The organism is Salmonella sp. 741265050_HSA, from assembly GCF_046569445.1.
Classification (GTDB): domain Bacteria; phylum Pseudomonadota; class Gammaproteobacteria; order Enterobacterales; family Enterobacteriaceae; genus Salmonella; species Salmonella enterica.
On sequence record NZ_JBKFSV010000001.1, the window covers coordinates 517194 to 573832 of the forward strand.

At 49.2% G+C, this 56639-nt stretch carries 59 protein-coding genes and 3 pseudogenes (2 of these 62 cut by a window edge); 26 read left to right on the forward strand and 36 right to left on the reverse strand.

Features of this window, described 5'->3' with window-relative positions; all coding sequences use genetic code 11:
* The 3 genes from ynfF to ACLD4F_RS02570 all read right to left on the reverse strand — a co-directional run.
* Positions 1–428 carry the 5' portion of a DmsA/YnfE/YnfF family dimethyl sulfoxide reductase gene (gene ynfF / locus ACLD4F_RS02560; RefSeq protein ID WP_411010660.1) on the reverse strand. 2008 nt of this gene lie to the left of the window's left edge, so the window shows 428 of its 2436 coding nt (coding positions 1–428); it begins with the start codon at positions 426–428; the stop codon falls past the left edge of the window.
* Between the two features lie 98 nt (positions 429–526).
* Positions 527–2965, reverse strand: coding sequence for a selenate/tellurate reductase subunit YnfE (gene ynfE, locus ACLD4F_RS02565; RefSeq protein WP_411010661.1), 2439 nt, complete (start codon positions 2963–2965; stop codon positions 527–529).
* 156 nt (positions 2966–3121) lie between these two features.
* Positions 3122–3430: a DUF1161 domain-containing protein gene (locus ACLD4F_RS02570; RefSeq protein WP_175268362.1), complete on the reverse strand. Its 309-nt coding sequence runs from the start codon at positions 3428–3430 to the stop codon at positions 3122–3124.
* A 103-nt stretch (positions 3431–3533) separates the two neighbouring features.
* Between ACLD4F_RS02570 and ACLD4F_RS02575 the strand changes: the two genes are divergently transcribed.
* Complete coding sequence (locus tag ACLD4F_RS02575; RefSeq protein ID WP_023257812.1) at positions 3534–4244, forward strand: YnfC family lipoprotein; 711 nt, start codon at positions 3534–3536, stop codon at positions 4242–4244.
* A gap of 40 nt (positions 4245–4284) precedes the next feature.
* Here ACLD4F_RS02575 and speG read toward each other — a convergent pair whose 3' ends face one another.
* Both speG and ACLD4F_RS02585 read right to left on the reverse strand, forming a co-directional pair.
* Positions 4285–4845, reverse strand: coding sequence for a spermidine N1-acetyltransferase (speG, locus tag ACLD4F_RS02580; protein WP_000199997.1), 561 nt, complete (start codon positions 4843–4845; stop codon positions 4285–4287).
* Positions 4846–4880: 35 nt separating this feature from the next.
* A complete protein-coding gene (locus ACLD4F_RS02585; RefSeq protein WP_001527902.1) occupies positions 4881–5222 on the reverse strand; it encodes a DUF1283 family protein in 342 nt (113 codons plus the stop codon).
* Between the two features lie 152 nt (positions 5223–5374).
* On the opposite strand from ACLD4F_RS02585, the gene ACLD4F_RS02590 reads away from it, so the two are divergent.
* The 5 genes from ACLD4F_RS02590 (at position 5375) to ACLD4F_RS02610 (ending at position 11110) form a co-directional block, all read left to right on the forward strand.
* Positions 5375–5701, forward strand: a complete 327-nt coding sequence (locus ACLD4F_RS02590) for a YnfA family protein (protein WP_000921389.1) — start codon at positions 5375–5377, stop codon at positions 5699–5701.
* A 121-nt stretch (positions 5702–5822) separates the two neighbouring features.
* On the forward strand, positions 5823–7037 hold the full coding sequence (rspA, locus tag ACLD4F_RS02595) for a starvation-sensing protein RspA (RefSeq protein ID WP_023202403.1): 1215 nt from the start codon (positions 5823–5825) through the stop codon (positions 7035–7037).
* A gap of 10 nt (positions 7038–7047) precedes the next feature.
* Positions 7048–8067, forward strand: a complete 1020-nt coding sequence (locus ACLD4F_RS02600; protein ID WP_411010662.1) for a Zn-dependent oxidoreductase — start codon at positions 7048–7050, stop codon at positions 8065–8067.
* A 53-nt stretch (positions 8068–8120) separates the two neighbouring features.
* Positions 8121–9500 carry an MFS transporter gene (locus ACLD4F_RS02605; RefSeq protein WP_000192118.1) on the forward strand — a complete coding sequence of 460 codons (1380 nt, stop codon included), beginning with the start codon at positions 8121–8123 and terminating at the stop codon, positions 9498–9500.
* Positions 9501–9643: 143 nt separating this feature from the next.
* Positions 9644–11110: a mannitol dehydrogenase family protein gene (locus ACLD4F_RS02610; RefSeq protein ID WP_411010663.1), complete on the forward strand. Its 1467-nt coding sequence runs from the start codon at positions 9644–9646 to the stop codon at positions 11108–11110.
* A gap of 66 nt (positions 11111–11176) precedes the next feature.
* On the opposite strand, the gene ydfZ is transcribed toward ACLD4F_RS02610, so the two are convergent.
* The 3 genes from ydfZ to ydfG all read right to left on the reverse strand — a co-directional run bounded on the left by ydfZ (position 11177) and on the right by ydfG (position 13123).
* Entirely contained in the window at positions 11177–11380 is a 204-nt protein-coding gene (gene ydfZ, locus ACLD4F_RS02615; protein ID WP_000989267.1) for a putative selenium delivery protein YdfZ, read from the reverse strand.
* Positions 11381–11560: 180 nt separating this feature from the next.
* Positions 11561–12247 (reverse strand): GntR family transcriptional regulator, encoded by a 687-nt coding sequence (locus tag ACLD4F_RS02620; RefSeq protein ID WP_000215562.1) that lies wholly within the window; start codon positions 12245–12247, stop codon positions 11561–11563.
* Between the two features lie 129 nt (positions 12248–12376).
* Entirely contained in the window at positions 12377–13123 is a 747-nt protein-coding gene (gene ydfG / locus ACLD4F_RS02625; RefSeq protein WP_000636564.1) for a bifunctional NADP-dependent 3-hydroxy acid dehydrogenase/3-hydroxypropionate dehydrogenase YdfG, read from the reverse strand.
* A gap of 138 nt (positions 13124–13261) precedes the next feature.
* Between ydfG and dcp the strand changes: the two genes are divergently transcribed.
* Entirely contained in the window at positions 13262–15304 is a 2043-nt protein-coding gene (gene dcp / locus ACLD4F_RS02630; protein ID WP_050067589.1) for a peptidyl-dipeptidase Dcp, read from the forward strand.
* A gap of 344 nt (positions 15305–15648) precedes the next feature.
* Positions 15649–15831, forward strand: coding sequence for a general stress protein (locus tag ACLD4F_RS02635; RefSeq protein WP_000807642.1), 183 nt, complete (start codon positions 15649–15651; stop codon positions 15829–15831).
* 119 nt (positions 15832–15950) lie between these two features.
* On the opposite strand, the gene ACLD4F_RS02640 is transcribed toward ACLD4F_RS02635, so the two are convergent.
* Positions 15951–16478, reverse strand: a complete 528-nt coding sequence (locus ACLD4F_RS02640; protein ID WP_411010664.1) for a 2-oxo-tetronate isomerase — start codon at positions 16476–16478, stop codon at positions 15951–15953.
* A gap of 427 nt (positions 16479–16905) precedes the next feature.
* Here ACLD4F_RS02640 and ACLD4F_RS02645 point away from each other — a divergent pair, with 427 nt between their 5' ends.
* Complete coding sequence (locus tag ACLD4F_RS02645; RefSeq protein WP_000776348.1) at positions 16906–17298, forward strand: YdeI family stress tolerance OB fold protein; 393 nt, start codon at positions 16906–16908, stop codon at positions 17296–17298.
* A 346-nt stretch (positions 17299–17644) separates the two neighbouring features.
* On the opposite strand, the gene mgtS is transcribed toward ACLD4F_RS02645, so the two are convergent.
* Positions 17645–17740 (reverse strand): protein MgtS, encoded by a 96-nt coding sequence (gene mgtS / locus ACLD4F_RS02650; RefSeq protein ID WP_000901531.1) that lies wholly within the window; start codon positions 17738–17740, stop codon positions 17645–17647.
* A gap of 247 nt (positions 17741–17987) precedes the next feature.
* The gene (gene ydeE, locus ACLD4F_RS02655; protein WP_001068050.1) at positions 17988–19175 is read right to left on the reverse strand and encodes an efflux MFS transporter YdeE; all 1188 of its coding nucleotides are present in this window, start codon (positions 19173–19175) and stop codon (positions 17988–17990) included.
* Between the two features lie 227 nt (positions 19176–19402).
* Here ydeE and eamA point away from each other — a divergent pair, with 227 nt between their 5' ends.
* Entirely contained in the window at positions 19403–20305 is a 903-nt protein-coding gene (gene eamA / locus ACLD4F_RS02660; RefSeq protein WP_000987753.1) for an O-acetylserine/cysteine exporter, read from the forward strand.
* Between the two features lie 117 nt (positions 20306–20422).
* Here eamA and marB read toward each other — a convergent pair whose 3' ends face one another.
* Genes marB through marR form a run of 3 tightly spaced genes read right to left on the reverse strand, consistent with a single transcriptional unit; the run spans position 20423 to position 21504 of the window.
* Positions 20423–20638 carry a multiple antibiotic resistance protein MarB gene (marB, locus tag ACLD4F_RS02665; protein ID WP_079841672.1) on the reverse strand — a complete coding sequence of 72 codons (216 nt, stop codon included), beginning with the start codon at positions 20636–20638 and terminating at the stop codon, positions 20423–20425.
* Between the two features lie 28 nt (positions 20639–20666).
* Complete coding sequence (gene marA / locus ACLD4F_RS02670) at positions 20667–21050, reverse strand: MDR efflux pump AcrAB transcriptional activator MarA (protein ID WP_000091194.1); 384 nt, start codon at positions 21048–21050, stop codon at positions 20667–20669.
* A gap of 19 nt (positions 21051–21069) precedes the next feature.
* The gene (gene marR, locus ACLD4F_RS02675; protein WP_000843434.1) at positions 21070–21504 is read right to left on the reverse strand and encodes a multiple antibiotic resistance transcriptional regulator MarR; all 435 of its coding nucleotides are present in this window, start codon (positions 21502–21504) and stop codon (positions 21070–21072) included.
* A gap of 258 nt (positions 21505–21762) precedes the next feature.
* On the opposite strand from marR, the gene ACLD4F_RS02680 reads away from it, so the two are divergent.
* Positions 21763–22428: a MarC family NAAT transporter gene (locus ACLD4F_RS02680; RefSeq protein ID WP_000968968.1), complete on the forward strand. Its 666-nt coding sequence runs from the start codon at positions 21763–21765 to the stop codon at positions 22426–22428.
* Between the two features lie 46 nt (positions 22429–22474).
* Here the strand turns inward: ACLD4F_RS02680 and ACLD4F_RS02685 are convergent, their stop codons facing one another.
* Together ACLD4F_RS02685 and ptrR are read right to left on the reverse strand one after the other, a co-directional pair.
* Positions 22475–23665 (reverse strand): sugar transporter, encoded by a 1191-nt coding sequence (locus tag ACLD4F_RS02685; protein ID WP_000154617.1) that lies wholly within the window; start codon positions 23663–23665, stop codon positions 22475–22477.
* A gap of 115 nt (positions 23666–23780) precedes the next feature.
* On the reverse strand, positions 23781–24653 hold the full coding sequence (gene ptrR, locus ACLD4F_RS02690) for a putrescine utilization regulator PtrR (protein WP_079944363.1): 873 nt from the start codon (positions 24651–24653) through the stop codon (positions 23781–23783).
* Between the two features lie 102 nt (positions 24654–24755).
* Between ptrR and sad the strand changes: the two genes are divergently transcribed.
* The 4 genes from sad to ACLD4F_RS02710 all read left to right on the forward strand — a co-directional run bounded on the left by sad (position 24756) and on the right by ACLD4F_RS02710 (position 28672).
* Complete coding sequence (gene sad, locus ACLD4F_RS02695; protein ID WP_000178413.1) at positions 24756–26144, forward strand: succinate-semialdehyde dehydrogenase; 1389 nt, start codon at positions 24756–24758, stop codon at positions 26142–26144.
* A 72-nt stretch (positions 26145–26216) separates the two neighbouring features.
* Positions 26217–27143, forward strand: coding sequence for a glutaminase B (glsB, locus tag ACLD4F_RS02700; protein ID WP_000090081.1), 927 nt, complete (start codon positions 26217–26219; stop codon positions 27141–27143).
* Positions 27143–27502 carry a DUF4186 domain-containing protein gene (locus tag ACLD4F_RS02705; protein WP_000992449.1) on the forward strand — a complete coding sequence of 120 codons (360 nt, stop codon included), beginning with the start codon at positions 27143–27145 and terminating at the stop codon, positions 27500–27502. Before glsB ends, ACLD4F_RS02705 begins: the two co-directional genes overlap by 1 nt.
* Before the next feature lie 255 nt (positions 27503–27757).
* Positions 27758–28672 carry a bestrophin family protein gene (locus ACLD4F_RS02710; protein WP_001748393.1) on the forward strand — a complete coding sequence of 305 codons (915 nt, stop codon included), beginning with the start codon at positions 27758–27760 and terminating at the stop codon, positions 28670–28672.
* 55 nt (positions 28673–28727) lie between these two features.
* Here ACLD4F_RS02710 and ACLD4F_RS02715 read toward each other — a convergent pair whose 3' ends face one another.
* Entirely contained in the window at positions 28728–29270 is a 543-nt protein-coding gene (locus tag ACLD4F_RS02715; RefSeq protein ID WP_079944362.1) for a YybH family protein, read from the reverse strand.
* Positions 29271–29985: 715 nt separating this feature from the next.
* On the opposite strand from ACLD4F_RS02715, the gene ompC reads away from it, so the two are divergent.
* The gene (gene ompC / locus ACLD4F_RS02720; RefSeq protein WP_000758335.1) at positions 29986–31104 is read left to right on the forward strand and encodes a porin OmpC; all 1119 of its coding nucleotides are present in this window, start codon (positions 29986–29988) and stop codon (positions 31102–31104) included.
* Positions 31105–31244: 140 nt separating this feature from the next.
* On the opposite strand, the gene hypA is transcribed toward ompC, so the two are convergent.
* From hypA to ACLD4F_RS02765, 9 genes are read right to left on the reverse strand one after another with little or no spacing between them, the layout of a single operon-like run.
* A complete protein-coding gene (hypA, locus tag ACLD4F_RS02725; protein WP_000544772.1) occupies positions 31245–31586 on the reverse strand; it encodes a hydrogenase maturation nickel metallochaperone HypA in 342 nt (113 codons plus the stop codon).
* Positions 31587–31598: 12 nt separating this feature from the next.
* Positions 31599–32486 carry an ATP/GTP-binding protein gene (locus ACLD4F_RS02730; protein ID WP_079944361.1) on the reverse strand — a complete coding sequence of 296 codons (888 nt, stop codon included), beginning with the start codon at positions 32484–32486 and terminating at the stop codon, positions 31599–31601.
* Positions 32474–33535: a hydrogenase expression/formation C-terminal domain-containing protein gene (locus ACLD4F_RS02735; protein WP_076726549.1), complete on the reverse strand. Its 1062-nt coding sequence runs from the start codon at positions 33533–33535 to the stop codon at positions 32474–32476. Before ACLD4F_RS02735 ends, ACLD4F_RS02730 begins: the two co-directional genes overlap by 13 nt.
* 17 nt (positions 33536–33552) lie before the next feature.
* Positions 33553–33963 (reverse strand): hydrogenase, encoded by a 411-nt coding sequence (locus ACLD4F_RS02740; RefSeq protein WP_000155978.1) that lies wholly within the window; start codon positions 33961–33963, stop codon positions 33553–33555.
* Positions 33960–34259 (reverse strand): HypC/HybG/HupF family hydrogenase formation chaperone, encoded by a 300-nt coding sequence (gene hypC / locus ACLD4F_RS02745; protein WP_000334910.1) that lies wholly within the window; start codon positions 34257–34259, stop codon positions 33960–33962. The genes ACLD4F_RS02740 and hypC overlap by 4 nt, the downstream gene beginning before the upstream one ends.
* A complete protein-coding gene (gene hybD, locus ACLD4F_RS02750) occupies positions 34259–34867 on the reverse strand; it encodes a HyaD/HybD family hydrogenase maturation endopeptidase (protein WP_000852663.1) in 609 nt (202 codons plus the stop codon). The genes hypC and hybD overlap by 1 nt, the downstream gene beginning before the upstream one ends.
* A 5-nt stretch (positions 34868–34872) precedes the next feature.
* A complete protein-coding gene (gene cybH, locus ACLD4F_RS02755; protein ID WP_000924456.1) occupies positions 34873–35616 on the reverse strand; it encodes a Ni/Fe-hydrogenase, b-type cytochrome subunit in 744 nt (247 codons plus the stop codon).
* Complete coding sequence (locus ACLD4F_RS02760) at positions 35567–37369, reverse strand: nickel-dependent hydrogenase large subunit (protein WP_000331200.1); 1803 nt, start codon at positions 37367–37369, stop codon at positions 35567–35569. The genes cybH and ACLD4F_RS02760 overlap by 50 nt, the downstream gene beginning before the upstream one ends.
* Positions 37370–37371: 2 nt before the next feature.
* The gene (locus ACLD4F_RS02765) at positions 37372–38475 is read right to left on the reverse strand and encodes a hydrogenase small subunit (protein ID WP_001194448.1); all 1104 of its coding nucleotides are present in this window, start codon (positions 38473–38475) and stop codon (positions 37372–37374) included.
* 417 nt (positions 38476–38892) lie between these two features.
* On the opposite strand from ACLD4F_RS02765, the gene ACLD4F_RS02770 reads away from it, so the two are divergent.
* Both ACLD4F_RS02770 and ACLD4F_RS02775 read left to right on the forward strand, forming a co-directional pair.
* Positions 38893–39984 (forward strand): choloylglycine hydrolase family protein, encoded by a 1092-nt coding sequence (locus ACLD4F_RS02770; RefSeq protein ID WP_023218017.1) that lies wholly within the window; start codon positions 38893–38895, stop codon positions 39982–39984.
* 45 nt (positions 39985–40029) lie between these two features.
* Entirely contained in the window at positions 40030–40821 is a 792-nt protein-coding gene (locus ACLD4F_RS02775) for a FadR/GntR family transcriptional regulator (protein ID WP_001518759.1), read from the forward strand.
* A gap of 58 nt (positions 40822–40879) precedes the next feature.
* Here the strand turns inward: ACLD4F_RS02775 and ACLD4F_RS02780 are convergent, their stop codons facing one another.
* The 5 genes from ACLD4F_RS02780 to ACLD4F_RS02800 form a co-directional block, all read right to left on the reverse strand.
* Positions 40880–41905 carry a zinc-binding alcohol dehydrogenase family protein gene (locus ACLD4F_RS02780; RefSeq protein WP_000864928.1) on the reverse strand — a complete coding sequence of 342 codons (1026 nt, stop codon included), beginning with the start codon at positions 41903–41905 and terminating at the stop codon, positions 40880–40882.
* Positions 41880–43166, reverse strand: a complete 1287-nt coding sequence (locus tag ACLD4F_RS02785; protein WP_000824240.1) for an MFS transporter — start codon at positions 43164–43166, stop codon at positions 41880–41882. The genes ACLD4F_RS02780 and ACLD4F_RS02785 overlap by 26 nt, the downstream gene beginning before the upstream one ends.
* A gap of 176 nt (positions 43167–43342) precedes the next feature.
* Positions 43343–44899: a PhoPQ-activated pathogenicity-related family protein gene (locus ACLD4F_RS02790; protein ID WP_076031773.1), complete on the reverse strand. Its 1557-nt coding sequence runs from the start codon at positions 44897–44899 to the stop codon at positions 43343–43345.
* A 69-nt stretch (positions 44900–44968) separates the two neighbouring features.
* Entirely contained in the window at positions 44969–46210 is a 1242-nt protein-coding gene (locus ACLD4F_RS02795) for an MFS transporter (protein ID WP_079965527.1), read from the reverse strand.
* A complete protein-coding gene (locus ACLD4F_RS02800) occupies positions 46200–47708 on the reverse strand; it encodes an FAD-dependent oxidoreductase (protein WP_023649758.1) in 1509 nt (502 codons plus the stop codon). Before ACLD4F_RS02800 ends, ACLD4F_RS02795 begins: the two co-directional genes overlap by 11 nt.
* Before the next feature lie 44 nt (positions 47709–47752).
* Between ACLD4F_RS02800 and ACLD4F_RS02805 the strand changes: the two genes are divergently transcribed.
* Both ACLD4F_RS02805 and ACLD4F_RS02810 read left to right on the forward strand, forming a co-directional pair.
* Positions 47753–48241, forward strand: coding sequence for a MarR family winged helix-turn-helix transcriptional regulator (locus tag ACLD4F_RS02805; protein ID WP_001293634.1), 489 nt, complete (start codon positions 47753–47755; stop codon positions 48239–48241).
* 192 nt (positions 48242–48433) lie between these two features.
* Positions 48434–49513: an S-adenosylmethionine:tRNA ribosyltransferase-isomerase gene (locus ACLD4F_RS02810; RefSeq protein WP_411010665.1), complete on the forward strand. Its 1080-nt coding sequence runs from the start codon at positions 48434–48436 to the stop codon at positions 49511–49513.
* Between the two features lie 86 nt (positions 49514–49599).
* Here the strand turns inward: ACLD4F_RS02810 and ACLD4F_RS02815 are convergent, their stop codons facing one another.
* Both ACLD4F_RS02815 and ACLD4F_RS02820 read right to left on the reverse strand, forming a co-directional pair.
* On the reverse strand, positions 49600–49884 hold the full coding sequence (locus ACLD4F_RS02815; RefSeq protein ID WP_000221344.1) for a type II toxin-antitoxin system RelE family toxin: 285 nt from the start codon (positions 49882–49884) through the stop codon (positions 49600–49602).
* On the reverse strand, positions 49874–50122 hold the full coding sequence (locus tag ACLD4F_RS02820; protein WP_000885424.1) for a type II toxin-antitoxin system Phd/YefM family antitoxin: 249 nt from the start codon (positions 50120–50122) through the stop codon (positions 49874–49876). The genes ACLD4F_RS02815 and ACLD4F_RS02820 overlap by 11 nt, the downstream gene beginning before the upstream one ends.
* 150 nt (positions 50123–50272) lie before the next feature.
* On the opposite strand from ACLD4F_RS02820, the pseudogene ACLD4F_RS02825 reads away from it, so the two are divergent.
* The 4 genes and pseudogenes from ACLD4F_RS02825 to ACLD4F_RS02840 all read left to right on the forward strand — a co-directional run.
* Positions 50273–50392, forward strand: a pseudogene (locus ACLD4F_RS02825) (type II and III secretion system); the annotation flags it as partial.
* A pseudogene (locus ACLD4F_RS02830) lies at positions 50386–50484 on the forward strand (STM2901 family protein); the annotation flags it as partial. The pseudogenes ACLD4F_RS02825 and ACLD4F_RS02830, both read left to right, overlap by 7 nt.
* Positions 50478–50810, forward strand: coding sequence for a DUF1493 family protein (locus tag ACLD4F_RS02835; protein WP_079945021.1), 333 nt, complete (start codon positions 50478–50480; stop codon positions 50808–50810). The pseudogene ACLD4F_RS02830 and the gene ACLD4F_RS02835, both read left to right, overlap by 7 nt.
* Before the next feature lie 141 nt (positions 50811–50951).
* Complete coding sequence (locus tag ACLD4F_RS02840) at positions 50952–51860, forward strand: hypothetical protein (protein WP_010989018.1); 909 nt, start codon at positions 50952–50954, stop codon at positions 51858–51860.
* Position 51861: 1 nt separating this feature from the next.
* Here ACLD4F_RS02840 and ACLD4F_RS02845 read toward each other — a convergent pair.
* The 3 genes and pseudogenes from ACLD4F_RS02845 to ACLD4F_RS02855 all read right to left on the reverse strand — a co-directional run.
* A pseudogene (locus ACLD4F_RS02845) lies at positions 51862–52651 on the reverse strand (helix-turn-helix domain-containing protein); the annotation flags it as partial.
* 367 nt (positions 52652–53018) lie between these two features.
* Positions 53019–53342 carry a hypothetical protein gene (locus tag ACLD4F_RS02850; protein WP_254870892.1) on the reverse strand — a complete coding sequence of 108 codons (324 nt, stop codon included), beginning with the start codon at positions 53340–53342 and terminating at the stop codon, positions 53019–53021.
* A 256-nt stretch (positions 53343–53598) separates the two neighbouring features.
* Positions 53599–55065: a hypothetical protein gene (locus ACLD4F_RS02855; protein WP_000987828.1), complete on the reverse strand. Its 1467-nt coding sequence runs from the start codon at positions 55063–55065 to the stop codon at positions 53599–53601.
* Positions 55066–55322: 257 nt separating this feature from the next.
* Here ACLD4F_RS02855 and ACLD4F_RS02860 point away from each other — a divergent pair, with 257 nt between their 5' ends.
* Positions 55323–56330, forward strand: a complete 1008-nt coding sequence (locus ACLD4F_RS02860) for a LacI family DNA-binding transcriptional regulator (RefSeq protein WP_000201080.1) — start codon at positions 55323–55325, stop codon at positions 56328–56330.
* Positions 56331–56473: 143 nt separating this feature from the next.
* On the forward strand, positions 56474–56639 hold the start of the coding sequence (nhaC, locus tag ACLD4F_RS02865) for a Na+/H+ antiporter NhaC (protein WP_001276631.1). It continues 1286 nt past the right edge of the window; the window shows 166 of its 1452 coding nt (coding positions 1–166); the start codon lies at positions 56474–56476; its stop codon lies off the right edge, out of view.

Sequence of the window (56639 nt, forward strand, 5' to 3'; positions counted from 1 at the left end):
AACGCTTCATCCCAACTGATACGTTCGAATTTGCCTTCTCCTCGTTTACCAACGCGTTTCATCGGATATTTCAGGCGATCGGGATGATTCATCCGGCGACGAATAGAACGACCGCGCAGGCAGGCGCGTACCTGATGGTTGCCATATTCATCGTTGCCCGTGGTATCTGATTCAACCCAATATACGGTGTCATCTTTTACGTGCAGGCGCAGCAGGCAGCGGCTGCCGCAGTTAACGGTACATGAACTCCAGACCGCTTTTTCTGCCACATTGCCAGATGCGAGGTCTGCTGCGGCGTGGGCGATGCGGGAGAACGGAAGGGTGAAAGCGCTACTGGCAAGCGCAAGGCTACCGATAGCGGAGGTTTTCACCAGGCTTCGTCGGCTGATACTGGCCGCCATTAATGCCTCAGGGTTGGTGATTTTCATAACAGCTCACTATGCTCATCCAAAAAAGAGTTTTAAATGTCGTTGTGTTCGCAAAACGGGGAGCGCCGGGCGCGTAAAAACGTCCCGGAGCAGGCGGCTTAGATTTTTTCGATTTCCACCAGATTTGTATGTTGAGGATTCCCTTTTGCCAGGGGGGAAGGACGCAGCGTCGTGAGCGTATTGATGCAGGCGCCGTGGTCAATTTTATCGCCAGCCATATCCGCATTATGCCATGCGCCCTGACCCATCGCGCTGACGCCCGGCAGAATACGCGGCGTGACTTTGGCGGGTAGACGCACCTCTCCACGATCGTTAAAGACGCGAACCCTATCGCCATTCGCGATACCGCGTTTTTGCGCATCGAGCGGATTTATCCACACCTCCTGGCGACAGGCAGCCTGCAGAACATCAATATTGCCGTAGCTTGAATGGGTACGGGATTTATAGTGAAAACCAAACAGCTGTAGCGGGAAGGTGCTCCGCTTCGGATCGTCCCATCCTTCAAAAGTAGGGGTATAAATCGGCAGTGGGCTTATCACGTCGCCTTCCGCCAGCTCCCAGGTACTGGCGATGTGAGCGAGTTGGCTCGAGTAGATTTCGATTTTACCGGACGGCGTTTTTAACGGATTGGCCTGCGGATCTTCACGAAATTTTTTATAGGCGACAAAATGGCCGTTGGGATCTTTGCGTTTATAGATGCCCATTTTTTTTAGCTCGTCATACGCGGGCAATGCCGGATCTCTTGCCTGCATTTTGGCGTACAGATATTGCAGCCATTGCGCCTGTGTACGGCCTTCGGTAAACCGCTGATACACATCGTCGCCGAGGCGTTTGGCGATTTCGCTGAGTACCCAGTAGATGGGCTTGCGCTCGAACTTAGGCGTCGTCGCCGGTTGGATAAAAATCAGATATCCCATATTGCCGGCGTAATCATTGGGGATGATATCCTCCTGTTCGACGGTCATGAGATCCGGCAGTAAAATATCAGCGTACTTCGCGGAAGAGGTCATAAAATTGTCGATGACCACAATCATTTCGCATTTTGCTTCATCCTGAAGAATTTCATGGGTTTTATTAATATCCGAATGCTGATTAATCAGGGTGTTGCCAGCGTAGTTCCATAGAAATTTGATCGGGACATCCAGCTTATCTTTGCCGCGTACGCCGTCGCGCAGGGCGGTCATTTCCGGGCCGCGCGCAATGGCGTCCGTCCAGCTAAAGCAGGAGATGGCGGTTTTAACGGGATTCTCCAGGACCGGCAGACGTTCAATGGTAATGGTGTAAGTGGATTCGCGTGCGCCGCTATTACCGCCATGAATGCCGACGTTGCCGGTCAGAATCGGTAACATGGCGATGGCGCGAGCGGTTTGTTCGCCGTTCGCCTGACGCTGCGGGCCCCAACCCTGACAGATGTAGGCCGGCTTGACGCTACCTATCTCGCGCGCCAGTTTGATAATCCGATCGGCGGGGATGCCGGTAATATGCGATGCCCACTGCGGCGTTTTGGCGATACCGTCCTCGCCCTGGCCCAAAATATAAGCCTTATAATGGCCATTGGGGGGCGCGTCAGCCGGAAGGGTCTTTTCATCGTAGCCGATGCAATAGTTGTCGAGAAAAGGCTGGTCAACGAGATTTTCGTTAATCAATACCCAGGCAATTCCCGCCACCAGCGCGGCGTCGGTGCCGGGGCGAATAGGTATCCACTCGTCTTCACGTCCGGCAGCGGTATCGGTATAGCGCGGATCTATCACGATCATGCGCGCATTTGAGCGTTCACGCGCTTGCTCCAGAAACCAGGTAATGCCGCCGCCGCTCATGCGTGTTTCAGCCGGATTATTGCCGAACATGACCACCAGTTTACTGTTTTCGATATCAGACGTGCTGTTGCCGTCGTTGGAGCCATAGGTGTAGGGCATGGCGCAAGAAATTTGCGCGGTACTGTATGAGCCGTATTGATTCAACGAACCGCCGTAGCAGTTCATCAAACGCTTCACCGGCGAGGCGGCAGGCGACGAGCGGGTTATGTTGCCGCCTACGATGCCGGATGAATAGTGGATATAAACGGCTTCATTACCGTAGGTCTCTACGGTCTTTTTCAGGCTGGCGCTAATGGTGTCCAGTGCTTCCTGCCAGCTAATGCGTTCAAATTTGCCTTCGCCGCGGCGGCCAACGCGTTTCATGGGATAGTTAAGGCGATCCGGATGGTTAATGCGCCGACGGATTGAACGGCCCCGCAGACAGGCGCGAACCTGATGATTGCCGTAGACATCGTCGCCAGTATTATCAGTTTCAACCCACCAGACTTCATTATCTTTTACATGCAGACGCAGGGCGCAGCGACTGCCGCAGTTGACCGAACAGGCGCCCCAGACGATTTTATCTTCTTCGTTGCGCATGGCCTGCTGCACCGCCGCGGCCGCGGTACGCATCCCAAACGGTAAAGATACGCCTCCGGCAGCCAGCGCCAGTGAGCCAAGCGCCGCTGATTTCACTAACGTCCTGCGGCTAACGCCTGTTTGTTGCTTTTCTCCGGGCATCACTCACTCCATTGTCGTTATTATTTCGCTATATATTGATAACTATAACGAAATTATTAACATGCTAATGATGTAATGAGTTTACCCCTTTGGGAGTAAGGATTATTAATCCATGTCAAAGAGCGTTACCCTCCGGACCCGGAGGGCAGGAGGAGGTTATTGCGGTTCGGCGGATGAACCGTCCTGAGCGGGAGAGGTATTGGCTGGCGCATTGCCGCTGCTGGTGCGGGTATAAAGAATTTTATGCGTGTCGTTCGCGCAATGGCCCACCACCTGTGAGTCCGGCTGATCGGCCTGGTCGTTAGGAACGATAGTGAGCGTAAAATTATCCGCCGGCACGCCGTTATTGATGATACGTTGTTCAATATCGCTTTTTACTCTCTCGCACGATCCCGGTGCCGCCATCACCAGCGAGGGGGCGCTGACTAACGCCAGAGTGGCTATTGCAGTTGCGATTTTCATCATGAACTCCTGTGATTAATGACGATGTTCTAAGCTTAGCATTTTTCGTGTAAATAACTGTATTTGCTAATATGATGATAAATATCTTTTCATCCTGGTGATACGTGTGAAGAAACCCCTTTTACTGACGTTATTGTGCATGATACTGGCAGGTTGTGATAACCCGAAATCCCTTGAGACTTTTACGCCGGAAATGGCCAGTTTTTCGAACGAATTTGATTTTGATCCATTACGTGGTCCGGTAAAGGATTTCAGCCAGACATTGATGAGTGAGAATGGCGAAGTGGCGAAGCAGGTCACCGGTACGCTTTCACAGGAAGGCTGTTTTGATACGCTTGAGTTACACGATCTGGAGAATAATACGGGGCTGGCGCTCGTGCTGGATGCCAATTATTACCGGGATGCTCAGACGCTGGAAAAAAAGGTGCAGTTACAGGGGAAGTGCCAGCTGGCGGCGTTGCCTTCGGCGGGCGTGACCTGGGAAACGGACGACAACGGTTTTGTGGTATCGGCGACGGGCAAAGAGATGAAAGTCGAGTATCGCTATGATAGCGAAGGTTATCCGCTAGGTAAGACAACCATAAACTCGCAGAATACGCTCTCTGTGACGGCAAAACCCTCCGCGGACCCGCGTAAAAAGCTGGATTACACGGCAGTCAGCCGGGTGGATGATCGACAGGTCGGCAACGTCACACAGAGCTGCGAATATGATGCGTACGCGAACCCTGTTGACTGCCGGCTTGTTATCGTCGATGAGAGCGTTAAGCCGGCAGTATCCCACCATTACACCATTAAAAATCGTATCGATTACTACTAAACCGGGCGCGGTGCGATTCTCCGTGACTACCGCGCCGCGTTTACTGCGCGGTGGGTTTCAGGAGCGTAGAACCGGACGTTTTATGTTCATCCAGATACTGCTGCTGGAAGATACACATGCGGATGGTGTTACGGTATTCGCCGTTAATGAAGAACTCATGAATCAGCTCGCCTTCTACTCTAAACCCGAGTTTACGGTAGATGTGAATCGCTTTTTCATTCTCTTTATCGACGATCAAATACAATTTATAGAGATTGAGTACGGTAAATCCGTAATCCATCGCCAGTTTGGCCGCGCGTGACGCCAGGCCTTTTCCCTGGTACTCCGGCGAGATAATAATCTGAAATTCCGCCCGCCGATGCACATGGTTAATTTCCACCAGTTCTACCAGCCCGGCGTTTTCACCGTCGCATTCGACGACAAAGCGCCGTTCGCTTTGGTCGTGGATGTGTTTGTCGTAGAGATCCGACAGTTCGACAAAAGCCTCATACGGCTCTTCAAACCAGTAACGCATAACGCTGGCATTATTATCAAGCTGGTGGACAAATCGTAAATCTTCACGCTCAAGCGGGCGCAGTCTGACCTTATAGTCACTTGTCATACTGTATCCTTACACTTCCTTTTAGTTATCCTGCATCAGGGCGTAATAACGCGACCTGTACGACGATCCAGACACCGCAGCGTATTGGGCTCCCAATAGGCGTTGATGTTGGCGCTTTGCTCGCATTTATCGCGGTTATCAAAGGCGGCATCGGCTTTGTCCCACTCTTTTTCTGCGCGGGTATTCACTTTCTGACGCAGACTGCGAGTGTCGTTCCATTGTTCCTTTTCCATCGCCGCTTCCTGACGACTTTGTGCGCTATCTCCCGATTCAATCACCAGTTTACTGGTTTCAGCGAATGCGGAAGTAGTATATATAACGGCCGCCAACGTAAGCATTGCCGTCAGGCACAGGCGTTTGCTCAGCGTATTGTTCATCACAACATCCTTTCATTAGAGGGGAAAAAGCGGTAAACCACCTGTAAATTCTACACCAATCCTTATGCCTGGCATATACACAAGAATGGCCGGATAACCGTAACGATATTCTGTTGTATTATCACTTATCATTTCGTAACCAAATGAATCTCATGCTAAAGACGACTCTGCTTTTCTTTGTCACCGCCCTCTGTGAAATCATTGGATGTTTTCTTCCCTGGCTATGGCTTAAGCGCGGCGCCAGCGTGTGGTGGCTTCTGCCCGCCGCCGCGTCACTTGCGTTATTCGTCTGGCTTTTGACCTTGCATCCGGCGGCGAGTGGGCGGGTTTATGCGGCTTACGGTGGGGTATATGTCTGTACTGCGCTCCTGTGGTTACGTGTTGTCGATGGCGTCCGGCTCACGGTTTATGACTGGTGCGGCGCGCTGATCGCGCTGTGTGGAATGCTGATTATCGTCGTCGGATGGGGACGTACGTAACATTGCCGCGCGACCAGAACATTTTGTGATCTGGCAGCGCTTTTTACATCAATATACTTGTATGGTAGTAGCTCAGTTGGGTAAATTTCCTGCATCCCATAATGCGATGTAAGGAATAAAAATGAAGATTGTAGGGGCTGAAGTTTTTGTTACGTGTCCAGGGCGTAACTTCGTCACCTTAAAGATAACCACGGAAGACGGGCTCACCGGTCTGGGGGATGCCACCCTGAACGGACGCGAGCTCCCGGTGGCCTCGTACCTTACCGATCACCTGTGCCCACAGCTCATCGGGCGGGATGCTCGCCGCATCGAAGATATCTGGCAGTTCTTCTACAAAGGCGCGTACTGGCGCCGTGGCCCTGTCACCATGTCCGCCATTTCCGCGGTTGATATGGCGCTATGGGATATTAAAGCCAAAGCCGCCAATATGCCGTTGTATCAGTTACTCGGCGGCGCTTCTCGTGAAGGCGTCATGGTGTATTGCCATACCACAGGCCACACCATCGACGATGTGCTGGAAGACTACGCGCGTCATAAAGAGCAAGGGTTCAAAGCAATCCGCGTGCAGTGCGGCGTTCCGGGGATGAAAACCACCTACGGCATGGCGAAAGGCAAGGGGCTGGCCTATGAGCCCGCGACAAAAGGCCAGTGGCCGGAAGAACAGTTGTGGTCAACGGAAAAGTATCTCGATTTTACGCCAAAGCTGTTTGACGCCGTGCGTAATACGTTCGGTTTTAATGAACATCTTCTGCACGATATGCATCACCGACTGACGCCTATTGAGGCTGCCCGCTTTGGCAAATGTATTGAAGACTATCGTTTGTTCTGGATGGAAGATCCGACGCCGGCTGAAAATCAGGCGTGCTTCCGCCTCATCCGCCAGCATACGGTCACGCCGATTGCGGTAGGCGAAGTCTTTAACAGTATCTGGGATTGCAAACAGCTCATTGAAGAGCAATTGATTGACTATATCCGCACCACGCTTACCCATGCCGGTGGTATTACCGGGATGCGCCGCATTGCCGATTTTGCCTCGCTCTACCAGGTGCGTACCGGTTCGCATGGGCCGTCCGATCTGTCGCCGGTTTGTATGGCCGCTGCATTACATTTCGACCTGTGGGTGCCTAACTTTGGTGTGCAGGAGTTTATGGGCTACTCCGAACAGATGCTGGAGGTTTTCCCGCATAACTGGACGTTCGAGGGCGGCTATATGCATCCGGGCGACAAGCCAGGACTGGGCATTGAGTTCGATGAAAAACTGGCGGCGAAATATCCGTACGATCCAGCCTATTTGCCGGTGGCCCGCCTGGAAGACGGCACACTGTGGAACTGGTAAGGAGCGAAAAATGAAAAGCATCGTAATCGAAAAACCGAATACATTAACTATCGAAACGCGCGCGCTTCCGCAGCCTGCGCCGGGTGAAGTTCGTATTAAAGTGAAACTGGCGGGTATCTGCGGTTCCGACAGTCATATTTATCGGGGACATAATCCCTTTGCAAAATATCCCCGTGTCATAGGCCATGAATTTTTCGGTGTCATCGACGCGGTAGGCGACAACGTCAATCGCGACCGGATAGGAGAACGGGTATCCGTCGATCCGGTGATCAGTTGCGGGCATTGTTACCCTTGTTCAGTCGGTAAACCCAATGTGTGTACCTCGCTGGTGGTGCTGGGCGTGCATCGTGACGGCGGTTTCAGCGAGTATGCGGTGGCGCCGTCCCGTAATGCTTATCGCATACCGGACAACATCGCAGACCATCATGCCGTCATGGTTGAGCCGTTTACCATTGCGGCAAATGTGACGGGGCAGGTGAATCCAACCGAACAGGACGTGGCGCTTATCTATGGCGCAGGCCCGATGGGACTGACGACCGTACAGGCGCTGAAAGGGGTTTATCAGGTTAAAACCGTCATAGTCGTTGATCGCATTGAAGAACGTTTAGCGATGGCGAAGCAGAGCGGCGCTGACTGGACCCTCAATAATGGTCAACATTCACTGGCGGAATTTCTACAGCAGAAGGCGCTAAAGCCGACCTTGATTGTCGATGCCGCCTGTCATCCCGCTATCCTGCAAGAGGCGATTACCCTCGCATCGCCTGCGGCACGCATTGTCCTGATGGGATTTTCCAGCGACCCGTGTGAGATTGTACAGCAGGGTATTACCGGAAAAGAGCTGGCTATTTATTCATCGCGTCTTAATGCCAATAAATTCCCGGTCGTGATTGACTGGCTGAATAAAGGGCTTATTGATCCGGATAAGCTGATAACGCATACATTTGATTATCAACATGTCACCGACGCGATTGAGCTTTTCGAGAAAGACCAGCGTCAATGCTGCAAAGTCTTACTCACGTTTGCGAAATAATATAAATAATTGCGAGTAAGTGGTACGCATCTTACCTCTTAGAGATTGCCTATATGACACAAATAAAACATGAACGATCGACTCAGGATTTAGTGCGCGCTGCCGTATCTGGCTGGTTAGGCACCGCGCTTGAATTTATGGATTTTCAGTTATATTCACTAGGCGCGGCTCTGGTCTTCCATGAGATATTTTTCCCGGAACAGTCTGCCGCGATGGCGCTTATTCTGGCAATGGGCACCTATGGTGCAGGTTATATAGCCAGAATTATCGGCGCCTTTGTTTTTGGTAAAATGGGCGACCGCATCGGACGAAAAAAAGTATTGTTTATTACTATCACCATGATGGGGATCTGCACCACGCTGATTGGCGTACTGCCGACGTATGCGCAAATCGGCATTTTTGCGCCAGTATTACTGGTAACATTGCGAATTATACAGGGGCTGGGCGCCGGGGCGGAAATTTCCGGCGCGGGTACCATGCTGGCCGAGTATGCGCCGAAAGGAAAGCGTGGCATCATTTCCTCGCTGGTCGCGATGGGCACCAACTGCGGTACGTTGAGCGCGACGGCGATCTGGGCGGTGATGTTCTTTGCGCTTGAACGCGAACAACTGATCGCCTGGGGATGGCGTATTCCTTTCCTGGCGAGCGTCGTTGTTATGATATTCGCGATCTGGCTGCGAATGAATCTGAAAGAAAGCCCGGTATTCGAAAAAGTAAGCGAAGGCGAAAAATCGCCAGCGTTAACGCCTGCGTCAGAAAATACATTGGGCGCGATGTTTACCAGCAAATCTTTCTGGCTGGCCACCGGTTTACGTTTTGGACAAGCGGGGAATTCGGGGCTTATTCAAACCTTCCTTGCCGGATATTTAGTTCAGACGTTATTATTTAACAAATCTATCCCAACCGATGCGTTAATGATAAGTTCCGTAATTGGTTTTATCACTATCCCACTCTTGGGGTGGTTGTCCGATAAATACGGTCGTCGGCTGCCGTATATAATATTGAATATCTCCGCGATTATCCTCGCCTGGCCGATGCTGTCTATTGTGGTAGATAAAACGTATAGCCCTGGCGTAATTATGGCGGCGCTCATTGTTATTCATAACTTTGCCGTGCTGGGATTATTTGCGCTGGAAAACATCACCATGGCGGAAATTTTCGGATCGCGTAATCGCTTCACCCGGATGGCGATTTCAAAAGAGGCAGGGGGCCTGGTGGCGGTTGGCTTTGGCCCCGTCCTCGCAGGGATCTTTTGTAACATGACCGATTCCTGGCTGCCCATCTTAATTATGCTGGTGCTCTACTCGTGTATTGGTCTGATTTCTGCGCTGTTGATGCCGGAGGTCAGAGATCGCGACCTGAGTCTGCCTGAGGATGCGGCGGAAGCGACAGCGGCAGAGAAGTTACGCCACTCCGCAACCCAGACGAGTTAAATCGTGTCGACGGTATGGCCGGAACGCTAATGCGGTTTCGGCCATGCTGTCCGGTCACTTTTGTTTAATTAGCGTAAATCCAAATGCACCAGGGCAGGCGTTACTCTGCGACTGTTCCGCTTTCAGAATATAGAGGTTATAAAATGCAAAACAGGCTTTTATCGGCAAAGGCGACGCTTCCTGATTACGATCGCGCGGCGCTGGCGGCGCGGATGGTCCATCTCGGTTTTGGCGCGTTTCATCGCGCGCATCAGGGGGTTTATACAGATATTCTGGCTGCGGAGCAGCATAGCGACTGGGGCTATTATGAGGTTAATCTTATTGGCGGCGAACAGCAGATTGCCGATCTAAAGCAGCAGGATAACCTCTATACCGTGGCGGAGATGTCGGCGGAAGCCTGGACGGTGCGTGTGGTGGGCGTCGTCAAAGCGGCGTTGCATGTCCAGGTTGATGGTCTGGAACGTGTGCTGGCGGCGATGTGCGAACCGCAAATAGCGATTGTGTCTCTGACCATTACCGAGAAAGGGTATTGTCATTCGCCAGCCACGGGCCAACTTCTGCTGGAACATCCCATGATTGCCGCCGACCTGCAAAATCCGCATCAACCGCTAACGGTACCGGGTATTATTGTTGAAGCGTTAGCGCGTCGTAAAGCCGCAGGCTTACCGGCATTTACCGTGATGTCCTGCGACAACATGCCGGAAAATGGGCATGTGACGCGTCAGGTTGTGACGGCTTACGCCCGGGAGGTGGATGCGGAACTGGCGATATGGATCGAGCAAAACGTGACATTTCCGTCAACCATGGTTGATCGGATTGTCCCTGCGGTCACGCCGGAGACGCTGGATAAAATCGAACAACTGACCGGCGTGCGCGATCCGGCGGGTGTCGCCTGTGAGCCGTTTCGTCAGTGGGTGATAGAAGATACGTTTGTGGCGGGTCGTCCGCAGTGGGAAAACGCGGGCGCGACGTTGGTCGCCGACGTGGTTCCGTTTGAAGAGATGAAACTGCGGATGCTTAACGGCAGTCATTCTTTCCTGGCTTATCTGGGATATCTTGCCGGCTATCAGCATATTAATGACTGTATGGATGACGACAACTATCGTCTGACCGCGCAGGCGTTAATGTTACGCGAGCAGGCGCCAACGCTGAAAGTCCAGGGGGTAGATTTACAGCGTTATGCCGATCAGTTGATTGCGCGTTACCGTAATCCGGCGCTGCGTCATCGTACCTGGCAGATTGCGATGGATGGCAGCCAGAAGCTTCCGCAGCGTATGCTGGACTCCGTTCGCTGGCATCTTGCTAATCATAGCGATTTTGATTTGCTGGCGCTGGGCGTGGCGGGGTGGATGCGTTACGTTGGCGGCGTGGATGAACAGGGCAAGGCCATCGACATTAGCGATCCGCTATTGCCGGTTATTCAGCGCGCCGTGGCAAACAGTGAAGAAGGCGCCAGTCGTGTTAAGGCGCTGCTGGGAATGGCTGAAATTTTCGGCAACGATTTGCCGCAGGCGGCGCGGTTTACGCAAAAAGTGCAAGAAGCCTATGACAGTTTACTGACATATGGCGCGAAAGCGAGCGTGGCGAAATATGCCGAGCGGTTGAAATAGCGTAACAGAGACCCGGTAGCATTATGCTACCGGGAAGGCCGGAGCGGTTCTTAGCGGCCAGTGGTATCAGTTCATGCCAAGACGAATCAGTTCGACCGGCGCGAATTTACCTTCACAACCTTCGACAATCACCGTTTTGCCGCGGCGAATTTGACCTGCATCCAGACCTTCGCTCTCAATGGCTTTGATAATCCCGGTATGACCCGTGCCGCTTATCATGACCCGGCTACCGGTAGTGATTGCGTTACGGTTACGATCGTATGTCATCATGGTGTTTTCTCCTTTCAAACTTACTGCCAAAGCCCGCAGGTTTCCCCGCATGACGGGCGACATATAAATACGCTTATCGTTGCGGATTTTTTTTGTTTTTGATCAAGCTCACGGCTTTTTAGGCGGGAATGTGCAGGGTGAGAAAGCGGAGAAGGCGTCTCACCCCGACGTTAAAGGGAGTTAGTCTTCGCTAAACCAGCCGCTGTTTTCCTGACGGATAAGCTGAACGGATTCGCTAATTTCCTGCAAATGCTGGGTCATTGCGCTCTCAACCGCATTGCCGTCACGATTTTCCAGCGCGGAGAAAATATCATGGTGCTGGCGCAACAACATCTCCGGCGGAGAAACATGATCCAGACTCATATAGCGAACCCGGTCGATTGTCGCTTTGATATTTTCAATGGTATCCCACGCTAACTGGCAATCGGCGATCTGCGCCAGCTTTTGGTGGAAATCGTCATCAAGCTGGAAAAAATCATCAATCTGTTTGCGCTCGATGGCAATATGTTGCAGGTGCAGGTTTTGCGCCAGTTGATAGCACTGGTTGTCGGTGATCATCGCCGCCGCACGGCGGACCACCGCACATTCGATCGCCTGCCGAACAAAGCAGCCATTCTGTACCTGAGAAAGCGAAATCTTATTCACATAACTACCGCGCTGAGGGCGGATTTGAATCAACCCATTTTCCGCCAGCTTTATAAAAGCCTCGCGCACCGGTTGACGCGAAACGTTAAAACGGGTTGAGACCTCTTTTTCTGATAGCGGCGTGCCAGGCGGGATCAGACAATGCACGATATCACGCCGAAGAATACGGTAAATTTGCTGGTTGACAGGCTGTGTAGGGTTAAGCTGCGTTTCGACGGTCATTCATTCTTACTTTTTAGGCGGTTGACCCGGATACTCTACCACTTTTCCGTGGTGGTCTATACCGATCATGTTTCTGGTTGCAGATACGTTTGCCAGGGATTACCCGGCCCGCAGACCGGGTATAACCCCTTAGCTACGGTGGACGCTAAGCCCTGCGAAGGATTGGGTAACAGGCATCATCTCAACGGTATTAATATTCACATGCGCGGGGAGTGTGGCCACCCACCATACCGCTTCGGTAATGTCTTCTGGCGTGAGCGCGGTGGTATTTTCGTAGGTTTTACCCGCTTTCTCATCGTCGCCTTTGAAACGGACGCTGGAAAACTCGGTACCGCCAACCAGACCCGGTTCAATGTCGGTCACGCGAACCGCCGTGCCGTGTAAATCCGTGCGCAAATTCAGGCTAAACTGGCGCACAAAGGCTTTCGTCGCGCCATAGACGTTGCCACCAGCATAAGGCCAACTGCCGGCGGTTGAACCGATGTTAATGATATGACCGCGATTACGTTCGACCATTCCTGGCAGTACGGCGCGGGTCATATAAATTAAGCCTTTATTATTAGTATCGATCATAGTTTCCCAGTCTTCTACGCTGGCTTTATGCGCCGGTTCAAGACCCAGCGCCAGACCGGCGTTATTGACCAGCACATCAATATCGCGCCACTGCGCAGGCAGAGAGGCCATCATCTCTTCGATGGCCGCGCGGTTGCGCACGTCCAGTTGGGCGGTCAATACGTTCTCGCCAAGCTCATCTTTTAACGCTTGCAGGCGTTCATGACGACGTCCCGTGGCAATGACTTTATGTCCATTCTCAACAAAACGGCGTGCAATGCACTCGCCAAACCCTGCGGTTGCTCCAGTTACTAAAACGATCATCACACAGTTCCTCAACGCTTTTTGTGTTGTATTACCATAGCACGCGGCGTTTATGAAAGGGTAATCCTGGTTAACACGGTTGCGGTCAGCATAGGGGGAAGCTTACTCTTATGATCAACCTATTTTCAGGAGTGAAAAATGTCGACGAATCCTTTGTTAGACCAGAGTATGTTGCCTTATCAGGCACCGCGTTTTGATCGGATCAAAGATTGCCATTATCGTCCTGCTTTTGATGAGGGCGTGCGGCAAAAACGCGTGGAAATCGAGGCCATCGTCAATCATCCGGCGGCCCCTGACTTTACGAATACGCTTCTGGCGCTGGAGCAAAGTGGGGCGCTTCTGTCACGCGTTACCAGCGTTTTTTTCGCGATGACGGCCGCGCACACTAACGATGAACTCCAGCGGTTGGATGAGGCCTTTTCTGCCGAGCTGGCGGCGCTCTCCAACGATATTTATCTGAATAGCGCGTTATTCGCTCGCGTGGATGCCGTCTGGCAACAGCGTCACTCACTGGGGCTGGATGATGAGTCGCTACGGTTGGTCGATGTGATCCATCAGCGTTTTGTGTTGGCAGGCGCGCAGCTTGCCGAAGAGGATAAAGCGCGACTGAAGGTATTGAATACTGAATCCGCGACCTTAATGAGTCAGTTTAATCAGCGTCTGCTGGCGGCAAGTAAAGCGGGCGGGCTGGCGGTCGATGACGCGCATTGCCTGGCAGGATTAAGCCCGGAAGAAATTACCGTCGCTGCTGAAGCGGCGCGTGAAAAAGGCCTGGAGGAGCGCTGGTTCATTCCGCTCCTTAATACGACGCAACAGCCTGCGCTTGCTACGCTGCGCGATCGCCAGACCCGCGAAAATTTATTCGCAGCGTCATGGACTCGGGCGGAAAAAGGAGATGCCCACGATACCCGCGCTATCGTTCAGCGTCTGGTAGAGATTCGTCGCTGTCAGGCAAAACTGCTGGGTTTCCCCAATTATGCCGCATGGAAAATGGCCGATCAGATGGCGAAAACGCCGCAAGCCGCACTGAGCTTTATGCGTGGCATTGTGCCGCCAGCGCGTCAGCGTGTACTCAATGAACAGGCGGAAATTCAGAACGTCATTGATGGTGAGCAGGGCGGCTACACCGTTCAGGCCTGGGACTGGATGTTCTATGCCGAACAGGTACGGCGGGAAAAATATGCGTTAGATGAAGCGCAACTGAAGCCCTATTTTGCCTTAAATACGGTGTTGCAAGAGGGGGTTTTCTGGACCGCCAACCAGCTATTCGGCATCACCTTCGTCGAGCGTTTTGACATTCCGGTGTATCACCCTGATGTTCGGGTGTGGGAGATTTTCGATTCCGATGGTGTCGGCATGGCGTTATTTTATGGCGACTTCTTCGCGCGGGACTCGAAAAGCGGCGGCGCGTGGATGGGGAATTTTGTCGAGCAATCCACACTCAATGAAACCCGGCCCGTTATATACAACGTATGTAACTATCAGAAACCGGTTGATGGGCAGCCTGCATTACTGCTTTGGGACGACGTTATTACACTCTTCCATGAGTTTGGTCATACGTTACATGGTTTGTTTGCCGTTCAGCGCTATGCCACGCTTTCAGGTACCAATACGCCCCGCGACTTTGTCGAGTTTCCCTCCCAGATTAATGAGCATTGGGCGAGCCATCCACGTGTGTTCGAACGCTACGCGCGTCATGTCGACAGCGGTGAAAAAATGCCTGCTGATTTACAGGAAAAAATGCGCAAGGCGAGTTTATTTAATAAAGGTTACGATATGACTGAATTGCTCGGCGCCGCATTGCTGGATATGCGCTGGCATATGCTGGAGGAGAGCGTAGCAGAGCAGTCTGTCGCTGAGTTCGAGCAGCAGGCGCTGGCCGCCGAGCATCTTGATTTACCGGCAGTGCCGCCCCGCTATCGCAGTAGTTATTTTGCCCATATCTTCGGCGGCGGCTACGCAGCGGGATACTACGCCTACCTGTGGACGCAAATGTTAGCGGATGACGGTTATCAATGGTTTGTAGAGCAGGGCGGCCTGACGCGTGAAAACGGGCAGCGTTTTCGTGATGCTATCCTTTCCCGGGGGAATAGTACTGATTTAGAAACGCTTTATTCAGCCTGGCGTGGACATGAACCGCATATTGACCCCATGTTGCAATATCGTGGGCTCGATCGCTAAGTTGATACGGTTGTTCGGCACTGTCGAACAACCGCCTGAAAATGAATCCTGCACTTCTGATGACAGCCAGTTAAATTTATGGGGTTAAGTTGTCTGAATATAACGAGGGCGTGCATTCGGATTTTTCTACTTATTTTCCCGTGGTGGCTTGATTGCCAATGATTTATTACCGCTTCGCTGTTGACGTTTTCGAAAAATATATTTTCCGCTATGTGGTGGTATTATGTAAATAATGCAGAAATGAATTTGACACTGCGCACAGGGCGACTAGATTTAGAACTGTATCACATGATATGAGAAGACATATCATATTTAAAACGCAACATCATCATGAGGATTATATTATGGCAGAACATCGCGGCGGTTCCGGTAATTTTGCAGAAGATAAAGAGAAAGCCTCAGAAGCAGGTCGTAAAGGCGGCCAGCATAGCGGTGGGAACTTTAAAAACGACCCACAGCGAGCATCTGAAGCGGGTAAAAAAGGTGGCCAAAATAGCCACAGTGGCGGACGGAAATCCGGCAATTAATTTTACTCCTGATATTTCGTAAATATATTCTGAAATATTGCACATACGATGCGGGCCATAGGCTCGCATTTTTTTATTCTGACCGGGAGTTATTCTGACCGGTCAGATGAAATTATTGTTTATGCTTTCTTCGTTAACAGAAAAAGCAATTCAGCGAGGGCGAAGCGTACGCATTTTTCCAATACTTCCTGACAATCTCCGTTGAAATGTTGTCGGCTTGTAAAAGTTGTATTGTTAATATTCCAGGCAAACCAAACTGTGCCCGCCGGCGTGCCATCTTCGCCGCCTCCCGGACCGCCATAGCCGCTGATCGCTATGCTGATATTGACCTCAGCCTGATCCTTAGCGCCCTGTGCCATTTCAGTAACGACCGCTTCGCTGACGGCGGTATGTTCGGCAAGACTGTGGCGTTGTACGCGTAAGATTTTTGCTTTGGCTTCATCAGTAAAGGTGACATAACCCACACCGTAAAATGAGGGCGTATCTTCTGCTGCGCACAATGCTGAAGCCAGTTTCCCGCCAGTGCAGGATTCTGCAGTGGTCAGACGGAGTTTCTGGTTAACCAGTAAATCACCAAGTTTTTTTGTCAGGCTATTGACGGATTCGGCTTCATCAAGGGTGACAATATCGTGCTGTTCTAATCTCATCGTTTATTTTTCCGTTACCAGAGACAAAAGAAATCTGTTCGTTTTTCTCAAGTATGGCATGTTTATTTTATGACATTGTCAGTGAATGATTATTTTATCCAGTTACCAACAAACCCGCTGTTGCATAACTTGCTTACTTTTCTGCGGCGATGACTGTCATTGATTATGCGTAAGGCCATTATCCTCAAAAAATAAAGCCGATTATTCTGAATTGCTATCCAGACGTTGAAGCATATGACTTCAGCGATGTGGCAAGTTAACTATTACGCCGTTACGCTTTCGCGCTCACCGGCGCTGATATCGGTTGCATATTAATCCGGATGGGTTGATTTTATTGCTTAATATTCTGCGGGTAAATTCATGTTTGTAAAAACTAAAAATAGCGGCCAGACTTAATACGTCAAATAGACGTTATTAAGGAGAGAGCATGAAACTACAGGTGGCTGCATTTTTAAGTTTTCTGATAATGCCTTACGCGCTAGCGGATGATCAAGGGGGATTAAAAAAAGACGTGGCACCGCCGCCGCCTCATGCTATTGAGGATGGTTATCGCGGTACGGATGATGCAGAAAAAATGACCATCGAACAGGCAAAAACCCTGCATGATGGCGCGACCGTTTCGCTGCGCGGCAACCTTATTGATCATAAAGGCGACGATCGCTATGTATTTCGTGATAAATCCGGCGAGATTAACGTGATAATTCCTTCCGCCGTATTTGATGGGCGGGAAGTTCAGCCGGATCAAATGATCAACATTAACGGTAGTCTGGACAAGAAAGCGAAGGAACCGCTTGTTCGCGTGAACCGACTGCAAAAATAACGCGCGCTTACCGACAATCTCCAGGTCAGCCATACGGGGTACGCGGCTGGCCTGATACTATGGGTCTTGTAAAAGCGCCCTGGGGACAAAAGGTCCCATAATGTCTTATTCAGGTCTGGTTGCGTATCGTTTAAGCTTCATTGATATTGACGGTGCTACAGTCGTTAGCGATCCGTTATCCTCGCAAGAATTTGCCCGGTAGCGTATAAGCAAAACACAAATCTATCCATGCAAGCATTTACCGCTGGTGAACCGGCGGTTTTTTTTGCCTGCCATCCAGACAAAAGCGGCCCCTTGCGCAACGATGCAGCAAGGGGCCGGCTCTGCGAGGGATTATCTCCGTTCATTAATCATCCCATTTGTGACTGAACCAGGCGGCCAGAAATCCGGAAAATAAAATAATTCCTAATACAACGATAAAAAGGTTAATACTGCCTAACATCTCGTTTCTCCTTATTTTAGCGTGCATCCTCTTTTTTAAAAAACCTCGTACAGACTATAGTACTAATTTATACTTAAGCAAAGTCTGATTTGCGTATTTATTTTACTGGAAGGGTAAAGCATTAGAATATTTTCGTCAGCGCCTAGGAATATTCCTGAATTACCGCAGCGACAGCAGATAATTAGCCTGCAATATATAGGGTTAACCCGGTGCGCCAGAAACTGCGCACATCACTGGCTGCAGATAATTAACAGGTGATAGCCTGTTGCGTAGGGGTAATCCGCATTCCTTTTAACATCAGTGCCCAGGCGAACACAATGGCGATTATCAGGACAACGAAAAGCGACCAGGCGGGAAGCGTCGTCAGGATGACGCCGCTGGCCAGCGGGTTTACCGCCGCACCCAGCCAGCCCAGCGATTGCGCTGAAAAATAGCTGGCTTTCATCCCGGCAGGCGCAATGTTGTCAATTAACATATATTCGCCGGGGGCATAAATAATTTCGCCAATCGTGAATACTGCCGCTGAAAGCCCCCAAAAAAACAGATTGTCGCCTGAAAAAATAAATCCGATGAGCCCGGCGATAAAAAAGACGGTACCGGTTGTCATCATTGGTCGAATATTGACGGCGGTAAGTCGACGGCCCACGGCGTATTGCAAACTGACCACAATAACCGCATTAACCGGCAGGACGACGGCTACCACTTTTTCCGCGAAGCCGCTATCGGCAACGACCATAACGTACTGTGAGATACAGGACGCAAAGGCGCCCCCCACAAAGGAGGCCAGAAATGCCGAAAGCGTAAACCACAATAATGCTTTGTCGCGCAGCAGAACGGAGGGAGACCAGATAGCGGCATTTTTCCCCTCGCTGGCGGCAACCGAACGTGTCACCCATACCTGAATAAAGACCAGCGGAAATGCGGAACAGATAGCGGCAAGCCAGAAGGGTAAATTGATGCTTTGCATCACCAGCAGCGTGCCGAGCGGCGGGCCAACCGTCCAGCCGATATTGAGTACGGTATAATTGAGCGAAAAAATCCGTGTTTTTGTTGTCGCGGTGAGGTTATCGGCGAACCAGGCCTTCAGGACGGTAGAAAAAACCGAATAGGCGCAGTTAATAAGCGCAAAAAGCAGGACAACCAGTACGACATTATGCACCATTGGGATGGCGATAAATCCGCAGGCGAAGGCGATAATCGCGAGTAACATGTAGCGCTTTTTATCAAACTTGTCCGCCAGAATCCCAAAGCCAAGACTAAAGATGACGCCGATCGTTAACGCGCTGGTCAGCGCGTAGCCAATCAGATCCACGCCTAAACCGTACTGACGGTTAAGATAGATGGTCATAAAGGGGAGCGTGGCGCCGCGTCCAATTGTCAATAACAGCGATGAGGCGAGTAGAGCCAACGTCGAACGTCTCAATCCTGGATTCATTTTTCCTGCCTGAAATGGAGGTTACGTATCGGGACGTTTTAATCTACCGTGCCCGCAAAAGCATGATGTCTATACGCTATAGCGTAGTCTTAACATACCATAACGCAGGATTTTGCCCATCGTGTGTTGTTCAATGCCATGCTCACGGTAAAAAGAAAAGTCCTGTTATGGCGCACTGATTTCCGATAACTTACCTTTTTACAAAATTTTAATAATGACAGGGGCCGATAATGTCGCGTAAAGACGGTTTTTTGGCGTTACTGGTGGTTGTCGTATGGGGGCTCAATTTTGTTGTCATCAAAGTAGGCCTGCACCATATGCCGCCATTATTGCTGGCAGGATTACGATTTTTACTGGTGGCGTTTCCGGCAATTTTCTTTGTCGCCCGGCCTAAAGTCCCGCTTACGCTGTTACTGGGCTATGGGCTGACGATAAGCTTTGGGCAGTTCGCCTTTCTCTTTTGCGCGATAAAGTTTGGTATGCCCGCAGGACTGGCGTCGTTGGTATTACAGGCGCAGGCCTTTTTTACCATGGCATTGGGGGCGTTTGTTTTTAGCGAGCGGTTACAACGTAAGCAGTTGGCGGGGATCGCCCTGGCGATTATAGGTGTACTGGTATTGATTGAAGCCAGTCTCAACGGACAGCATATAGCGATGTCGGGATTTATGCTGACTCTGGCGGCGGCATTTAGCTGGGCCTGCGGCAATATCTTTAATAAAAAAATTATGCAACATAGTCCGCGCCCGGCGGTGATGTCGCTGGTGGTCTGGAGCGCGCTGATCCCGATCCTGCCGTTCCTGCTGTCATCGCTGCTACTGGAGGGGGCGGATCACATTACGCAAAGCCTTATTACCATCGATATGACGACGATATTGTCGCTGCTTTATCTGGCTTTTGTCGCCACTATACTTGGCTACGGCATCTGGGGCACGTTACTGGGGCGCTATGAGACCTGGCGCGTGGCGCCGTTATCATTGCTGGTGCCGGTAGTCGGGCTGGCGAGCGCCGCGGTGTTACTCGGGGAAACGTTGACCGGGATGCAGCTTGCGGGCGCAGTACTGATTATGGCTGGACTCTATATCAATGTGTTTGGATTTCGTGTGCGCCGTACTGCGCGCGTCAGGGGATGAGGCATTATGTTACTAAGAAGACAAGCGCTAATTTCAGACCATGCCGCGAGGTAATAGCGACGAACTCGTATAGCCAGACGGTACTAAAAAAATGCCCCGCAAAACGGGGCAAAGAGGTTAAAGGGGTTGGTCGTTATAATAGGGCACGCCTAATTCATCTGACTTATCGCTGTTCACGCTCACGGGGTGAAGGTCATTTGGCGGATCGCCCACACAGGGCAGCAGCATCACATCGCGGCTATTTTGCGCCACAGGTAACAAAGTTTGTTCTGCAATGCCATATCCGGAGGCGATAAGTAACAGACCCGGCAGGGCGGGAAACAGCATTTTCATGGTGCTCTTCGCGTGGCGCATAAACAAACTAGTAGTTGCCATGGTTCAGCGGCAGCATATACCGTGATTCGCCATGCATATTGGTGATCCGGTATTTGTGTGGCGGCACATCAAAATAGTTTTTGAACGTCCGGGTCAATGTTTGCTGTGACTCAAAGCCATAGCGTTCCGCCAGATAGAGAATGGGCTCGTTGCTCTCTTTTAATTTTTGCGCGATTTCCGTCATTTTACGGCTGCGAATGTATTGGCCTAATGAATGACCGGTCTCTTTTTTAAACATCCGTTGCAGGTGCCATTTGGAATATCCTGAACGCTCAGACACTTTTTCCAGTGAGAGCGGCGACTCCAGGTTATCCTCGATCCAGTCCAAAATGCTATGAATAGTAATAGCGTCAGTGTTGCGTCTGGACATCGTCATACCTCTTTTTTGTCTACGGCAGAATTTTCTTGAGCAAATACTCAAGCGTTGCCACTTCGTCCGCCGTTAAGTTTTTTGTTAATTCCTGATGCAGGTCTTGCCCTGGTCGTTGATGACATTGCTCACAAATTGCCGCGCCGTCCGGCGTTAACTTCACCAGTACGCCGCGTTTGTCATTAGGATTCGGCAGTCTTTCGATCCAGCCTTTGCACAGCAGGCGGTCGAGCATCCGCGTCAATGCGCCGAGATCGACAGACAGCACTTTTTTAAGTTCAACCGGGGTAATACATCCCGCGCAGCGTATCGAGCACAGCACTTTAAACTGTGTTGCGGTGATATCCAGCGGAGATAAATAGTTATTTAACAGGCGATCTTTTTTTTGATTTACCATGTAGATCAAGCGACCCAGCGGAATGATTTCATTGAACAGATCACTGGTGCTTTTCAAAATGGTTGCCCCGGCAAGTAATTAATTTCGTCAGATACTATTGCCCAGGCAAGTATAAGTCAACTAAATGAATTGGCCGATGCCACGATTTGCTAAAAGGCGTCCGGGGTATTGTGCTGTGATAACTTGTAACTAATTGATAATTACAGGTTATAGGTTGTAGAGGATATTAACTTGCACACTGGCGAAATGGCGCGCCTGGGCAATTTCACTTTATACTTCCGGTTCATGAAACGCTGATGGGTAAGAGATAGTATTATGATGGATTTGTTTAAAGCGATTGGATTAGGGCTGGTCGTACTGCTCCCGTTAGCCAATCCGCTAACCACCGTGGCGCTGTTTCTTGGCCTTGCGGGCAATATGAATAGTGCGGAACGCAACCGGCAGTCCTATATGGCTTCGGTTTATGTCTTCGCTATTATGATGGTGGCGTACTATGCCGGGCAGTTAGTCATGAACACCTTCGGTATTTCGATTCCAGGGTTACGGATCGCCGGGGGGTTAATTGTGGCGTTTATCGGCTTCAGAATGCTTTTCCCGCAGCAGAAGGCGCATGAGTCGCCGGAAGCGAAAAGCAAATCGGAGGAGCTGGCAGACGAACCGACGGCCAATATTGCGTTTGTTCCACTGGCTATGCCAAGCACCGCAGGACCGGGGACCATCGCAATGATCATCAGTTCCGCTTCCACGGTGCGTCATGGCGGCGAGTTTCCCGACTGGGTCATTATGGTTGCGCCGCCGATTATTTTTCTTGCCGTGGCGGTGATCCTGTGGGGATGCTTACGCAGTTCTGGCGCTATTATGCGGCTGGTGGGTAAAGGGGGGATTGAAGCGATCTCCCGCTTAATGGGATTCCTGCTGGTGTGTATGGGCGTGCAATTTATTATCAACGGCGTGTTGGAAATTATTAAAACGTACCACTAAGGCGCATTTTCGTCTGCCGGAAACCTGTTCCCGGCAGACGAATGTCTTAATGCGGTTGTTCTTCCAGCGTCACTGGCCATTTGCGGAATATGAGCACAGCCCATACCAGCGCGGCACAGGCGGGTATGGCGCCAATATAGCCGATGGCCGACATTGACCAGTGCAAACTCACCTGATTGCCTACCAGCGCGCCAGCGCCAATACCAATATTAAAGATGCCTGAAAATAGCGCCATTGCGACATCGGTCGCGTCCGGGGCCAGCGCCAGTACTTTCACCTGCATACCGAGCCCTATCACCATAATCGCGATGCCCCAGAAAATGCTCAGTATGGCCAGATGCGCTTCGCTATCCGCCGCAGGCAGCAGCAGAAGCAAACAGACAACCAGCAGGGCAATAGCGATACTGACGAGCGACGAGGCATGGCGATTACCCAGTTTACCAAACACGAGGCTGCCGATGATCCCGGCACCGCCGAGGATCAGTAACAGGACGGTAGCAAAATTCGCACTGAGCCCGGCGACATTCTGAACGAACGGCTCAATATAGCTATAAGCTGTGTAATGCGCAGTCACCACAACGACGGTCAGTACATAGAGGCTCATCAGCGCCGGGCGCCGGAATAGCAAAGGTAAACTTTTTAGTGAGCCGGAATGCTCGCTCGGCAATTTCGGTAGAAGCTTAATCAGACATAGCAGCGTAATTAATGCGCCCATGCCGATGGCAAAAAAGGTGGTGCGCCAGCCAAAATACTGACCAACAACGCGGCCTATCGGCAGCCCAAGCACCATGGCCAACGCGGTGCCGGTCGCTATCAGACTTAATGCCTGCGCGCGTTTCCCGGCAGGGGCCAGGCGGATCGCCAGAGAGGCGGTTATCGACCAGAAAATAGCGTGGGCGAAAGCGATGCCAATACGGCTAATGACCAGTACGGTAAAGTTCCATGCCAGGAAGGAGAGCACGTGGCTGGCAATAAACAAAACAAACAGACAAATGAGTAGCTTACGGCGCTCCATTTGACTGGTAAGAAGCATAAAAGGCAGCGACATGACGGCAACTACCCAGGCGTAAATGGTTAGCATGATGCCGACCTGCGCGGTTTGCATATGAAAGCTTTCAGCAATGTCTGATAGCAAACCAACCGGCACAAATTCTGTGGTATTGAAAATAAAAGCGGCAATAGCAAGCGTAACTACCCGTAGCCACGCGACCTTGCGGGAAACTGGATTGATTGTCATAAAAATATTTCGGGTTAGTTGCGAGAAGGTGAGGCCGCGATCTTAAAACGTTTACTGGCGAAAAGACAATCATTTTGTGACCTGCTTCTCATTTACTTCGCAGGCCGTTTCGTCTTCAGTCGACGCTCGCCAGTTGGGCGTTAAGTAACTCGATAAAGGCCTCAAGCTGGCGCGTCATTGCCCCGCGCCGCCACATTAGCCATGTGCTAAGCCAGCGCCACTTCTCCGCCAACGGCCAGGCCTCCACCTGATGATGTCCTGGCATACTGTTGAGCATACTTGCTGGCATCAGCGCAATACCTGCACCGGCAATTACGCACGCCAACATTCCATGATATGACTCCATTTCGTGAATCGTACCGGGGGTCGCGCCATCGGCATGAAACCAGTTTTCGAAATGCCGTCGGTAAGAACAGTTGGCGCGAAAAGCATAGATGTTATAACCATTCACCTCGCTGGCCCGCGAAACGACGGAATGGCCGTGTGGCGCGACGATCATCATTTCTTCCTGGTAAGCCGGTATACCTTCCAGCCCCGGATGCATTAGCGGGCCATCAATAAAGGCGGCGTTCAGCTTTCCCTCGAGCACGCCATCCAGCATGGCGCCGGAAGGACCGGTCGTTAACGCGAACTGAATTTTAGGGTAACGCTGGTTATAACCCGCCAGCAGCGCGGGGATACGTACGGCGGCAGTACTTTCTAACGCGCCGAGTGAAAACAGTCCTTGCGGTTCCTCTCCGGCAACCACCATACGGGCTTCATCAACCAGCGCCAGGATCTGCTGGCTGTAACGTAAAAAGTTATGCCCGGCTGGTGACAGCCTGAGTCGCTGGTTTTCGCGAATAAACAGAGAGACGCCCAGGTCGGCTTCAAGCTGACGGATACGCGTGGTCAGGTTGGACGGAACGCGGTGCACTTTTGCCGCCGCCTGCGTAATGCTGCCCGTCAGAGCGACAGCGTTAAACATTTCCAGTTGCGTCAGGTCCATGGTTTTCTCAATTCGTGAATAGTCTGGTTAATATTATTCATTTTTCAGAAAGGGTAAAGGGCGTCATGATGGTACAACTCCCCTGATAACGAGAGAAAGAACATGACCATGATGACTGCAACACAGGCGTTATCCGTTAATCCTGCGACCGGCCAGACGCTGGCGGCAATGCCCTGGGCTAACGCGCAAGAGATTGAACATGCGCTGAGTCTGGCGGCGAGCGGTTTCAAAAAGTGGAAAATGACATCGGTAGCGCAACGGGCGCAAACATTACGCGATATTGGTCAGGCGCTTCGCGCTCATGCAGAAGAGATGGCGCAATGTATTACGCGTGAAATGGGTAAGCCTATAAAGCAGGCGCGTGCGGAAGTGACGAAATCCGCTGCGTTATGCGACTGGTATGCGGAACATGGTCCGGCAATGCTGAATCCTGAGCCTACGCTGGTAGAAAATCAGCAGGCGGTGATTGAATACCGTCCGCTGGGCGTCATTCTGGCGATAATGCCGTGGAATTTTCCTTTATGGCAGGTGTTACGCGGGGCAGTGCCGATACTGTTGGCGGGGAATAGCTACTTGTTAAAACATGCGCCCAATGTCACGGGTTGCGCGCAGATGATAGCCCGAATCTTGACGGAAGCCGGTACTCCCGCTGGCGTCTATGGATGGGTGAACGCCAATAATGAGGGCGTGAGTCAGATGATTAACGATCCGCGAATCGCGGCGGTGACGGTGACCGGTAGCGTGCGCGCCGGCGCGGCGATTGGCGCTCAGGCTGGGGCGGCGCTGAAAAAGTGCGTACTGGAACTGGGTGGCTCGGATCCGTTTATTGTACTCAATGATGCCGATCTCGAACTGGCGGTAAAAGCCGCAGTTGCCGGACGCTATCAAAACACCGGACAAGTCTGCGCCGCCGCCAAACGTTTTATTGTCGAAGAGGGCATTGCGCAGGCGTTTACCGATCGTTTTGTGGCGGCTGCCGCAGCATTAAAGATGGGTGATCCTCTGGTTGAAGAGAATGACCTGGGGCCGATGGCGCGCTTTGATTTGCGTGATGAACTCCATCAACAGGTGCAGGCTTCCGTCGCCGAAGGCGCACGGCTACTGTTGGGCGGTGAGAAAATCGCCGGGGAGGGCAACTATTATGCCGCGACCGTTCTGGCGGATGTCACACCTGACATGACGGCATTTCGTCAGGAACTTTTTGGGCCTGTTGCCGCCATTACCGTTGCAAGAGATGCGGCGCACGCCCTCGCGCTGGCGAATGACAGTGAGTTTGGCCTGTCGGCGACGATCTTTACCGCCGACGATACGCTGGCCGCGGAGATGGCGGCGCGTCTTGAGTGCGGCGGGGTATTCATTAATGGGTACAGCGCCAGCGATGCGCGTGTGGCATTCGGCGGGGTGAAGAAAAGCGGCTTTGGTCGCGAACTTTCGCACTTTGGTTTACACGAATTTTGTAATGTGCAGACCGTCTGGAAGAACCGCGTCTAATCGCCCTGACGTCGCATGGCGCCCTCTGCTATACTCGCAGGCCTTTTCAGACCTGCGAGCAAGGAGCATGTTGTGGCCAGGGCCATGGATAATGCAATTTTAGAGACGATTTTACAGCGCGTTCGCCCCCTCATTGGCCAGGGCAAAGTCGCTGACTATATTCCGGCATTAGCGTCCGTCGAGGGTTCAAAGCTGGGGATAGCGATTTGTACCGTGGACGGGCAGCATTATCAGGCGGGCGATGCGCACGAACGCTTCTCTATTCAGTCTATTTCGAAAGTGCTTAGTCTGGTGGTGGCGATGCGTCATTATCCGGAAGAGGAGATCTGGCAGCGCGTCGGAAAAGATCCTTCCGGCTCGCCGTTCAATTCGTTGGTTCAGTTAGAGATGGAACAAGGCATCCCGCGTAATCCATTTATTAATGCGGGCGCGCTGGTGGTATGCGACATGTTGCAAGGGCGGCTTAGCGCGCCGCGTCAGCGAATGCTGGAAGTTGTGCGCGCGCTTTGCGGCGTATCGGATATTACGTATGACGCTACGGTCGCGCGCTCTGAATTTGAGCATTCTGCCCGTAACGCCGCTATTGCCTGGCTGATGAAATCATTCGGTAATTTTCATCATGATGTGCCTACCGTGTTGCAAAATTACTTCCACTACTGTGCGTTGAAAATGAGCTGCATGGAACTGGCGAGGACGTTTGTCTTTCTGGCGAATCAGGGCGAGGCGTTTCATCTCGACGAGCCGGTAGTTACCCCCATGCAGGCCCGGCAGATTAATGCGCTAATGGCGACCAGCGGGATGTATCAGAATGCCGGAGAGTTTGCCTGGCGGGTGGGATTGCCCGCTAAATCCGGCGTGGGCGGCGGTATTGTCGCCATAGTGCCGCATGAAATGGCGATTGCCGTCTGGAGTCCGGAGCTGGATCCTGCGGGAAACTCTCTGGCAGGTATCGCCGCGCTTGAACAATTAACACAAACGTTAGGACGTTCGGTATACTGATGAATGCGCTTGAACCGCTCTTTGCCCGCCTGGCGCGATCGACATTTCGTTCGCGTTTTCGTCTCGGGATAAAAGAAAGACAATATTGCTGGGATAAAGGCGCGGAGGTAATTGATAAACACGCCGCCGATTTCATCGCCCAGCGACTGGCGCCAGCTCACCCGGCGAATGATGGTAAGCAAACGCCGATGCGGGGCCATCCGGTATTTATCGCGCAACATGCGACGGCAACCTGCTGTCGCGGGTGCCTGGCGAAGTGGCACCAGATACCTCAGGGAGAACCGCTGAGCGAAGCGCAGCAACAGTATATTGTCAGCGTTATCCATTACTGGCTGGTCATACAAATGAATCAGCGGTAGGGCAGTGCGTCGTTGCTGACGCTTTCCCCGATAAAACACCCTATACCACTGATAGCAGCCGTTGACCGTCATATATCTCATGTGCTGAAGTGTCTTTTTAGTTACAACATACATTTGGTTGTTTTTTTTCAATGCCTGTCAGCACCGTGCAAAAAAATGTTCTACAGGGCAGGGGATCCGTGTATCACCAGAAGCTTGCAACCTTGATCTGGATCACGTTTAATGACAGTGCTTTTTTACCTGCTGAAGATAATCATGATCGTTAGACCACAACAGCACTGGATTCGCCTGATATTTGTCTGGCATGGTTCCGTGTTATCTAAAATCTTTTCACGACTGCTCCTTAACTTTCTTCTTTCTATCGCCGTTATTATCATGCTGCCCTGGTACACAATGCTGGGTATTAAGTTTACCCTTGCGCCGTTTAGCATACTGGGCGTCGCTATCGCCATTTTTCTTGGGTTTCGCAATAATGCCTGTTATGCGCGTTACGTCGAAGCGCGACATTTGTGGGGGCAGTTGATGATCGCTTCACGCTCAATACTGCGTGAGGTGAAAACAACCTTACCTGATGAACGCGGTATCGAGGATTTTGTTCGGTTACAAATCGCTTTTGCCCACTGTTTGCGGATGACATTGCGTCGACAGCTTCAAACGCAAGTTCTGGGAAACTATCTTGACCAGGAGGCGTTACAGAAAGTTGTCGCTTCCCATTCCCCCGCTAACCGTATCTTATTGCTGATGGGAGAGTGGCTGGCGATTCGCCGCCGCAGCGGAAAGCTTTCCGATATTTTATTTCATAGCCTCAACAACCGCTTAAATGATATGTCGTCAGTATTGGCCGGCTGTGAGCGCATCGCCAATACGCCGGTGCCTTTTGCCTATACGTTAATTTTGCATCGTACAGTTTATCTTTTCTGCATTATGTTGCCATTTGCACTGGTGGTTGATCTGCACTATATGACGCCGTTTATTTCGGTGCTTATTTCTTATACGTTTATCGCGCTGGATGCGTTGGCGGAAGAGTTGGAAGATCCGTTCGGTACTGAAAATAATGATTTACCGCTGGATGCGATATGCAATGCGATAGAAATCGATTTACTGCAAATGAATGATGAAAGGGATATTCCGGCAAAACGGATACCGGATAAACGCTATCAACTGACCTGAGATCGTCTTAACTGGCGCAGAATGTTCATCTGCGCCATAACCTGAAGAGCAAAGCTTAATAGCCTTCTCCAACGCCGGTTTTGGCTGGACCGGAGTAGTGGACATGAACGATTCGCCATCCTGTGTTTGGTATCTTCGCCCACACCTGGCTTTCGCGGCCTGTCGTGTGTTGAGTCTGCCCATTATCACGGCGTACCGCGGTAAAATGCCAGTCGAACTCTGCAACGGCGGCATTGCCATACACATGAATAGCAGGGGGAGCGTCCAGTTTTAATGTGCGTTTGCTGAAGGTTTTACCCATAGTGGTGCCATAAAAATTTTCAGCGATCTGCGACCATCCGCGTTCGTGACCGCGTGGATGAATAAAACTGGTTTCCGGTGAAACATAAAAAAGCTGCTTGCCTAACGTTGGGTCTGCCTTATCTATTGAATAAAGGTAACGGTTAATGCCTTCTGTAATTTCTTGTTTAACAGTCGACGTAACTTCATTTTGTGCGGCGGTTGGCGTTGCCGCTGATGCCGATGACGCCATCAGAGTTAACGTTATCGCGGCGGTCGAAAACAATAGTGACGTTTTTTGCATAATAGTTATACCCATATGGTCTGTTTTTGAGACGCTTTATCTTTCCTGTTACGTTCACTTTTATACTAAAGGAACATGGCTCACGAACAATAAAAACATCCTTCTATAAAACTACCCCGAAAAGGGAGTAGTGCAATTAAGAATATCGTATTTGTTTGTAACGGCATGACTCAAAATATCAACATTTAGAGTTTCAGTATTGTTGTTGTCCTTTGACTTATTTTTATGTTTATTACCACTGGTAAATAGTTAATCTTATGAATAGTGATACACAAATGACCGTTTGCGCTATGTGATAATTAACCATAGTAAAAATACACGAAGCGAAGAAGTGCTATTTCAGTAGTACTGATATTTTCATAACGCTAATTTAGAAATAAATGTAAACGTAACAAATTATACACAAAAATAAGAAGGACTGTGGCCTCAACTGACTTGATTATGATTCCGTCTTAACGAATGTCAGCCGAGTGTTCAGTGCCATTCTCGCCCTGGCATCCCCGACCGTAAGCCAGTTCTCTACTGGTAACCCCCTTGTTATTACAGCAGAAAACAGGGCATATCATTGATGTAGTCATGCTTAACTTGCATTTTAACATCACTAATACATAGCAAGCTAATATTACACTTTGAAACTTAACGCACGGTAATTGTTAGTGATATTGTCCTGGACAGTTCCGCGAGCAGGTTTTGCGGAAAGTCCAAAAATAAGACAAATAAGGCATATAAAATGAAAAAAGTAGTGGTGTTATCTGCGGTAGCCGCAGCCGTAATGATGGCTGGAGCCGCCAACGCAGCAGAAATCTATAACAAGGATGGCAATAAGCTGGATTTGTATGGCAAGGTCGACGGCCTGCATTATTTTTCCAGTAATCATAGTACGGATGGCGATCAATCTTATATCCGTATGGGAATTAAAGGCGAGACTCAAATTACCGATCAACTAACCGGTTTTGGACAGTGGGAGTATCAGGTCAACGCCAATCGTCCGGAAGATGGTGACTCCAGCGGTTCCCCGCAAAGCTGGACGCGTCTCGGTTTTGCTGGTTTGGCATTTGCCGATATGGGGTCTGTTGATTATGGTCGTAACTATGGCGTGTTATACGACATTGGTTCATGGACTGACGTACTGCCTGAATTTGGTAATGATTCGTATGAAGCTTCCGATAATTTTATGACCGGACGCGCGAATGGCGTTCTGACTTATCGCAATAATGATTTCTTTGGTCTGGTTGATGGTCTGAATATTGCGTTGCAGTATCAGGGTAAAAATGACGGCCTGTCGAAAGAAGGCGATCCTTTAAGTAATAATGCCAGAAAAAGTATCGCGTACCAGAATGGCGATGGTTTCGGGGCATCAGCGACATATGATTTGGGCATGGGGGTGAGCCTGGGGGCAGCCTATACCAGTTCCAAACGCACGCTTGATCAGATGACGCAAGATAAATACGACAATGGCGACCGCGCTGAAGCCTGGACTGGCGGCGTGAAGTATGATGCCAATAATATTTACCTGGCGGCAAACTACACCCGTACTTATGATATGACCTATATGGGCGATACATTGGGCGGCTTTGCACATAAAACCGATAACTGGGAAATGGTAGGACAATATCAATTTGATAATGGCTTACGCCCATCACTGGCGTTCCTGCAATCCAGAGCCAATGATGTTGATGGACTGGGTTCGTTCGACCTTGTGAAATATATTGATGTGGGTTCCTACTACTACTTCAATAAAAATATGTCCGCGTATGTTGACTACAAAATCAATCTGCTAAAAGATGGTAACCCATCGAATCCTAATACAGACAACACCGTGGCGCTCGGCTTAGTCTACGAGTTTTGATAAAACTTGCTGATTAAGACAGTTTAGGGATACCCTCCTTTTCCCAAAACTGTGTCACTGCTTAACCTTTATTATTGTTAATTTATTCTTTTATTATTTCAGGACGCTTCTGGCGTCCTTTTTTATTGACTATTCGTTGACTATTCGACTTCGATCTCGCGAATGCGCATTCTGCTACTGTCATCTATCTGCACTTTGCCTGAATGACAAAATGGACAACAGAGTGTGGATGTTTGAGAGGTGAAGGGTTGATTACAGGACAGACACCAACCTTGCGCCGGTGCGATAGTAATGTGGAAACGCGCATTGTCAGCAAGGGTATGACGAGCGGCGACGTCCAGGCCAAAATGCAGCGCCGGCACCTCAACACAGGCCATAACGCCAATCTCCAGCCAGACTTGCTTTACCTTGCTGAACTGGTGATTTACTGCCTGTTCCTCCAGCAATTCGATAATATTTTGCGCCAGGGCTAATTCATGCATGGGCCAGCTCCTTCATTCAACAATATTTACGGCGACACAAGGATCAATTACCTGTAACTGTTGCGACCACAATGAGAGTGGAATAGTGGCCAGTTCGCGAGCAATGACGCCGTCAGATTGGGCGTGACGTGTGGTAGGCGAGATAATACGGTAATCAAGAATATTGCCTGACGTCGTCAGTCTGGCCTGATGAACTAACCATCCTCGCGCGGTTTCCACTACCGCTATTTTCCATTCGCCATCATCAAAACGATTCCAGCGCAGGGTAGGAAGGGCGCTCAAACTTCGGGCGAGCGTAATGCAGCGGGCCAGCAGACGTAGCGCAGTCGTTTTTCCGCTAAGACAACAGGCTGACAGTAGCGGATATTCGATAGCCAGAGGCGAGACATCCAGGGGACCATGGGCTATTAACGTATGGTCCGGGGACGACGCCATCGGTAGTGTAGGTGTAATGATATTCTGTACTGCCGCCAGCCAGCGGGCGGTTTCAGAACGCTCTTGCAAAAACCAGGCTTCCCAGCCCTTTACGCCAGCGGCAAGCCAGGTCTGAGGATCATCGTCAAAAAAGATTGTGCTTGCCAGCGGGGATAACTCTCCGCGACGTAACAACGCCCATTCTTCAGCGGTTGCCTGTCGGTGGCTAAACAGGGGGAGCCAGTCGGTCAACGCGCGACGGAGCGTTTCTCGCGCCAGCTCTTGTTGTGCGGCCTGCATATCTGGCTTCTCTTCAGGAAACAACAGTAAAGCCGCCGCTACGCTGTGCGCCTGAGCGCACAACGTAAACAAACGTGAAATAAGCGTTTTTGCGTACACCGGTGTTGCGCCCTGTAACAAACGACCGATCGGCGCCTCCTGCCAGATAATCCGTAGCGGGTGAGAATAGACGGTCAATCTTTGCACGAATTATTACCTTCATCGATCACCATAAACCCGGACTTACTGGTTTCGCAAACCGGACAGCACCAGTAATCAGGTAACTGGCTGAAGGGCACGCCGGGTGGAATTTGCCATACATCATCGCCCAGCGCAGGGTCGTAAACCCACCAACATACTTTGCACTCCATGCGCACCACTGGCTCATTTTCTGTGACCGGGTATTCTTTCAACCATTCCAACGTATTTTTTAGCCCCGCGTAGGCATCTTCGATATCGTCGATGCCTGCAACGGCGATATCAGGAATGTCCGCTATCTCAATCATATCTTGCAGTAATGTGTTCATATCATTGAAATAATTGACCCGCCATACGCCGGGAAAATGCGTGCTTACAATCCGGCATTTACCATATCCGCGTGAAAAAATAGCGCTACAGCCTTCGCCTAAAAAATGATCCAGATACTCGCGATCGGCATCGTTTACTGGCAACAGCGTTAAGTTAATGATATGCGGCTCTTTTACCGGCTGTTTTACTCGCTCGGCTATTTCATGCGCGATAAAGGCGCCATTCATCAATCCCGCCGGTTGTGGCGGCAATTCTGGTGTAATCGGCGGCTGCGGATGCGTCTGCCAGATGCTCTCCGGGATCGGGCCAATGATAATTTCATCGGCAACCCGTTGCTGGTCAGCGTTATATTCACGCACACGCCAGACGCCCGTAAAAACCGTCTCCTGAATACGCTGTTCTTTTCCATCGGGTAATAGTACCCGGGCGGATATTTCACCTTCGCCGAGCAGTTGATCCAACAAACCGCTATTCTGTTGCTCAGTGGCACTCAGCTTATAGCTCAGGGGAAAGGGGAGCGTTGCCACCGGGTTATCCATATCGCGAATAAGCGTAGTCAGGATGTGTCTGGCAACACGAAGCTCAGCGGGCAGCGCCTGTTCCGGTAAAACCGGCGTCAGTGGGAGATTAATGCCGGCGGGGATAGGAAGAAAGTTAAAGTCTTCCTCTTCTGGCTGCGAGCCTGGTCCGGCAATATTAACGACTGGAATAGTTCTGGAATGATTCACGTGTGTTACCTTTCATTCTATTGCGTGATAACGGGAATATCCTGACGATAGCCCGGTGTGGTCAGCAATGCGGCCACCCGCTGAGAGTATTCTTGCCAGCTATATAATCCCGCCAGACTGCCGACAAAACGGTGCTGGCGAAAGAAAAGCAGCGCCGGATATTTCAGAATGCGATACTCCCGGGCGATCAGTTCACTCTGTTCGCTATCCGCAAATGCCGCGGTATAAGACGTCGCCGGAAATTGCTTGAGGATCTCCGGGATAATGACCCAACTGTCGGCGACTTCCGGATGTTTGTTGGGGTCGCTTTGCAGCAAAACCAGCAGAGTCGGATGCGCATTAATCAACGACGGGAGCGTTTGCGCATCGGTAACCAGAAAGCCTTTATCCGCCAGTGGACAAACAGGATTTTGGGGTGAGATAGTCATTTTTTTAAATGCTCCGGTAATTCAGGCGTGCGAGACAATAAATCGGCAAAACCGGTCAGCGGATCGCTTTGCGTGAGCATGGCCTGTTCCAGCGAGTCCAGCGCCGCCAGTACCTCAACGGCTTCCGTTTCGTCCATTTCTCGTCGTGCTGCGCCGCCAAATGTCAGCAGCCATGCGCCTGCTAAGGGGGGAGCCACAAGCCGAATATCAACGTCGATAAGCTCGCCGTGTCGGTCGCGGCATTTGGCGAACCACTGACCGGGTGAAATAACCTGCACAGGAACGCCGATACACATTATGATTTCTCTCTCTGTAGCACCCGAATATCGCCGACCCGGCAAGCGCTTTGCGCATCTGGCCGTTCATCTTCGTAGCGTTCCATACACAGGCTGTAATGATTGAGTCTTTCAGTGGGCAAGGCCGCTGAAGAGGCGGTGATACCCCATTGCGCCAGCACTTCCTGCGCGAGACAGACCGCAGGCATCAGTTGCGCCTTTACCTGCGGCGTAAGACTCCCGCCATAGTCATCCAGACATTCCGGCTGCACGCCAATCAGCACAATCTCCGATAACTGGCCGCCGGTTAATTGCAGCAATGCCAGCACTTCAGAAAAACTGGTCTGATGTAAACTGAGTTTTTTCGCCGTCAGATAGGCGGGAACCTGTTCATCACGAAACATCGCCAGCGAACCTGGCGCCATACCAAAATCGATAGCATCCATGATTAACAGTTTTTCGGTCTGTTGCAGCCAGGGCAGCAGCGCCAGCCCCTGCGTACCGCCATCAACAACGTCAACTTTCTCGTTATCGGCATACTGTTCAAACAGCTTTTCCGCCGCTCTGACGCCGAACCCTTCATCTGCCCAAAGCAGGTTGCCAAGCCCTAAGATTGTTACTTCTGCCATTGTTATCACCTGAACCAGCGCCAGCCGCTTATCATGACGGAAATCACGCTTTGTCGGCTCATAATGTCTTCGCGGATAGCGGTATAAACATGCGCAATGACGAAGGCGATAATGAACCACATGCCCAGCCGGTGCCAGAAATGTAGCGCGAGGCTATCGTTGCCAGTCAGGCGAATCATCCAGCCAAACCATTGATACGCCCAACTGTCTGTTCCAAGCCCTTCGCCATAGAGCGCAAAGCCGCTACACACCATCAGTACGGACATCCAGAAATAGAACATTACCGCCAGTCCCGCTACCGGATTATGTCCATAGTAACGATGGGCCTCTTTTTCGAGGAAAAAATACCAGCGGATTTCGCTGATAACGCCTTTGCGCCAGGCGCGGCGCCAGAACGGAACCAGAAACATCTCCCTGGCGTACTCATTGCCGACACATGCCCAGTAAATACGAAACAGCAGCGCGACAGTAAAAATATACGCCGTGGTAAAATGGATCAGTCGTATCCAGCCCATCCAAAACATAAAGGTCGCTTCACCTTGAATCGATGGCAGGGGGCGGCCAATGAAATATCCTGTAACAGCCAGGACGACAATGGATAACGCCGTGATCCAGTGCCATAAACGGACCGGCGCTTCATAGATATAGTACCCCTGGCTGGTTATTTCTTTGAGATGCATTGAGACCTCCGAATCGTCGTCATCGTACCTGAACCCTGACCAGCTCCCCTCCATGATTATCAATAACATGGGTGGAGCAGGCCAGGCAGGGATCGAAGCTGTGCAGAGTACGTAAAATCTCCAATGGTTGATCGGGAACGGCGAGTTTAGTCCCCATTAACGCCGCTTCGTACGCGCCAATTTGACCTTTATCGTCACGTGGCCCGGCATTCCAGGTTGTCGGTACCACACACTGATAGCTGTCGATTTTCTGATTTTCAATTTTTATCCAGTGCCCCAGCGCGCCGCGCGGCGCCTCGCTGAAACCAACGCCTTTTGCCGATGTAGGCCAGGTATCGGGTTCCCAGAGCGTGACGTTTGCCGTCGCCGTATCGCCGGACTTGAGGTTACGCATCAGACGATCGAAGAAATATTGCAGCGTATTGCCTGCCCATACGGATTCCAGCGCACGCGCGGCAGTACGCCCTAATGTAGAAAAGAGCGCTTCTTTAGGCAGCTTTAATACACTAAGCAGTTGATCCACAGGTTCTTTAAATTCCGGTTTATTTTGATGATATCCAATCAGATAACGCGCCAGCGGACCTACCTCCATCGCATGTCCCTTCCAGCGCGGCGATTTAATCCATGAATATTTAGCGGACTCATCCACCTGTTCGATAAAGGTTTTTGTGCCTTTATAGTGTTCGCCCATGACCAGTTGCGGTTCGGTCAGACCATCCCACGGATGCAGGCCCTTATCGTTATTGCCGTTACCATAGGTATACCAGGAGTGAGTGACAAACTCCTGAATCTCATCGGGGGCGGTTAAATCGACAGGATGAATTTCGTCGAAACGACCGTTAATGATAGCCCCACGCGGAAGCAGAAGATTACTGGCGGAATAATCGTTAGGGTTATCCGGAAACTCGCCATAAGCCAGCAGGTTCATGCTCGATAACCCGCCGCCGATTTTTGCCCAGTCTTTGTAATAACTGGCAATCAGCAAGACGTCCGGAAGATAAACCTGTTCGCAGAACTGGCGAGCTTTTTGGATGATGGAACTGACAAGGTTCAGGCGTTCCATATTCACTGCGCCGACCGCGCCCGTTTCGTCAAGGTTGATGGCGCAAGGAACGCCGCCCACCAGCCAGTTAGGATGCGGGTTTTTACCACCGAAAACGGTGTGAATTTTTACGATCTCTTTTTGAAAATCGAGCGCTTCAAGATAGTGGGCGACCGCCAGCAAATTGGCTTCCGGCGGAAGTTTCATCGCCGGATGTCCCCAGTAGCCATTACGGAAAGGGCCAAGTTGACCGGACTCGATAAACCGCTTCAGTCGATTTTGCAAATCGCGGAAATATCCCGGCGAGGATAGCGGCCATGCGGAAAGGCTTTGCGCGATGGCGGAGGTCTGATGCGGGTCGGCTTTCAGGGCGGCAACTACATCGACCCAGTCCAGCGCGTGCAGATGATAAAAATGCACCAGGTGATCGTGAACGTGTAGCGTAGCCTGCATCATATTACGGATACAGTTTGCGTTGTCCGGAATCGCGATTCCCAGCGCATTTTCTACGGCACGGATTGAGGTCAGAGCGTGTGTACCGGTGCAGACGCCGCAAATGCGTTCAACGAATGCCCAGGCGTCTCGCGGATCGCGACCTTTCAGGATAACCTCCAGGCCGCGCCACATGGTGCCGGTCGACACGGCGTTAGTAATGACATTATTACTGTCGATATTCACTTCGCAGCGCATATGCCCTTCGATGCGAGTAACCGGATCGACCACAATTCGCCGTCCGCTATTGTCCAGCGTAAAACCCTGAGTCTGATAAGGATATGCCATAATTATTTTTTCTCTTCCGGAGCGTTTTCTGATGACGTGTTGTTTTTATTACGGGCGTGTTTTATGGCGCTAACCGTGGCGTGAGCGATGGCGGCAGCGCCCGCGACGCCGGCAACGCCCAGTCCGATTTTATCGGCGGTAGCCTCAATGCCGGTTTGCGGAATGCCCGTTGCCCGGCTGTAAAAAGAACCGTAATCCCAGAATCCATCTTCCGAACATCCGAGGCATCCATGACCCGACTGGATAGGAAAAGACACGCCATCATTCCAGCGAACGGTTGAACAGGCGTTATAGGTGGTCGGGCCTTTACAGCCCATCTTGTACAGGCAATACCCTTTTCTGGCGCCTTCGTCATCCCACGCTTCCACAAACTGACCGGCATCGAAATGCGCGCGTCGGTAACATTTGTCATGAATTCGCTGGCCATAAAACATTTTTGGTCGTCCAAGACGATCAAGGGGAGGGATGCGATCAAATGCCAGCATATAGGTGATAACGGCGGACATCACTTCAGGTATAGGTGGGCAGCCTGGCACTTTAATAATGGGTTTATCGGTAATTAATTTGTGAACCGGCGTGGCTTTAGTTGGGTTGGGACGGGCTGCCTGCACGCAGCCCCATGATGCGCAGGACCCCCAGGCGATAATCGCTTTAGCATCCGCACTGACGCGTTTTAACTTCTCCAGGAACGGCTCACCAGCCAGTATGCAAAACATCCCATCTTCATTCAGCGGCGCGTTACCTTCCACGGCAACGATATAATTTCCTTTGTACTCGCGCATCACATCCGCCAACGCCTGCTCGGCTTGTTGCCCTGCGGCGGCCATAATGGTGTCGTCATAATCCAGGGAAATGAGCGACAGAATGGCATCTTTTGCCAACGGGTGCGCAGAGCGAATGAAAGATTCGGTACAACAGGTACATTCAAGACCATGCAGCCATATCACTGGCGTACGCGGTTTATTCTCCAGGGCATAAGCTATCTGAGGAATCATCGAACTGCTCAGGCCTAAAGACGTTGCGGTAAGGCTGCAAAACTTGAGGAAGCTACGCCTTGTCACGCCGTGTCTACGCATAACTTGATAAAATGTATCTTGTGTTTGCATAACGTTTATCCCAAACCACTATAGTTAGTGTGGGCATCATATGTTGCATTTCTTGTCTTTCTCAACGTGTTTTAGTAGCAATTATGTTTCTAATTCGTAACAACCGATTACATGTGTGCTACTCACATTACTCAAAAACATAAATTAATTTAATGTTATTGGTGATGTGGAGTAAATATAGCGTTGTGAAGGTATCTCTTAATGTTGATAAGATTTATTTATAACATAATGGGATTTTTTTAAATGGTCACACGGATAACGCGTTTCATATTAGTTCGCTGTGTTTAACTCTCCTTTAAACCCGTCAGTTAAATTTATTAGCTTGTAAAATAAGATCACAATTAATTACGTGCTGCATAACCATTGATAGGTTTAATTTAATATATTCATCCAATCCATTTTACAAACAAGGAGAGCATGATGAAAAAAAGTAAAGCAATGTTATTTATCGCTCCGGCGCTGTTTTCATACGCCCTGGCTGCACAGGCCTGCACAACCCTTGCTATTCAGGATAAACAAGGCGATATTTTTCATGGACGTACGCTGGAATATATGCAGGATTTACCCTCGTGGTTAACGTATTATCCGGCGGGAACGCAGTTTGATAAAAAAACGCCGGATGGCAGTCAGGGAGTGAGCTATCAGGCGAAATATCCGATACTGGCCATTACTTCCACCATTACTGATGGCGATAGCAGAGACATACTTGAAGGCATGAATAGCGCGGGATTGTCATTTAGTGAAAACATGATCATGAATGCGCAGTTGCCGCCATTGCCCGCGAATGAATATAAACAGGCAATTCCTGTCACCTCGTTGGGAGAATGGGCGCTGGCCCGTTTTGCTACTGTCGGCGAGGTAAAACAGGCAATAAAAGAGGGCAAATTCTGGTCACCGGAACTGCATCGGTTTGGCGATCTGAAATCGCCATTTCATTATGCGTTTTACGACAAGAAAGGAGGAAGCATTGTCGTTGAAGTGGAAAATGGCAAATTCCATGTCTATGACAATCCCACTCGCGTGATGACAAATGGTCCCGCATTCCCCTGGCATCTGACAAATCTGAATAACTATACGCAATTAACCAATGTGGACCGCTCTTCAGGCACACTGGGCGGGATAAAGGTGATGCAGCCTGATAGCGGGATTGCTATTGCAGACTTGCCATCGTCCGATACGTCGGTTTCCCGTTTTATACGCGGCGTTTATTACACCACATATGCGCCGCAAGCGACATCCGCCCACGATGCAATGAATACGCTTGCGCATATTATGAGCCGTTTCGATCGTCCGAAAAATATTACGGTTGATTATATGGGGAGTGAAGGGGAAGGCAACGCCACCCGCAAACCGGTCTCAGAATATACGGTCTGGACAACGCTGTCTGACTTAACGCACGGTGAGATGATGGTGCGCGGCTACAATGATATCAACTATAAAACCTGGTCTCTTTCTCAGTTTAAGAACGCGACTGCGCCCGTGTTCGAGAAAATCAACGTTAAAGGATAAATCGCTCGTCTCGGTTTAGGTTCCCCGGTAGTCTCAGCGAAGGTAATGGAGACTACCGGCGGTTGCTTCTCTTTATCATGCACGGTAATTAATTATCACGATCACCAGCGCCAGGATGGTATGCTAAATCCATTCAAAATCCCCTGGATATGGATTGGAGGGCGCATGGTTATACCTGAGGTCAGGCAGGAGAGGCTCTATCAGAAGATAGCCAACCTCATCATTAAGCTGATCAATGATAATATTTTTCCACCGGGAACTTTTTTACCGCCAGAACGCGAACTGGCAAAACAGCTTGGCGTGAGCCGCGCCTCCTTGCGAGAAGCCCTTATTGTACTGGAGATCTCCGGATGGATCGTGATTCAGTCCGGTAATGGGGTTATCGTTTCAGATAAAAAACACCTTGCCAGCGACTATACCATCGAAGAAATTCTCTCTACTCGCGAGCTGGTTGATAGCCATTGCGCGCGCTTAGCCGCACAAAACGATAACGTTGACGTCATCAACCAAATTGAGGCGATTTATCATCGTATGGATCAAGCCATTAACGATAATAACGTCCACGGCTTTTACTCGCTGGATAAAGAGTTTCACCTTGCGATCTCTGAGGCCAGCCGTAATCGGGTGTTGTTCGATATGTCCCGTATGTTATGGGAACAACGGATTAATATCCCTTATGCCGGGCTTGATGAGCAGTCTGGAGACAGAAATGTTTTACTTAATCTCAACAAACAACATAAAGCGATAGTGGATGCGATGCGCCAGTCTGATGCTGACAGCGCCTATGAGGGATCTCTGGAACATTTACGCTATGTGAGAAAGATTGTCGGCGGCTAAGTTTGTCGGTAAATAACACCGCATGGCGGTCATGCCATGCGGTAGAACTTGCCGTAAATCAATGGAAAACAGCATTAATCTTTAAGTAGCGCTCCGGATAGCGATCAAGTTCTTTAACTGCATCAGGGATCTCATCAAGATTGACGACCTTACTGACAACATCTTGCGGATTAATCTCCAGCGTTGACAGCATGCGTAATGCCTCATCAAATTCACCGGCACTGGTGCGGGAGCCGCGTAAATCCAGTTCTTTATAGGTGATCAGGTTCGTCGGCAGCGACGTTTCCTGTTTTGGCCATCCGGTAAACGAAATACGACCAGCAAAAGATGCTAAATCAAGCGTATTTCGAATAGCGCTATTTGCGCCGGAGGCTTCTATCACGACCTGCGCCATGGTGCCGTGGGTGATATTTTTAATAGCGTCGATAACCTGATCGTCAGCGGCGTTCAGTACATAAGGAACGCCAAGCTTTTGCGCATAGCGTAACCTTTCTTCCACAATATCGATCAGAATAGGCGTTGCCTTGTAATGTCGCGCGCTTAATGCCGCCATAAGACCAATGGCCCCCGCGCCGATGATGGCAACATATTCCCCGGCCTTAACGTTTGCCCGGTGCAGCGCGTGCAGAGCGATGGTCAGCGGTTCTGCCAGCGGCGCCATTTCAGAAGGCACGTTATCTGGAATTTTATGAATTAAATGTGCGGGATGAGTAACCACCTCCTGCATTGCGCCATCGACATGCACGCCAATGACGTTTAAATTTTCACAACAGTTAGTTCTGCCGACAGAGCAAGGGTAGCAGTGACCACAATAAATATAAGGGTCAACAATCACGCGGTCGCCTTTTTTAATATTGTCCGGCATTCCGGCGCCTTCCTGAAGAACAATTCCGGTCACTTCATGCCCAATAATTCTTGGGTAAGTAACCAGTGGGTTCGTTCCACGAAAAGCCCCGATATCCGATCCGCAAATGCCTGCAGCATCAACCTTAATTAATACTTCATTTTCTTTCTTATGGGGATAATCCACCCAGCGGGTTTCAACTTCACCAGGCTTATTAATGAACACAGCTTTGACTTTCATTGGCTTTGAATCCTTTACTTTTTACAAACACGAAGACCAACAGGCTTGAAACGATAGCGATAGCACCAGCCAGATAGAACGCATAGTCATATTTACCGCTAAATTGAACGATAAAACCGGTGACAAGCGGACCGATAATGCCGGATATATTAGCCAGGCCATGCATGGCTCCGCCGACGCTCCCTACCTTATCTTTATGAACAACATCCTGAATAACCGCCCAATAAATTGGGCCTGTTAAATAGAGCAGGAAGAGTGAAACTGACATGAGCGTAATTGCGCTACCAATAGTGCTAACGGTACCGGAAACGGCAACACATACCGCCGCGCCTGCCAGACATACGCCCAGAATAAGTCGACGTGAGAGCAGGGCATTACCGGTAATCCGATAAATTACATCAGAACAGACGCCGCCGAGCACCATACCAATGGCGCCGATGACCCAGGGAATTACCGTGGCGATACTAATTTCTTTAATATCGAGATGTAACGAATGGTTCAGATAACTTGGGAACCAGGTCAGGAAGAAAAAAAGAATATAGTTGTAGCTGAAAAAAGCCAGAGTTGTCGCCCATACCATTGGTTGTTTCATGTAATAGCCGAGTGAAGGCGTAGCCCGGCCATCATCAGATAAAATAACGTCCTCATGATTTTCAAAATCAATGCGTTCTTCCGGCGCCAGGCGTTTACTCATTGTTGGCTTATCGCTAACGATAAAGTACCACAGTAGTACCCAGACCAGGCCAAATAAGAAAATAATGCCAAATGCGGGGCGCCAGCCTAAGGATAACGCCAACAGGCCCACAATCGGCCCGGACACCGCGCCGCCGAGCGGGGAACCGGCGCTAAAAATTCCGATCGCCGTGGCAGACTCCTTTCGGGAAATCCAGTTATTGATGATTTTATTTCCGGCAGCGCTGACCGGTCCTTCAGCCATACCGAAAAGAACGCGCACGATAAGCATTGTCCACAATCCGGTGACTAAACCAGTTAAGCCACAAAATACAGACCATAGTAACGCTGCGATGAGAAAAACCGTTTTTGGCCCAACTTTATCGCTGGCCCAGCCACCAATAAAATTAAACAGGGCGTATCCGATAAAAAATGCGCTGAAGATCATTCCCATCTCCGCGGCGTTAAATCCTAACTCCTTTTCGATCAAGGGGGCAGTTATCGACAATGCTGAACGATCCATATAGTTGAGCATGTAAACTATAAATAGAAGAAAAACGATAAGCCATCCCATTGTTTTTCTTTTCATGATTAATCCTCTTATTGTGGTCTAGCGGCCTGACCACAATATTTTAAGGTTATTTTCAAATCACCTCTCTTGTGGTTAGAACGTGATCAATATAACAAAAATTTATCGCAGAGGATTTTTATCCATCGCAAGCGTGATGGATAAAATTATTTAAAATCAGACAATTACTTGAAAATTCAATCGGGGCTATCGTTTTCCCCTAATCCACGCCCCGGTAACGTTTGACATGCGGCGTTAACGGAAGGTGGTGCTGTCTGTGGGTATTTTTCATCGGGCGTAATATAAACCTGACTCGTGGCGACATAGCCATCATTAAAAGTGGCTTCGATATAGGTAGCTTCCCAACCTGTCTTCGGTTCATTTAACGTAATACTGATCTTATTGTTGGCGGGAATATCTATTGTAAGCGGCTGATAGCGGATGCCACAGGCATAACGAAAATCACGCGCATTTGGATTGTTGGCTGTCCAGCGAACGACTTTTACCGGCGCTTCTGAGAAATAGACCGTAAGAAGATGGTGGTGAATAAGGCCGATCAACTGTGGTAATGTTTTTTTACTTTGAAACCTATTAATAAATGGAACGAGGCTTTCTTCAGCGAACTGGTTAATTGAGTAGTGGTTCATATTAGGTACTATACGTAATGATTTTACGCCAGGAAGTTTGCTATAATAGAAGCGAGTATTGTCTGGTACGAAAAAATCATCGCCGCTTGCATTAATAATATATTTCGGTATTGCAAGGCGGGGTTGATAAATAGTGTTGAGATATCTTAGCGGATCTATTATTTGCCTTAGTTGGGTAAATGTGGAGGATTTTATTTTCTCATCTATGCCTTGCTGGTAGTAGGGGTAGAATGTAATGGGCCAATTTCCACCGTATGATTGATAAATATGCTCAAGTGAAGCATCAATATCAAGTAGATCAATGGCGAAGGGAACAATTGCTTCAACATCAGGATCGGCAATAGCTGACAACCAGGTGGCCCAGCCACGCTTTGAAATACCTGTAATGATAAAGGAATTTATATTCCATTGCGTTAATTCCTTTTTTGCTAATCTCATCGCTTGCGATAGGGCAGTGACCATAGGAATATTTAAAGGCATTAACTCACGTTGCTCCGGCGCTTCCATAAATAATGCCCAGCTTCGGGAAACGCTCTCGTCCTCTTTCAGTGGTTTTTTATCATCCTGAAAGGTTAAATATTGGTTAGGTATATCACTCACTGATATTACGATGGTATTCGTATCACGGGAGATGCTTGCCAGTGTTTCCTGGGGGAAATCACCAGCTTTACTGGGGATTTGTACGCCTTTTTCATAATTAATTCCGTTGTTTACAACCACCAAAGCATGGTGCTCTTTTGCCGTTTCAGGGATATAAATATCAACGTTATGTCGCCATTGCGCAGGGGTTACCATGTCATCTGGCGACCAGTGTTGCGATAATAACTCATAGTGTCTGACTACCACCTGTGCTAATGGAGCTATATTAATCAAGGTATATTTTAGCGGTGTGCCTGAAATCTGCTCCCGGTAGTCGGGGAGAACATGAGACAAATCACACTCCGGGCTGTTTCGACAAAAGAAGATGTTGTTATGAAGTAGTGTATAAACTTTTGTAGAAATAAAAAACAGTACGATAACAACGAGATATATTTTTTTCATGCTTTCCCCGCGCGTTACAAGGGCAAATGCCAGCCAGCATAATTTCCATAAATACCTCTTAAACATTCAATATAAGTACAATACTTTTGATAAATAACGGAAGAAGGGAACAATAATATTTGTGACGTTGTCACATTATTCTGTTTCTGGTTTCACTATTAGCACTGAACTTTTTGAAAGGTAAATCATTGCCGTCACCAGACCAATAATGGCGACAGAGATAGCTATACCGATCCAGACGCCATACAGGGCATACCCCAGGACCAATCCGCCCAATACGGGGGATATAAAATCAGCGATTGCGATTAATGCCTGTGCCGTTCCGATGACGATACCTTGTCGGGCAGGCGATACATGGACGGACAAGGCGGCAAGATAAGTGGGTTTGGCTAGCGCATCAGCGATGCTAATACAAACGATAGCAAAAATAAGCACTGGTATGGTCGTGGCGATACCCGCAGTGAGAAATCCAGTACAAAGAAGGGCGAAGATGAGGATAATTAGCTTTCGCTCCGAAAAATATTGGCTCACCCAACCTAACAGAAATAGCTGAACGAAAATATTAATAACCCCGTCCGCCATTAACAGATAGCTTAACGCTTTTGGCCCAAAGGGAAGCCCATTCCAGATGAAGGTGTCAGAAAGAAAAACAGGTAATTGTGAAGAGTACATGCCATAGGCGAAGAAATGACAAAGCATTACGATGATTAAGACGCGAAGGACTGGCATCTTTAAAATAGCGCGGGCAGAGAACGACGCTATTTTATCTGTGGTACGTGATGTTGTGGAAGGGTCTTTTAACCCCCAAATCGCGACCAGGGCAGCCCCAAGGACAAGTATAAAGGCGGCGTAGATCGGCGCGCCCAGACTGATACGCGATAGCCACCCGGAAACGCCTGCCCCGACAATACCGCCTAAACCAATGCAGCCTGTGAGGATACCGATTGCCTGGCGCCGATTTCTGACGTGCGTACAATCGGCAATATAGGCTGCGGCGGCTGACAAATTCCCGGCGCTAATGCCAAAAAGCGTGCGGGCGAGCAGGATAAACAGGATACATTGCGCGTTGGCGAGTAATAGTAAACTTATCGCAGCAATAGCCAGCGTGACAATCAGTATTCGCTTGCGGCCAACGCGATCGGAAAGGTGGCCAATCAGGGGCGCTGCACAAAATTGGCTAAAAGCCTCAGTGGCGATGATGATTCCAATGATAAGCGGCGAACCGCCCATCTCGCGGATATAAAAAGGCAGTACCGACATCACAGCCGCTGTACTGGCGGCGTAAAGGCCGACAAGCAGGAAAACAGGCAAAATATGACGCTTGTTGAGCGGGGTGATAGTTTCGCTGTCGGTGTTCTCATAGACATTAGTATTCATCTTTAATCCCTATGGCAAAACGAGAGAGATAATTTTCAATATCGTTGCTCTGTTTGCCGTGAAAGAATGCGCCGACATAGCCATCGGGTCGGATCAGCACGCATTGACCCGGGGCCAGATGATAGGACTCCCGGAAGTGCCCCAGGGTATCGATGAGCTCGTCCTGCTCGCCAATGTGATGAATACGCAGACCTCGCCGCGCATCGATGACCTTACCGTGGGTTTCGTAGGCCAACAGATTCCAGTCCGGACCCTGGAGTAACTGAAATAATCGTAATGATTGGCCGCCGGCGCCCAAAAGAGGAGCATCCGGAGCTCTTTCTCCCGCTTGTAACCCATGCTGACGTTCGGGCAACGTGTGGGCTAAGGGGGAGTCGGTATACTGGATGTCAAGTTGTTGAACGTCGCGTTCTCGTTTGATGCCACCCTGTTTTTGAGAGTCAAGTAATCGGGTAGAAAGGTGGAGCAGTGATTCGGCTACCGGGCGGCGTTCCTGTTCATAGCTATCGAGAAGCTCTTCTCCTGCGCCCCGCAGCGAGGCTGCCATTTTCCATCCCAGGTTATAGGCATCCTGGATGCTGGTATTTAACCCTTGCCCACCCGTCGGCGGATGCACATGAGCGGCATCACCGGCTAAAAATACCTTACCCACACGGTAATGTTCCGCTATGCGCGCATTCATCTGGTACTTCGATACCCAGGGAATCGAATGGATGCGAACATCCGTCCGCCCGATTCGTTCAGTAAGAAAAGCCGTGAGCACGTCGGCTGAGAAATTCTGCGAGTCGTCCGGGGCCAACAACGCCTGGATTTGAAAGAGCTGCGTGCCGGCGAGAGGGCAAATCGTTATCATCCGCGCCATATCGCCATCGTTAAAATGGTGCCATACATCCCGGTTCAGACCGGAAAGTGAAGCGTCAGCCACAAGCGCATGGATTCCCAACGTACGGCCGGGGAAGCTGACGCCTAATTTCTTTCTGACAAAGCTTCCGCCGCCATCCGCACCTATCAAATAATGCGCGATGATGACCTCTTCTCCAGCCGGCCCGGCAACATACGCGGTGACTGTGCGTGGGGTTTGCGCAAAATGTCGTAACTCGCAGCCGAACTCCACCCGATGTCCCCATGCTTTTAATTGCTCTCGCATAATCGTTTCTGTCACGTTCTGTGGAACCATCAATGGCAGATGGTAGGGTTCGGCGTGGGTCGGTTTTGTATGATGCGCAATATCTGAATCTACATAGCTTCCGTCGTGACGGTAGGTTCGTAGTCGGGGATAGAGCCCGCCGGCGGCGACCACTTTATTGAGTATTCCAAGATCCTCGAAGATTTCTTGCGTTCGCGGCTGAATACCTTTACCGCGGGAGCCGATAAAAGGCGTCGTTCTTTTCTCAATCAGGCGAAATGAGACCCCGTGACGCGCCAGTTCGATGGCTAAAGTAAGCCCGGTAACGCCAGCGCCGCAGATCAGTACATCTGTAGTGGTGTATCTTGTCATCGTCTCTCCGATATGTGTATTATGCACATAAGAGGAGACATGCTATGTCAGAAAATAAAAATGTGCAAGATACACATATTTCCGAGCAAATGAAGGCGCTTCACGGTGCGTTGATTCGCGTGGTGAGCGCGCTTAACCGGCCTCGTAATGATGAGAAATTAATTGCAGAGGCGGGGATTCAACTCGATCGTGCGCTATTTTCGATCCTTATTAGTATCGAACGTTTAGGGCCGATTGGCGTTGTTGAGTTAGCCGAACGTGCCGGTCGTGATTATACGACGGTAAGCCGACAGGTCGCCAAACTGGAGAAGCTGGGGTTGATAATACGGCAGCATAATGCCATCGATCGTCGTATACGCGAGGCCGTTATCTCCCGTACAGGAAAGGCGATGACGGAGCGTATAGACGCTGCGCGAGAGCAAATGGGCAAAGTTGTTTTTAAAGACTGGCCTCAGGATGAACTTGATGTCTTTGTTCGGTTAATGCAAAAGTTTGCCGATGCAATGGATAGCGATGCTTCAATGCCGGAATAAGCAAAAGAAAAGGGCGGTCAAATCCGATCGTCCAGCTTAATATCGGTATCTGACATTGATTAAATAGCCAGCAAAGTAAATATAACAACAACATTTATCGAGTTAATTTTCACCCTTTGAAAGGCCAACGTATACTGCAGAATATGGCTATATAACAATCGCCGTATCAATGGTTTTTCAAAGGGTAAATATATGCTTACCGAAAAATATGATTTTCGCATTACCGATCAGATGACTATCCCACTCAGACCTCATTGGATAGCCAATGATTCATACAGGGAAAAGTGTAAAATGCTTGTCCTCAACCGGAGTAAAGGGGAAATCCATAAGGTAGACTTTAGTAAAATAACAGATTATATCAAAGAAGGTGATGTAATCTGTTTTAACGACAGTACTATAATAAACCATATGTTTATCTGTAAAACAAGACGGAATAGATTAATTAAAATTGTTTTAGAGGGATTTTTACCAAATGATAGAGTAATTATTTCCGGACTTTTAAAAGAAAGACTTAACGCGAATGATGTTTTCTATTTGGTTGATAACCCTGAAATTTCCATTAAGATAGAGCAAAAGTTTAGCGAGGAGAGCCAGTACCGAGCCGTCGTAGAAAATCATGAGGCCTTAATTTGCTATTTAGCCAGTCATGGTGAGCGTCTTGATGAGTATGTGGATTCCAGCCTATTTTATAAATATCCAGATGCTTACCGTTCCGTTTTTTCTAAAAAGTATGGTTCTTTGGAAATACCTTCTGCCGGCATTCATTTTACCTGGGATGTTATCCAAAAAATCAAAGATAAAGGTGGGTTAATATCCTTCATCACTTTACATGTTGCATCAACAGAAATGTTGTCCAACAGAAAAATACAAACAAAATGTGTAGAGGAAGTGACTATCAACGAAGAATACTACGAGGTTCCGCAAGCAACAGCGGATATCATTAATACTGCGAAGCAAAATGGCGGACGTATTTTTGCCGTAGGAACTACCGTTACACGATGCCTGGAGTCCGCGTATTCGAGGGAACACAATTGCCTCAAAGCAAGTTCTGGCTGGACTGCGCTTTATATACATCCAGGCTATCAACTGAAAGTGGTTGACTGCCTGCTAACGAACTTACATCAGCCAAAAACGACGCATATGGTGTTAACCGGTCAGTTTGCTGGGGTTGATCTACTCATGAAGGCCTATGCCTCAGAAGATATCCAGTCATGTCAGTTCGATATGTTTGGTGATTGCATGTTAATCATACAGGATGAAGGGCAGGGATGAATACATATGTCAAGGTGCAGTCACATAAAAGAACTGAGCCTGTTTGTCGTATCGCTTGACGGGGAAAGAGAGCATTTCCTGAGTGATTAGCTTCTGTGTTGTGTCACTTTGTAGACGGCATCATTTTCACGCTTTCCAACACCAATGACAGTTACCGTGATAATTTCATCTTCGACGCTGTACACCAGTCTGTATCCTGCACCACGCAGCTTAATTTTGTACTGATCCTTTCTTCCATGTAATTGAGAAGCCGGAACCCGAGGGTTTTCAAGCCGTTCACGTAACTTTTTTTTAAACTGTTCCTGTATAGTATGTCCCAGCTTTTTCCACTCTTTTAGTGCAGATTCGTTAAATGCCAGCTTATAAGTCATCAATGTTGACCTCAATGACGCGTTCATTCGCACGCTCATCGATAATACGACCGAGTTCTTCATCCTCAAGAATATCCATAAGATGAGCATAAAGTGCCGGAGGAACACAGTAGAAAGCCGGTTCATTACGGTTAAGAATGGCAACTGGAGCGCCATCTCCGGCATTGAAAGTTCCCATTGGATCACGTTTCAGTTCTGTAATGCTTGCTGCAGTAGTCGTTAAAATTTGAAATGCCATAATTTACCTCCTGTTGATGACTAAATATAGCACCTTTAATAGTGCTAATAAAAGCATCTTTCCCGAAAGAGGTTCAGCGCCAGCCCGGTCAGTGATGCGGGCAGCTGACGGTTTTTTCAAGGCTAAGCTCTGATGTCCAGAACCTAACTTGTGACCACTGAAACCGGCGTTAATAACTCGCCAACCCTTATCAAGCGTGATGTAACAACCGAAGTCAGCCTTGCAGATGGTGATATTATTTTACTTGGTGGCCTTGCTGAACAGTCGGATGGATTATTCTGGCCTCTGACGTGTCGCAGATTGCATATCGTACAGGCAGGGATTACAACCGTATTGCCAGAGGAAGCGATAAAATATGGTAAGTGATGCTCTTGAACAGCGGATTTATGAACTGGTAAGAAGCCATGATGGAATTTACCTCTTTAAGAAAAAAGAACTGACACCGTCAACAGATTTGGATTCAGATCTACGGCTGGAAGATGATGAAGCACTGGCATTGATGGATGATTTTTTTACGACATTCAATGTAGATAAAGGGAATTTCTCGATCACAACATACTATCCGCCAGAACCACCGCTAAAGCATTTGCTTAATCCGTTTCGCAAAAACGATATTCCTCAGGTGCCGGAGTTCACGATAGGTATGCTCATTGAGTCTGCCAGGTCTGGTCGCTGGTTGTATGACTGATTCACGCTGGGGGCTGCTTTTCGCTTTCCGCCATATTGTCAAGGCTATATGCCCTAACAAGTTATAGGCTCTATAAAGATATATATTGAACGCTAAAATAATGGACTATTAGGTGACACCATGCCCACTTATAAACAAGTTGTGAACCATGTTAAGAAACATGTATTGTGGAAAGATGAGTATTTTGAACGCTATTATCGGCTCAATCCTGAACTGGTTCAGAAGCGTTTGGATAAAATTTATCAAGCTGAAGATGATCTAATGGTGCTTATCAGTACTCAATTATTTTGTTTCTTGCAGGCTAATGGCACGCTCTATTTTGATGGTTGCTATAAAACAGGGAAAGCAGATAACTCATTGCTTTGTACTAATCTTGCTCTATGGAGTATCGAGCTAGCTTGTGATCATTTTGATATTCGGGAAGAGCGGGGACATACCACGAAGTTTAGCGAGCAGGGAGAGAGTTGGTTAACACTATTCGCCTGCAATCAATTCTCTTTAGTTCCTTATTGCTATCCGGCCATTCAGCGCGGGTTTCAAAGCGGCGTATTGAAAGAAATTGTTCCGTTTTATCGTGAACAGAAATTGGGTATCCTGGCGATGGAGATAATGGCGCGTGAACGGGGGGATACAATCAACTGGGAAGCAATGCAAGTGCGTGTTGATCCTGTCTATCTGGACTTTTGCCAAAACATTTTATTGTCATCAGATGATGAACTAGTCCGCACCGGATTAATTACGCTATGTGATAAGCATCTTGAGTGGACCGATTTTCATAATAGCGATAAGCATTGTTGCTTGACTGGCTATGAAATTCAGCGTCAGGATCTATTACTCTGGCCATTTGAATATCAGGCGGTAAAAAACTGGCGAGCACGTCAAGGGTTAAGTACACCAATGATTGAACATCCATTGATGAATAGCCCGATGACGACAGCGAATTGTCCTGACTTTTCGCAGTGGCAGCGTCCAGAGTGGTTCAATCCGTTAGTTGATTTTTTGGCGCAGCGCAGGCCTGAGCTGGCATTTTTACGACATCTCTTTATTTAAGTGAGCGATTATTGTCCAGTTTTCTCTGGGCCTGGCGCGCAACTCCAAGCACATGACCCAGTCTTTTATTATCAACAATTGCGACGGGGTCCACCTCCGACAACCGGTCGAAGGTGGAATAGGGGAGCAGAACGCCATTCAGCCGCAGTTCCTTATGCCCGTCAGGATAATGCCAGACTTCGATATATTTACCGATGGCCCGGCGACTGTGCTCGCTGTCCTCAATCTGTGGATTCAGATTTCACAAACAGCAGGTGCATCAGGCGACTGGTGGCATAGTCAACATAGACCAAAGCAGTACAGGGTCGACCCCAGCTTTCAAACCAGTGGTGGTCGCAGCCATCAATTTGTATCAGCTCGCCAGTACAAGGCCGCCTGTAACGAGGCTGATGAATTTTCGGCGCGCGTTATCTGCGAGGGATCCAGATTCCGGCTTTTATCATGAGGCGTCGGATAGTTTCCTTGCCAAGAACCAGACCGTGAACTTCCTCCAGATTTTCCAGCGCCAGCGTGGGGCCAAAATCACGGTAGTGCTCCCGGATTATACAGAGTGCCTGATCTATCAGTGAAGTTGGCAACAGATGGTTACCAACGCGGCCACGACTCTGGTTATTCATGCCCAGTGGCCCGGACTGACGATAACGTTTCAGCAGACGGCTGCAATGGCGCGGCGTGATACCGAGCATTTCGGCTGCCTGACCAGGACGCAGGTTGCGGTCGATGACATCCTGAAGGATTTTGAGGCGGTTGATTTCTTTCACGGTGAACATCCCGGTGTCATGTATAGCCACAGAAAACTCCTCATCAGGAAAAGTGAGTTGTTGACTAGGCATACAGGTCTGAGAACTATAGCCTGGACATTCCTAATGAGCCACAAATAGACATTATCATTGAGCCCCTACAATTATAGTGCGCATAATGTATATTATGTTAAATTCACCAGAACATTTAAAAGACATGTTAAAGCGGCTGGATTCGTGTATGTCAAAAAACTTCTGGCCCATAAGTTTGATCCCTTCCCTGCCGTGACGCTGCGCGAATTCTGTTGATTTGCACCCGCTTATCCTGCACACGATTTCACGCAGCACACGCCACGCAGGCATAAAAAAACCGGCCACTGTGACCGGTTCGTCGCGCAGGTTTTTGGCTCAGTGGGTTTTACCCTGGTCCGCTGCTTTTTCTGACTGATGTTCTGCAGCTCTGACAACGGCTATAAACGCTTTGATACCCGGATCCACATCCGGCGACAACATGCGCATTGTTGATTTGGCATTCCTGCCGAACCTCGTCAAAAATCGCAGGATAACCGAACGTGACTTTAATCAGTGTGCGCAGCATCCCTTTGGCCACTTCCATTTCACCCGCCAGAATTAATTCGTGTATCTCCTGGATAATCTGAACCCGCGGCCCGATGTCCTTTTCGATGTCATACGCGGCCATGTTTTTTACTCCTATAATCAGCACGATATTTTTCGACGGCACCCAGGTCGTTATGATACTGACAATACACTGGAAAATCTGACGGTCGAAGCAGCTACCGGGGAAAAACAGTGGCCAGTTAGCACAGCGTTTGCATGAACTGGTGGATAGTTCGGGGAATCAGCGGAAGACCCCCTATTCTCAACCATCTCCTCATAGGCTTTCCTGAACAATGTGATTGTTTGAGTAACTTTACGACAATTGCTTCAAAAACTATCAAATGCCAGACTTCCGCTACCAGACGGTATACACAGTATTACTATTTCTTTTTATATGCCCCATACAAAAGCGATACGGGTGTTTTTTCTAATATCTGGATTTCATTTTTATGTGCTTTATGTTCACTAAAAATATCTGCCAGACTTTTACCTCCAAAGGCCAGGCCAATTCCCGTTGCTGCTGCTGAAAGTAATGTCAATTGCGGCATGGCAAGTGAAGCTATACCTAACGTGGCTGTTCCTGCAAAAATTAATCCAGATGAGATCTTTTTTTTCTTTGAATTCTTAATGGCTGATTCATGCGACTTTCCATACTCTTCGACCACATTGATTAAATGTTTTGAAAAATTATTTGCCGCATCTTGCATTTGATCTGGTGTTTTTCCTTGCAAGTCATGCCTTGAGATTCTTAGTTCATGCCTTAAGGATTCCAGTTGACCTCTTTCTCTAATCTTTTTTAATTCCAGATCGGAAAGCGCAGTAAGGAATTTTACTTCCGCGGCTGAAAGGCCCATTGTAATCGCTTGCTCTTCAGAAGAAAGAGGATTTAATTTACCATAATCCTTGACTAACTGCTCCGTAGTCCATTCATGTAAAAACATATGGTTACTATAAATAACCGGATCAATGCCTAATAGTGTTGCCGATAATTGAGTTGATCGTTGTGCATAAATTGCACCTTCAACCTTACCCAGTAAGGTTGCTATAGCTGACGGCAGATCGTAATCCAGAAGATCTACCTCTCTTGTTGTAAAACTCTTTAAATCTGTATCGTAAACCCAGACTTCTTTTTCGATGTTATTGAAATTATTAAGCAATGTTTTTAATAATTCTTTATTTGTTAGGATCTTCTGGAATGTTTCTTCATTTCTCCCAAAGTGCTCAAGAAACGCTAAATAAGTAGCGTAATCCATTTTTCTATCTTTAAAAAAGAGCTGGCTTAGAAAAGCGGCAGATTGTTCATGATTGCGTTCTTTATCAAAATCCAGTAATTCAGGAACGATTAGAAAAATTGGATAATCATCATCAATAGTCATAAATGGGATGGCGCGAAATAGATTGGAAACATGTTCAAGTAATACCAACCTGCGCATGCGGACATAACTATTATCTGGTGGCAATGACAAAAATGAATGCAGAGAGCTAAGAGAAGGAAAATGTAATGGATCAACCATTATGATGCTATCAAAATAAATTCCAAGAGATCTAAGATGATTAGATATGTTATAACCAAAGCGTTGAATCGGAAGTAATAATCGATAACTTTTAGACGCCCGAACTTCTGTTATAAGCGCCGCGGCGTGAGTATCCCAAAATTTATTTAGCAACACAATTAGGTTTGTAAGTTGATTATCTAACTCGGGAGAGCTAATTAGCTCTTTCAGGATGAATCTACGTAATTCTTTTAGTTCTAAATTTCTGAATGCATATTTATATTTTTCAGAAAAAGCGTTTTCCATCAATAAAACATATTCATTCTGTATGCTTTTTGTAATACTACTCATCATCTATCTCCGAACCACCACGCAACGATTTCCCAGTGTAGTGGTTCTTATCATGTGTATATTGTTAGTCATGTTATCGTAGAAAATTCAGTGGTCAATAACTCATTGAGGTAGCTACTAAAATTTGCAGTTACCAGGATTTAGGATGATTTTAAAAATGTTTATAAATTCAGGCTGCGCCGCAGTGATTGCACTGATTTCTACGTAACATGATAATCAATGGCTTTGATACCCTTTAAACGAACAAATATGAGCTTAACATGGCGACAATAAAGGATGTTGCATCCATGGCCGGTGTATCAACCGCGACTGTATCACGTGTCATTAACCAGACCGCGTGGGTTGAACCCGTCACGCGCGAACGTGTAGAGAAAGCCATGCGCGATCTCAATTATCGCCGAAATGCCGCCGCTATCGCGCTGGCGAAACGTAGCGGCGATATGCTCGGATTGTTAACCGGCAATCTGGCAGATCCTTTTTTTGCCCGCCTTGCTCGCGGCGTAGAAGATGTTTCTCGTAAGCAGCAGTATCGCTTGATGGTATGTAGCGGCGGCCACGACGAAGAAATGGAAAAAGCGGGACTGGATTTTCTGGTTAATCAAGGCTGTGAGGCTATTGTTGTACACGCCAGCCGATTACCGGATAAAGAGCTGCTGCGCTACGCAGCCCACTTTCCAGCGCTGGTTGTTGTTAATCGTTATATCGCCGGTATGGCCAACCGGTGTATCTGGCTGGAAAATCGCAGCGCCGCCAGGGAAGCGACCCGATATCTCCTGGCGAACGGGCATCGGCGCATTGCCTGTGTGACATCTGACTTGCCAATTATTGATCGTCAGGAACGCCTTGATGGTTACCGTGAGGCGCTGGAAGAATATGGTATTTCTCCAGACCCTCGCTGGGTGATTAGCGTTCCGTTTAACGAAGAAGGCGGCGAGCGGGCCGCGCATCAACTTATTAATAGCGGGCTTCCCCTTACGGCAGCGGTCACGTTTAACGATGTGATGGCCGCTGGCATTATGCGTATTCTTCATCAACGCGGCGTTCAGCTTCCGCAACAGCTCTCTATTGTCGGCTTTGATGATGTGGTGCTGGCCCGGTATCTTTATCCGGCGTTAACAACAATGCATTATCCGGTCGAACAAATGGCGCGTTGTGCCGCGCAACTGGCGATACAGTTATACCAGGGCATTACGCCGCCGCCCAGCAGCAATCATTTCAATGCCGAACTGGTGATCCGCGATTCTGTCGCGCCCTATTTTTCACGATGAATGCGTCGTCAACAGTAAAAACTGTGATGACTATCAAATTAACCCTTCTCATGTAATCGGTTACATGGACGAAAGTAATGGATCACAGTAGTGAGAAGCGTATCCCCCTACCCTTGAGCTACCTTACTGACCGGAGCTCCATTATGAGTGCATCACAAAACAAGAAGAAAACGCTGTCATTGGGTTTAGCGCTAATCCCAGTCATCTCCATGTTGTTATTGTTGATTATCGGTTACGGCATCATGGGGCTACGTATCGAACCGCTCCTTCTGTGCTCTGCGGCGGTAGCGGCAGGCATTGCATGGTGGC

Coding starts and splice junctions, on each gene's coding strand:
- ynfE (WP_411010661.1), bottom strand. CDS start 2,965: ATGCCCGGAGAAAAGCAACAAACAGGCGTTAGCCGCAGGACGTTAGTG.
- ACLD4F_RS02570 (WP_175268362.1), bottom strand. CDS start 3,430: ATGATGAAAATCGCAACTGCAATAGCCACTCTGGCGTTAGTCAGCGCC.
- speG (WP_000199997.1), bottom strand. CDS start 4,845: ATGACAAGTGACTATAAGGTCAGACTGCGCCCGCTTGAGCGTGAAGAT.
- ACLD4F_RS02585 (WP_001527902.1), bottom strand. CDS start 5,222: ATGAACAATACGCTGAGCAAACGCCTGTGCCTGACGGCAATGCTTACG.
- ACLD4F_RS02590 (WP_000921389.1), top strand. CDS start 5,375: ATGCTAAAGACGACTCTGCTTTTCTTTGTCACCGCCCTCTGTGAAATC.
- rspA (WP_023202403.1), top strand. CDS start 5,823: ATGAAGATTGTAGGGGCTGAAGTTTTTGTTACGTGTCCAGGGCGTAAC.
- ACLD4F_RS02600 (WP_411010662.1), top strand. CDS start 7,048: ATGAAAAGCATCGTAATCGAAAAACCGAATACATTAACTATCGAAACG.
- ACLD4F_RS02605 (WP_000192118.1), top strand. CDS start 8,121: ATGACACAAATAAAACATGAACGATCGACTCAGGATTTAGTGCGCGCT.
- ACLD4F_RS02610 (WP_411010663.1), top strand. CDS start 9,644: ATGCAAAACAGGCTTTTATCGGCAAAGGCGACGCTTCCTGATTACGAT.
- ydfZ (WP_000989267.1), bottom strand. CDS start 11,380: ATGATGACATACGATCGTAACCGTAACGCAATCACTACCGGTAGCCGG.
- ACLD4F_RS02620 (WP_000215562.1), bottom strand. CDS start 12,247: ATGACCGTCGAAACGCAGCTTAACCCTACACAGCCTGTCAACCAGCAA.
- ydfG (WP_000636564.1), bottom strand. CDS start 13,123: ATGATCGTTTTAGTAACTGGAGCAACCGCAGGGTTTGGCGAGTGCATT.
- dcp (WP_050067589.1), top strand. CDS start 13,262: ATGTCGACGAATCCTTTGTTAGACCAGAGTATGTTGCCTTATCAGGCA.
- ACLD4F_RS02635 (WP_000807642.1), top strand. CDS start 15,649: ATGGCAGAACATCGCGGCGGTTCCGGTAATTTTGCAGAAGATAAAGAG.
- ACLD4F_RS02640 (WP_411010664.1), bottom strand. CDS start 16,478: ATGAGATTAGAACAGCACGATATTGTCACCCTTGATGAAGCCGAATCC.
- ACLD4F_RS02645 (WP_000776348.1), top strand. CDS start 16,906: ATGAAACTACAGGTGGCTGCATTTTTAAGTTTTCTGATAATGCCTTAC.
- mgtS (WP_000901531.1), bottom strand. CDS start 17,740: ATGTTAGGCAGTATTAACCTTTTTATCGTTGTATTAGGAATTATTTTA.
- ydeE (WP_001068050.1), bottom strand. CDS start 19,175: ATGAATCCAGGATTGAGACGTTCGACGTTGGCTCTACTCGCCTCATCG.
- marB (WP_079841672.1), bottom strand. CDS start 20,638: ATGAAAATGCTGTTTCCCGCCCTGCCGGGTCTGTTACTTATCGCCTCC.
- marA (WP_000091194.1), bottom strand. CDS start 21,050: ATGTCCAGACGCAACACTGACGCTATTACTATTCATAGCATTTTGGAC.
- ACLD4F_RS02680 (WP_000968968.1), top strand. CDS start 21,763: ATGATGGATTTGTTTAAAGCGATTGGATTAGGGCTGGTCGTACTGCTC.
- ACLD4F_RS02685 (WP_000154617.1), bottom strand. CDS start 23,665: ATGACAATCAATCCAGTTTCCCGCAAGGTCGCGTGGCTACGGGTAGTT.
- ptrR (WP_079944363.1), bottom strand. CDS start 24,653: ATGGACCTGACGCAACTGGAAATGTTTAACGCTGTCGCTCTGACGGGC.
- sad (WP_000178413.1), top strand. CDS start 24,756: ATGACCATGATGACTGCAACACAGGCGTTATCCGTTAATCCTGCGACC.
- ACLD4F_RS02705 (WP_000992449.1), top strand. CDS start 27,143: ATGAATGCGCTTGAACCGCTCTTTGCCCGCCTGGCGCGATCGACATTT.
- ACLD4F_RS02710 (WP_001748393.1), top strand. CDS start 27,758: ATGATCGTTAGACCACAACAGCACTGGATTCGCCTGATATTTGTCTGG.
- ACLD4F_RS02715 (WP_079944362.1), bottom strand. CDS start 29,270: ATGGGTATAACTATTATGCAAAAAACGTCACTATTGTTTTCGACCGCC.
- ompC (WP_000758335.1), top strand. CDS start 29,986: ATGAAAAAAGTAGTGGTGTTATCTGCGGTAGCCGCAGCCGTAATGATG.
- hypA (WP_000544772.1), bottom strand. CDS start 31,586: ATGCATGAATTAGCCCTGGCGCAAAATATTATCGAATTGCTGGAGGAA.
- ACLD4F_RS02740 (WP_000155978.1), bottom strand. CDS start 33,963: ATGACTATCTCACCCCAAAATCCTGTTTGTCCACTGGCGGATAAAGGC.
- hypC (WP_000334910.1), bottom strand. CDS start 34,259: ATGTGTATCGGCGTTCCTGTGCAGGTTATTTCACCCGGTCAGTGGTTC.
- hybD (WP_000852663.1), bottom strand. CDS start 34,867: ATGGCAGAAGTAACAATCTTAGGGCTTGGCAACCTGCTTTGGGCAGAT.
- cybH (WP_000924456.1), bottom strand. CDS start 35,616: ATGTTATTGATAATCATGGAGGGGAGCTGGTCAGGGTTCAGGTACGAT.
- ACLD4F_RS02760 (WP_000331200.1), bottom strand. CDS start 37,369: ATGGCATATCCTTATCAGACTCAGGGTTTTACGCTGGACAATAGCGGA.
- ACLD4F_RS02765 (WP_001194448.1), bottom strand. CDS start 38,475: ATGCAAACACAAGATACATTTTATCAAGTTATGCGTAGACACGGCGTG.
- ACLD4F_RS02770 (WP_023218017.1), top strand. CDS start 38,893: ATGATGAAAAAAAGTAAAGCAATGTTATTTATCGCTCCGGCGCTGTTT.
- ACLD4F_RS02775 (WP_001518759.1), top strand. CDS start 40,030: ATGGAGACTACCGGCGGTTGCTTCTCTTTATCATGCACGGTAATTAAT.
- ACLD4F_RS02780 (WP_000864928.1), bottom strand. CDS start 41,905: ATGAAAGTCAAAGCTGTGTTCATTAATAAGCCTGGTGAAGTTGAAACC.
- ACLD4F_RS02785 (WP_000824240.1), bottom strand. CDS start 43,166: ATGAAAAGAAAAACAATGGGATGGCTTATCGTTTTTCTTCTATTTATA.
- ACLD4F_RS02790 (WP_076031773.1), bottom strand. CDS start 44,899: ATGTTTAAGAGGTATTTATGGAAATTATGCTGGCTGGCATTTGCCCTT.
- ACLD4F_RS02795 (WP_079965527.1), bottom strand. CDS start 46,210: ATGAATACTAATGTCTATGAGAACACCGACAGCGAAACTATCACCCCG.
- ACLD4F_RS02800 (WP_023649758.1), bottom strand. CDS start 47,708: ATGACAAGATACACCACTACAGATGTACTGATCTGCGGCGCTGGCGTT.
- ACLD4F_RS02805 (WP_001293634.1), top strand. CDS start 47,753: ATGTCAGAAAATAAAAATGTGCAAGATACACATATTTCCGAGCAAATG.
- ACLD4F_RS02810 (WP_411010665.1), top strand. CDS start 48,434: ATGCTTACCGAAAAATATGATTTTCGCATTACCGATCAGATGACTATC.
- ACLD4F_RS02815 (WP_000221344.1), bottom strand. CDS start 49,884: ATGACTTATAAGCTGGCATTTAACGAATCTGCACTAAAAGAGTGGAAA.
- ACLD4F_RS02820 (WP_000885424.1), bottom strand. CDS start 50,122: ATGGCATTTCAAATTTTAACGACTACTGCAGCAAGCATTACAGAACTG.
- ACLD4F_RS02835 (WP_079945021.1), top strand. CDS start 50,478: ATGGTAAGTGATGCTCTTGAACAGCGGATTTATGAACTGGTAAGAAGC.
- ACLD4F_RS02855 (WP_000987828.1), bottom strand. CDS start 55,065: ATGATGAGTAGTATTACAAAAAGCATACAGAATGAATATGTTTTATTG.
- ACLD4F_RS02860 (WP_000201080.1), top strand. CDS start 55,323: ATGGCGACAATAAAGGATGTTGCATCCATGGCCGGTGTATCAACCGCG.